Source organism: Parafrankia soli (genome assembly GCF_001854695.1).
GTDB classification, from domain to species: Bacteria; Actinomycetota; Actinomycetes; order Frankiales; family Frankiaceae; genus Parafrankia; species Parafrankia soli.
In genome coordinates this window covers 173,014-230,684 of sequence record NZ_MAXA01000001.1, presented here as the reverse complement: position 1 = coordinate 230,684, position 57,671 = coordinate 173,014, and the positions used below count along the sequence as shown (strand labels likewise).

The window sequence follows — 57,671 nt, the reverse complement described above, 5'->3', positions numbered from 1 at the left end:
GGCACCGCGGTGAGCGTGAACTCCAGCGCCGACGGCGGCGCGAGGCGCACCCCCGGACCGGCCGGCTGGTTGAAGAAGACGAAGTCGGCGTCCCCCCGCACCTTGCCGGACGGGGTGACCAGCAACGCGGCGATGTCGAGCGGGGTGGACGAAGACACCTCGACCCGCACATCCGTCATCGGAAGCGGGGCGTTCGCGCCCTTGCTTAGCACCTGTGCCATGTGGGCCCTCCCATCCGCCGTCACAACGAACTGCCGCGGCGTGGCGATCCTACGATCGACCGCTATGAGCGCAACCGACGATCCCACCCACGACGACGATCCGGTGCACGACGATCCTGTACATGACAGCCCGGTGGACGTCGGACCCGACGAGGTGCTGCGGCGCGTCGAACACCACCTGACCGGCTGGTTCGGCCCGGACACCGGGCGGGCCGGAGTCACCTTCCTCGGCACCGACCCGATCGAGATCCTCCGCTTCGGCCCCGACCCCGACGGCGTCGTCCGCTATGTGACCCTCGGGATGGCCCGCGAGCCGATGACGCCGCCGGAGGCCACCGTGCGTGACCCGGCCGGCCCGCGGGCCGAGCTCGTCCTCTCGCTGCGCGGGCACCGTGAGGGCACGGCCCGAGTGCTCGCCGTGCTGGCCGCGGTGCCGGTCGTCGAGGGACGTCCGATGATCGCCGGCGCCGGGCTCGATCTCGGCGAACCGCTGTGGGACGGTGCGCGGTTCACCGCCGTCCTGATCGGTGAGCCGGGCGGGCTGGTTCCCGACCTGGAGCTCGCGGCCGGGGACGCCGCCCGAGCGGCGAGCGCGCCGGCGCCCGTCCACTTCCTGCCGCTGTTCCCGATGACCCCCAACGAGGCCGCCTACAAGCGCGTGCACGGCGCGACGGCGATGCGACAGCGCTGGCTGGACGCCGGCACGGACCTCCGGGACCCCGACCGCGCCGAGGTCGGCCTGGGCTGAGCTCCGCGGCGGCCGGGTACCTCGGGCGGCCGGGTACCTCAGAGCTCGACGCCGGCCAGCACCATCACCCGTTCGACGGTGAGGTCGGCCATCGCCGAGCTGACGCCCTCCCGGCCGAGCCCGGAGCCCTTCACCCCGCCGTAGGGCATCTGGTCGGCGCGGTACGACGGGACGTCCCCGATGATCACGCCGCCGACGGCCAGGGTGCGGTGGGCCCGGAAGGCCGTGGCGAGATCGTGGGTGAACACGCCGGCCTGCAGACCGTAGGAGCTGTCGTTGACGCGGGCGAGGCCGTCGTCGAGGCCGTCGACCGGCTCGAGTACCAGTACGGGGCCGAACACCTCCTCGCGTACCACCGCCGCGTCCCGCGGTACCCCGGTGAGCACGGTGGGCGCGAACGCCGTCCCCTGCCGGGTTCCCCCGCACAGCACAGTCGCGCCGCGGGCGACGGCCTCCGCAACCCAGGCCGCGACCCGCTCCGCCGCGGCGGTGTCGATCAGCGGGCCGACGTCGGTGGCGGGGTCGGCCGGATCCCCGCCACGCAGCTCGAGGACGGCCGTCACGATCTCCTTGCGGGCCCGGCCGAACAGCGAGCGGTCGACGAACACCCGCTGCACGGCCACGCAGGACTGGCCCGCCTGATAGTTCGAGAACAGCGCGATCCGGCGGGCGGCATGGCGCAGATCGACGGGGCTGGAGTAGTCCGCAGCGATCAGTACCGCCGCGTTCCCGCCCAGTTCGAGCACGACGTGCTTGCGCGGGACGGCGTCCCGGATCGCCCAGCCGACCTGGCCCGACCCGGTGAAGGACACCACCGGCAGCCGTGGGTCGGCGACCAGGGCGGGCATCCGGTCGTCGGCGACCGGCAGCACCGACCAGGCGCCCTCGGGCAGATCCGTGTCGGCGAGCAGCTCACCGAGCAGCAACGCGGACAGCGGCGTGCGTGGCGCGGGCTTCACCAGGATCGGCGCGCCCGCAGCGATCGCGGGCGCCACCTTGTGCGCGACCAGGTTGAGCGGAAAGTTGAACGGCGTGATGCCCAGCACCGGTCCGATCGGAAATCGCCTGGTCAACGCGATCCGCCCCTCACCGGTCGGGTCGGTGTCGAGCCGGTCGAGGTCGCCGGCGAAGCGCCTGGCCTCCTCGGCACCCCACCGGAAGGTCGAGGACGCCCGCGCCACCTCGGCCCGCGCCCAGGTGAGCGGCTTGCCGGACTCGCTGGTGATCAGGCTGGCGATCTCGTCCCCGCGCCGGGCGATCGCGCGCGACACGCTGCTGAGCGCACCGGCTCTGACATGGGCGGGAAGCGCGGCGCAGACGGGCGCCGCGCGGACGGCTGCGACCAGCGCGTCCTCGACGTCGACGTCATCCGGCCGGGCGACCGTGCCGACCAGCCGCCCGTCGAACGGGCTGCGGACCTCGAACGCCTCCGCCGCCGAGCGCCGCTGACCCGCCACCCAGAACCGCGTCGCCGACACCCCGTCCCCACCGCCCGAGCCCCCGCCGGAGCCGCCGCCGCCCGGAGCCGGGCCCGAAGCCCTGGCGGCGACCCGGATACCCGTGGCCGGGGCCGGCGGACCGACGATCCGCGGCCCGGTGCCCGTACCGGCGCTGGCACTCGTGCCGCTGGCATCCGTGGCGATGCTGACGCTTGTGGCAGGGCTGACACCGGCACTCGCGCTCGTGCCGGAGCCGGCGCTCGTGCCGGGACCGGCGCTCGTGGCGGCGTTGGTCGCCGTTCCCGCGCTGGTGCCGGCGCCCGCGCCGGACCACCCCGGACGGCCGTCGTCGATCACAGGACCACCTTCTCCTCACCGACGGCGGTGGACCTCCCGGGCGTCCTCCCGGCCCGGCGCCCGTCCCGCGTGATCAGCGGAATCATCGTGACCCCTCCCGGCCCTCGCGCGGCCGAACCGGACGCGGACGCGCGGATGCCCCGCCCTGCCCTAACCCACAGAACAACAAGTGTCCACGACGGGAACACCGCCACTCATTCGGGACCTCACCGACGACGCGCCGTAACCCCACGCTGAGACAACCAGGCGTTCCGTATCCGTCCGGTGGCCCCGGCAGCCCGGCGCGAACCGGTCGGACGGGCGTCGCCGGGCGTCGCCGGGCGCGCCGGTTTGCGTCCCGCCAGCGGGGCGTGTGTTGTCGGGGCCAGCGCTCAGGCGAACCGCGGACAGCGACGGATCGGGGCGGGAGAGATCATGAGTGAGACCGGCCAGGCTCAGCTGCCCCCGCGGGGCGGGCCCGGACTGCCGCAGGTCCGCCGGCTGGTCACCGCGATACCCGGGCCGCGCTCGGTGGAGCTGGCGAAACGCCGGTCCCAGGCGGTGGCCCGCGGGGTCGGCGAAACCCTGCCCGTCTACGTCGCGGCGGCCGGCGGTGGCGTGCTGGTGGACGTCGACGGGAACTCGCTGATCGACTTCGGTTCCGGCATCGCGGTGGTGAGCGTCGGCAACGCCGCCGACGCTGTCGTGGAGAACGTGCGCGAGCAGGCCGGGCTCTTCACCCACACCTGTTTCATGGTGACTCCCTACGAGGGCTACGTCACCGTGTGCGAGGAGCTCGCCCGGCTCACCCCGGGCCGGCACGAGAAACGGTCCGCCCTGTTCAACTCGGGCGCCGAGGCGGTCGAGAACGCGGTGAAAATCGCCCGGGCCCACACCGGACGGTCCGCCGTCGTGGCGTTCGCGCACGCCTACCACGGCCGGACGAACCTGACGATGGCACTGACCGCGAAGTCGATGCCCTACAAGCACCACTTCGGGCCGTTCGCCCCGGAGATCTACCGGATGCCGATGGCCTACCCCTACCGCTGGCCGGGCGGCCCCGCCGCATGCGGCGAACAGGCCGCGGCCCAGGTGGTGGAGACGATCGCCACGGAGATCGGCGCGGAGAACGTCGCCGCGCTCGTCATCGAACCGATCCAGGGCGAGGGCGGCTTCATCGTCCCCGGCACCGGCTTCCTGACCCGACTGGCCGAGTTCTGCGCGCAGACCGGGATCGTGTTCGTCGCCGACGAGGTGCAGACGGGCTTCGCCCGCACCGGCGACATGTTCGCCTGCGAGCACGAGGGCATCGTTCCGGATCTGATCGTCACCGCGAAGGGCATCGCCGGCGGCCTGCCGCTCGCCGCGGTCACCGGACGCGCGGGAATCATGGACTCACCCCACGTCGGCGGCCTCGGCGGGACCTACGGCGGCAACCCGGTCACCTGCGCCGCCGCGCTCGGCGCGATCGCCACCATCGAGCGCGGGGACCTCACCGCCCGCGCCCGCCACATCGAGCGGATCGCGATGCCCCGTCTGCTCGCCCTACGCGACCGCTACCCGTTCATCGGGGACGTCCGCGGCCGCGGCGCCATGCTCGCCCTCGAACTCGTCGCCGACCCGACCGAGGGAACGCCACCCAACCAGCCCGCGCCCGCGCCCGACCGGATGGTGACGGTGGCCGCCGCGGCAGAGGCCCACCGCCGCGGGCTCGTCCTGCTCACCGCGGGCACCTGGGGCAACGTGCTGCGCCTGCTGCCCCCACTCGTGATCCCCGACAACCTCCTCCTCGAGGGCCTGGACATCCTGGACGAGGTCTTCGCCGACATCGCCAGGCACCGCCCCCGCCCCCGACTCCAGCCCCAGCCCCAGCCCCAGCCCCAGCCCGACAGTCTGCCGCCGACCCACTGACATCCCCCGCAGGTGGCCTGACGGGCGTCGGATGCGGCCGGTCGCCGGGATGCCGGCGGCGACTGCTGTGTCACGGCCTGGCGCGACGTCCCTGCCCATCGCCTGGGCGGGTTGACCGACATCTGCCACCGAGGTGGACAAGTCCCGTGGGCCAAGCATCAGAACAGGGCTGGCTGGGCATCAATCGTCCACCAGCCGCACGTGGAGGCGGAGGATGACTGTGGCTCCCAATGTCGTAGCTCGCACCATCGGTCGCCAGGAGACCGAATCGCCCGGGAAGGGGTCACCCCTGGAAGGGTCCCCCAGGAGATCCCCCAGGAAGATCCCCGGCAACGGATCGCTCAGGAACAGGTCCCCCAGGAACGAGTCAGTCGGGAACAGGTCGCTCAGGGAGAGGTCCTCCGGGGACGGGCCGCCCGGGGACGGGGGGTCGCCCGGCCCCACGTCGCCCGGCGGCGGGCGGTGACCACCCCGCCGGTGTGCCCGGCCTGCCTCGGCGGCCTGGCGCCGCCGGACCTGTGGAGTGACAGGTGGCGGTGTGAGTCGCACGGCGATGTCGAACCGTTCCACGAGGCACGGTCCTCGCGGGAGCAGGTGCTGCGGAACCTGGGGCGGACCAGCCAGGTGCCGGTCTGGCTGCCGTCCCCGATGCCGGTCCACTGGTTTGTGAGCGGCGTGGGCTGGGCGGGTGACGAGCGGACCGGCCCGCACGCGACCGCGTTCGCCGCGAGCGGGCCGTCGCCGGTTGGCGGGCCGGCCGAGATGGTGCTGGTGGCCGAGACACCGCGGGTGGGCCTGGGCAGCCGGCTGGCCGGGCTGGTGGTGCCGGACCCGGAGCGCCTCGACGAGGTGCCCGAGGCCAAGATCGAGGCGGCGGGGCACCCGACGGCGCTCTGGCCCATTGCCGCACCACCCGATCGGGCGGCGTTCGTCGGGGAGGCGCTGGGCGTCTGGCTGTGGTGCGTGCTGTGGCCGGCGGACGCGGCGCTGCTGCTGCTCGAGCACCTCGTCATGGAGGACCTGCGGGACGATCCGCGGCTGGTCGACCAGTTGCTGTTCGGCGCGGCGGGCTCGCACCTGTCGATCCGCTGACCTCGCGCCGACGCCCCGGCAGGCCCGTTGCCCGTGACGTGCCGGGGCGCCGGGCAGCAGGGCGTCTGGAATCCGGGTCCGACGCCGGCGAGTCGGGGAGTCGGGGAGTCGGAGCGCGGAAGCGACATCGGCCGGCGCTGGCCTCGAAATCGAGCATGCGGCGCCTTTCATCGCGCTACGATTCTGGCTCCCGCCCGTTCGACAGGTCAGAACCGGGAGCCGGAGTGACTATTCTGCGCGAGCCGTCCGGCCACGCCGTCGAACACGCGGAAGCCGGACACTCCCGGCCACGCACGAACATGCTGGGATATCTTCGCACCACCTCGCACAAGGATATCGCCGTCCTGTACACGGTGACGTCGTTCGGGTTCTTCGTCCTCGCCGGGATCCTGGCCATGATGATGCGTGCCGAGCTGGCACGGCCGGGTCTGCAGTACTTCTCGAACGAGCAGTACAACCAGCTTTTCACCCTGCACGGCACGCTCATGCTGCTGATGTTCGCGACGCCGCTGGCGTTCGCCTTCGCGAACTTCCTCGTACCGTTGCAGATCGGGTCACCGGACGTCGCTTTCCCCCGGCTCAACGCCCTTTCGTACTGGTTCTTCCTGTTCGGCGGGCTGATGGTCGTCGCCGGCTTCCTCACCCCGGACGGCGCCGCGGACTTCGGCTGGTTCGCCTACGCCCCACTGAACAACAAGACGTTCAGCCCGTCGGTCGGGGCGGACATGTGGATCCTGGGCCTCGTCGTCTCCGGGCTCGGGACGATCCTCGGCGCGGTCAACATGATCACCACGATACTCACCCTGCGCGGCCCCGGTATGACGATGTTCCGCCTGCCGATCTTCTGCTGGACGTTCCTCGTGACGTCCGTGCTGGTGATCGTCGCGTTCCCGGTGCTGGCTGGGGCCCTGCTGTCGCTGGAGGCCGACCGGCGCTTCGGCGCCCACGTGTTCGACTCGGAGAACGGCGGCGCCATCCTCTGGCAGCACCTGTTCTGGTTCTTCGGGCATCCCGAGGTCTACATCATCGCCCTGCCGTTCTTCGGCATCATCAGCGAAATCATCCCGGTCTTCTCCCGGAAGCCGGTCTTCGGCTACAAGGGCCTGGTGTTCGCCACCATCGCCATCGGCGCCCTGTCGATCGTGGTCTGGGCACACCACATGTTCGTCACCGGCGCGGTACTGCTGCCCTTCTTCGCCGTGATGTCGTTCCTGATCGCCGTCCCGACCGGTATCAAGTTCTTCAACTGGATCGGGACGATGTGGCGGGGAAATCTGAGCTTCGAGACCCCGATGATGTTCTGCCTCGGGTTCCTCGTGACGTTCCTCCTCGGTGGGCTGACCGGGGTGATGCTCGCGAGCCCGCCGATCGACTTCCACGTCAGCGACAGCTACTTCGTGGTCGCCCACTTCCACTACGTGGTGTTCGGGACGGTCGTCTTCGCGGCGTTCGCCGGCACGTACTTCTGGTTCCCCAAGCTGACCGGCCGGATGATGGACGACCGGCTCGGAAAGATCCACTTCTGGACCGTCTTCCTGGGCTTCCACCTGACGTTCCTGGTGCAGCACTACCTGGGCATGCAGGGAATGCCCAGGCGGTACGCCGACTACGGGCCGGGCGACGGATTCACCACGTTGAACACGATATCGACCGCCGGCAGCTTCCTGCTCGGGGTCTCGACACTGCCGTTCATGTACAACGTGTGGAATTCCTACCGCCGCGGCCGGCTCGCCGTCGTCGACGACCCGTGGGGGTACGGGAACTCCCTCGAGTGGGCGACGTCCTCCCCGCCGCCCCGGCACAACTTCCACCAGCTGCCGCGCATCCGCTCCGAGCGCCCCGCCTTCGACCTGCACTACCCGGAGGTCGCCGGCGTCACCGACTACCACGCCACCCCCGAACTGCGCTAGCCCTCGCCCGCCGGCCGCCCGCGGGCACGGTCAGGGCAGGTCAGGCCTGGGGCGGCGTGAGCAGGCGCAGGGCCCCGGGCCGGACGACGATCTCGGCCGGGAGGTCGGCGATCGGGTCGCCGTCCGCGTAGACCTGGAACGGGCGGTCCGCGTCCACGACGAGCCGCTCGCCCCGCCGCACCTGGACGTAGGGGACCTCGACGTGCCGGCCGGAGAAGATACGCGGGAACAACCGAAGGAAGGTGAACCGCCCGGTGCGCGCGACCAGGACGATCTCCAACCGGCCGTCGGCGATGTCGGCGTCCGGGGCGAACTTCATCCCGCCGCCGTAGTACGGACCGTTCGCCGCGCCGACCGTCCACCCGACGTGCTCCAGTGGCGGCTCGCCGTCGATGGTCACGGTGAACCGGGCCGGCTTCCAGGCCGCCACCCCGCGCAACGCCGCGTAGGTGTAGACGCTCTGGCCGGACAGCCAGGTCGTCCGGTTCGCGATCACCTGGACGTCGGAGTCGAACCCGAGGCTGGCGATCCCGACGAACGGCACCCCGTTCGCCTCCGGCAGGTCCACCCTGCGCTCCACGGCCGCGACGAGCGCGGTCGCGGCGAGTGCCGGATCGCGCGGGATGCCCAGTCCTCGCGCGAAGTCGTTGCCCCGGCCGCCGGGCAGCACCGCGAGCACGCCGCCCGACCGGGCGACGGCGCCCGCCACCCTGCCGACCAGGCCGTCACCACCCAGCGCGACGGTCACCCGTCCCGCCGCGACGGCCGAGCGGGCTAGTTCCTCGGCGTGCTCGAGGCTTTTCGTCGTCTCGACGGAGACGTCCTCGGCCCAGCGGGCGAGCGCCGCGCGGACGCCGTCGAGGACCTTCGCCGCCCGGCCGCCGCCAGCCTTCGGGTTGACCACGACGGTGAGCCTCGAACGGTCCACCGCCGCGTCGGGCACCTCGGCCCGCGCCGTGGTGCTGCTGCTGGCCGTGCCCGGCTCGGTCATCCGTCGTTCCCTCCCCGCCGACGCCCTGCCGGCCGCGGCAAAGCCTACGGCCACCGGCCGTCCGCGACCCCACCGCCGGCCCCGGCTGATCCGTGGCGGCCAGCTGGCGCCGCCCCGGCGCCAGGTCCGGTACCGGACCCCGGTGCCGGACCTGGCGCCTGACCTTCAAAAGCCGCTGTTCGTCGCCGGTGCAGGCTCAGGCCTCCTGCGCGCCGGGCCTCCCGGCCTCGACGACCCAGGTCGCGTCGGTCGACGCGGGGGCGTCCCGCTTCGCGATCGTCTCGACGACCCGCATGTCGGCGCGCCACTCGTCGGGTGTCACGGTGACGCGGGTGTAGCCCCGGAGGTCACCGCGGAAATAGCGCACGTGCGGGTTGAGCCGCGCGTTGTTCTCCCGGACGAAATCCTCGCTGACGAGGAAGAAGCCCGAGCTGATGGACGTACAGACGAACTCGGTCGCGATCACCGGGGTCTCCGGGCGGTCGAAGTCGACCCGCAGGTCGTTCACCCAGGCGCAGTGGATGTCCCCGGCGAGCAGCACCGGGTTGGCGACCCGGGTGTCGCGCACGGCCGAGAGCAGGCGCGTCCGGTAGGGCACGTAACCGTCGTTCTGGTCGAGGTTGGTGAGCACCTCGGAACCGGGCAGCTGGCCGTGTAGCTGGGCGGCCATCGTCTGCTGGGCGATGACGTTCCAGCGCGACCGGGAGGTGCGCAGGCCGTCGACGAGCCAGGCCTCCTGGGCGGTGCCGGACATGGTCCCGGCGGTGTTGTCGTCGCCCAGCCGGACGGCGCCGATCCCGTCCGGCGGTGACCCGGGCTGCGGGGTCCGGTACTGGCGGGTGTCCATCACGTTGAGCGTCAGCAGGTCACCGAAGGTGAGACGACGGTAGATCCGCAGGTCCGGCGAGCCCGGGTCGAGCTCGGCGCGGATCGGCATGTGCTCGTAGTACGCCTGGTAGGCCGCGGCCCGCTGCCGGGCGAAGACCTGCGGGTCCTGGTGCCGGGGGCCGGTGTCGCCGCTCTCGTCGACCAGGCCGGCGTAGTTGTTCTCGGCCTCGTGGTCGTCCCACGCGACGACCCAGGGGGCCACGTGGTGAGCGGTCTGCAGCGCGGGGTCGGACTTGTACTGCCCGTAGCGGTTGCGGTAGTCGGCGAGGGTCTGGAGCTGGTCGAGCCCCGGCTTCTCGGGGGTGGTGTGCCGGCGGTCGGGGTACCTGCTGTCGGGGTCGTACTCGTAGATGTAGTCCCCGACGTGCAGGACGAGGTCCGGGCGGTCGCCGGCGATCGCGTCGAAGGCGGGCCAGTAGCCGTTCTGGAAGTCCTGGCAGCTCGCGAGCGCGAAGGACAGCTCACCGCCGGGCGAACCCGGCGCGGCCGCGGTACGGGTCCGCCCGACCGGGCTGAGGACGTCGCCCGCCCGGAACCGGTAGTAGTAGTCCCGCCCGGGCTCCAGGCCGCGGACGTCCACATGGACCGAATGGGCGAAGGACGTCGTGGCGAGCTGGGTGCCGGCACGGACGACGTCCGCGAACTTCTCGTCCCGGGCGACCTGCCAGTCGACCTCGACGTCGCGCCTGGGCATGCCCCCACCGGCCATCGGTTCCGGCGCCAGCCGCGTCCAGAGGATCACCCCGTCGGGCAGCGGGTCGCCGCTGGCCACGCCGAGTGAGAAGACCCCGTCGCGGATCCCCGGGATGGGGGTCGGCGCGCGCAGGGTCGGCGCGGGGGACGGCGCCGGCCCGGAACCACCGCCRCAGCCGCCGACGACCGCCGCGGCCAGGCCGCCGATCCCGCCGAGGAGCACCGCCCGCCGGCCCGGCCGCATGGGCGCGGGCACGGGTGAGTATTCGTCCCGCGTCACGGCCCTGATCACACCACAGTGGGGTGAACGGGGGGCGACGATCGGCCGACCATTTTTACCGATCTGGCAGATAAACGCTTACAGCCAGTTTCGCGAAGATTGATCTACTGCGCGGTGCGTCATGTCCGGTTCGGGTGTTCCGCGGAGCATCGCGGTCGGCTGTGGTTTGTGGTGACCACGGCCCGCGGGGGCTCGGGTGTTCCGCGGGACACCGCGATCAACTGTGATTCGTGGTGGCCTCCCCCTCGGGCAGGCGGTCCGCGCGGAGCCCCRCCCCCGCCCCCGGAAGCGGGGCCGGAGGGAAGCGATAAGTATTCGCGCCAGCCCGGCCGCTATGCACGGCAGCCGAGGAACCGCGGCGGTTGAGTGACAGCCAGGACTCACTCACCCGCCACACATCGCCCGGCGGCGGGAGCCAGCGTGCATAACGGCTTGTGTCGCGTTGCACAGAAGGGTATGAATTGGGCATTTCGGGTGGCCCGTGGGGGGCATGGGCGTTCAGGAGGTGGTCGGCGGCGAGGGCGGAAACTCGGATGATCCTTCCGAAGCGATCTGTTGAGACGACCAGCCCGATCGGTCCAGTCACACAGGGTCTAACATTTCGCCCCGCCCGTTCCCGACCGGAAGAACAGGATGGCCCCCGACTCGGTACTCGACCTGCTCGCCGTGCAGATGGCACAGGACATCCTGCCGGCGCGGGTCCGTGACCTGCTCCTGGCCGCCCTGGACGGCGACGTCCCGCTCGCCGCGGAGTTGGCCCGGCGACGCGGAACCGCCGGTCCCGGCGAGCCGCCCACCACGAACGAGGCACGCACCACCGGCGGGCCCAGTACGACCGGCAGGCCCAGCACGACCGGCAGGCCCAGCACCGCCGGCGGGCCCAGCACCGCCGGCGGGCCGGCCGTCCACCTGGAGTCGATCGGCGTACATGGGTTCCGTGGGATCGGGCCGCTCGCGGTGCTCCCCCTCCGGCCCGGGCCGGGTCTGACTCTCGTCACCGGACGTAACGGCTCGGGCAAGTCCAGCTTCGCGGAGGCCGCCGAGATCGCGCTGACAGGCGACACCCGCCGCTGGTCACGGCGGGCGGCCGTCTGGCGCGGCGGCTGGCGCAATCTGCACAGCACCGGGCCCGCGCGGGTCGAGATCACCTGCACGGTGGAGGGTCGACCCGGGCCGGTCACCGTCACCCGGACCTGGCCGGAGGGCGCCGGTCTGGACGAGGGCGCCGGCGAGATCCGCGCCTCGGACGGCGGGGCGTGGTCACCGTCCGGGTGGGACTGGGCTCTGTCCACCTACCGGCCGTTCCTGTCCTACGCCGAACTGGGCGATCTCCTCGGCGGACGTCCCAGCGCGATGTTCGATGCGCTGCACGCGATCCTCGGGCTGGACGAGATGGTCGACACGGCGCGGCGCCTGAGCTCGGCGCGCAGCCGGTTCACCGAGGCCGCGCGCCGCTCGCGGGAGGAGCACACCGCCCTGCTCGCGGCGCTGCGGCGCAGCACGGACCCGCGGGCAGTCGAGGCCGCCGACGCGTTGCGGGACGCCGCACGTCCCGATCTCGACCGAGCCTGGGCCGTCGCGGCGGGCCTGCCGGCGCCGAGCACCGCGCCGCCCGCGAAGCCGGCGGCACCGCGGGAGCCGGCGGCACCGCGGGAGCCGGCGGCACCGCGGGAGCCGACGTTGCTGCGGGAGCCGGCGGTGCTGCGGGAACTGCTGGGGCTGCGGGTGCCGGCGGAGTCCGACGTCCGGGAGCTCGCCGTACGGCTGCGCGCGCTCGCGACCGAGGAGACGAGGCTGGCGGCGACGGCGGCCGGCGACGCGGCCCGCCTCACCGACCTGCTGGCCGCCGCACTCGACCACCACGAGCACCAGAACGCCGTCCACGCGGGTGGTCCGTCATCTGAGGGTCCCGAGGACGGCGATCGGGGCCGGGGTGGGAGCGGGAGCCGGCCGTGCCCGGTCTGCGGGGTCGGGCGGCTCGACGAGCGGTGGTGGCACGCGACACGGGCGGAGGTCACCCGCCAGCGGGAGCGGGCCGCGGCCGTGCTGGTCGTGCGCGCCGGCCTCGCCGCCGCGCTGGCCGACGTCGCGCTGCTGCTCGCACCCGCCCCCGAGCCGCTGACCACCCCTGAGCCGCTGGCTCCCTCCGCGCCCCTGGCCCCCTCCGGGCCGCTGACCGCCCCCGGGCCCTTGGCTCCCTCCGGGCCGCTGACCGCCGATGGGAGCACGGACGTGCTGGCCGCGCTGGCCGCGGCCGCGGGCATGGCCTGGCGCCGGTGGGCACGGCTGCGCGACGACTCCGACCCGCTGGCCGTCGCGGACGGGCTGGAGTCCGCCCACCCTCCGCTGCTGCGGGCGGTCGAGGCCCTGCGGGCGGCCGCCCGCGACGAGCTCGACCGCGCCGACGCCGACTGGCGTCCGCTCGCTGCCCGGGTCACCGCCTGGGTCGGGGCGGCGCGGGCGGTCGATGCCGACGCCGACGCGCTGGCCGACGTCCGACAGGCTCTTGACTGGCTGCGGGAGGCGACCCAGCGGCTGCGGGACGAGCGGATGCGGCCCTTCGCGCAGCGGTCGGCCCAGATCTGGTCGATGCTGCGCCAGGAGAGCAACGTCGACCTGGGCCCGGTGCGCCTCACCGGCAGTGCCAACCAGCGGCGTGTCGACCTCGACGTCACCGTCGACGGGGTGGACGGCGCCGCGCTCGGCGTGATGAGCCAGGGCGAGCTGCACGCGCTGGGGCTGGCGCTGTTCCTGCCCCGCGCGACCAGCGACGCGAGCCCGTTCCGTTTCCTCGTCATCGACGACCCGGTGCAGTCGATGGACCCGGCGAAGGTCGACGGGCTGGCCCGCGTACTCGCCCAGGTTGCCGAGACTCGGCAGGTCGTCGTCCTCACCCATGATGATCGGCTGGCCGACGCGGTGCGCCGGCTGCGGCTGCCGGCGACGGTGCTCGACGTGGTCCGTCGCGAGGGGTCGCTGGTGCGGCTGCGCGGGAACCTCGATCCGGTCGGGCGCCATCTCGCGGACGCGCGGGCGCTCGCCCGGACCGGTGACCTGCCCCGCGACCTGGCGATGATGCTCGTCCCGGCGATGTGCCGCTCGGCGGTGGAGACGGCGTGCAACGAGGTGGTCCGGCGGCGCCGGCTCGGTGCGGGGGCGCGCCACGCCGAGGTCGAGGCGGCGCTCGCGGCGGCGCACTCGGTGAGCGAGAAGGCCGCCCTGGCCCTGTTCGACGACGCGCGCCGGGCCCGCGGCGTCCTGCGCCGCCTCGACGGCCACGCGCCGTGGGCCGCCGACACGTTCCGGGCCGTCCGGGACGGCGTGCACGTCGGGTACGACGGCAACCTGCTGAGCCTGGTCCGCGACACCGGCCGGCTCACGGACCACATCCGGACCCTGGATTGACCCGCGGCCGGCGGCCGGCGTCGCCGCGGTCGCCTTCGCCTTCGCGGTCACCTTCGCCGCCGCAGTCGCCGTCGCCGGACCTGCGGCTGGACCCCGCGGTGGCGCTCGCCGAGGCCGACCGCCTACTACGGCGGGAGACCCCGGCGGCGGACGGGTCGTGGCCGCGGCTGTGCGCCTGGCTGCTGCGGCTCGCCGTGGAGCAGGCCGTCGACGAGGTGTGGCGGGCGCACGGCCGGCCGGAGCTCGTCCGGCTCTCGATGCGGGCCCAGCTGCTGGTGCTGCCGAGTTTCACCGATCCGGGTGCCGCGGACGAGGCCGGCGCCGCCTGGTACGCGCTGTCCCGGGCCGGCCATCAGCATGCCTACGAGCTGGCTCCCACCGCCGCCGAGCTGCGCCGCTGGCACCAGGACCTCTGCTCGCTCCTGCCCAGGCTGATGGCGGGGCGCGCACAGGCCGTCACGCCGGCGGAGGGTGGCCGGACGGGCGGATAGTGTGGGTCGGATCGGCTCAAGGAGGTCGCGCTGCCCACAACTCCCGCCCCGGCCGCCGGTCCCGCCCCGCCCCCCGGCCTGGTCCCCGGTCCGTCCTCCGGAATCGACCTGCACACCCATTCGACCGCGTCGGACGGGTCGGTCAGCCCGGCGGAGCTCGTCCGGCTCGCCGCCGCGACGGGCCTCGAGGTGCTCGCGCTGACCGACCACGACACCACCGGCGGGATCGACCGGGCCGCGGCGGCGCTACCTGCCGGTATGACGCTGGTGCCCGGTGCGGAGATCTCCTGCCGGGTCGCGGTGAACGGGCACCAGATCTCGATGCACGTCCTGGCCTACCTGTTCGACCGGGCCGAGCCCCGGTTCGCCGCCGTCCGGGCCCGGCTGCGGGAGGAGCGGGCCACGCACGCCCGCCGGATGGTGGAGCGGCTCGCCGCGGCCGGTCACCCGGTGCGCTGGGAGCGGATCCAGGAGCTGGCCCGGGGCACCGTCGGACGTCCGCACGTGGCGGCCGCGCTGGTGGAGGCGGGACTGGTACCCGACGTGAACAGCGCGTTCAGCCGCGAGTGGATCGGCGCGGGTGGGCGCTTCTGGGTCGAGAAGGTCCAGCCGGACGTCCACGAGACGCTGCGGCTGATCCGGGACGCCGGGGGCGTGAGTGTGTTCGCGCACCCGTTCGCCACCTCCCGCGGCGAGACCGTCGGGCCCGACATCATCGCCGCCATGGCCCGGGACGGGCTGACCGGCGTCGAGGTGGACCACCCGGATCACACACCGTGGGCCCGGGCCCGGCTGCGGGAGATCGCCGCCGATCTCGGTCTGGTGACCACCGGCTCGAGCGACTTCCACGGCGACCGCGATCGGCGGGACCTCGGGTCGGAGACGACATCCAGGGACAGCTACGAGGCGCTGGTCGCGAAGGCCAGCGGGTCCAGCCCGATCCGGGCTTAGCGAAACCCGGCGACGGGGCCGGCGGCCGTCCACCGCGGGGCGGCGGGCGGTCAGACGCCGGAGCCGCAGCCGGTGCCGGGCGCGGGCGTGGGTTCGGGACCGCCGAGCCGGCTCAGCAGATCCCCGAGGAGATCCTGCTCCTGCGGGGTGAAATGGTCGAGAACGTGCCGCGCCACCCCTCGGAGGTGGGTTCCCGAGGCGTCCCTCAGCCGCTTCAGCCCCGCGTCGGTGAGCGTCGCCAGCGTGCCGCGGGCGTCCGACGGGCAGGAGCGGCGTTCCACCAGGCCCTCTCGCTCCAGGCGGTCGACCAGCCGGGTCAGCCCACTGCGGGACAGCAGAACCTTCTGCGCCAGCTCGCTCATCCGGAGCTGGTACCCAGGTGCCTCGGCAAGCTGCACGAGGACGTCGTAGGAGGCGAGCGGGAGCTGGTGCGCGGCCTCGAGCTCGGCTTCCAGGAGCCGCGTGGCGTGCGCGTGCGCCCGCAGGAGCTGCCGCCAGGCTCGCATGCCGCGGGCGTCCACCATCCATCTCGGCTCGGCCAGCCCGGATCCAGCCGGCCCAGACCCAGCCAGCTCGGACTGGGCCCGCCCGGGCTCGGATCTCCCGGACTCGGATCTCCCGGACTCGGCCACCTTCTGCTCGGCCACGGTCGAATTCTCCCGCCCCACGTGGATCAGAGTACGACGAGTCGGTACGGTCCCGCCCGGATCTCAGGCGCCGTCAAGGGCCRACCGCACCACTGTGCCCGGCTGTACCCATGCGCCCGGCCGAACGTGCCACCCGGGTCCCCGCATGCCCGCACGCCGGGCACCGCCTGCCCCACCGTGTTCCGCCCCCCCACTGCCGGGCCGGCCCAGCCGCCCATGCGCGGGCTATCGTGGAACGAGGTCGCACCCGGTACACGACCTACACGCGATCTGCGCAACGTGACCCGTCCACTCGCCCGTCCCGGCGGTACACACCCCGGCGGGCCGATCCCGAACACGACTGCGCCGGACCCGTCGAGCACGGTCCGGCACCCCGAGCCCCCGCAATGTCACAGCCCCCCGCTATGCCACATCCGAGGTCGGCCACGACCGAGGATGTCGACCCGCGACCGAGGTTTCCCTTGCCACCAGCCCTGCCTTCGTCCGACGCCATCCAGTCCGCCCTCGCGACCGTGCTGGACCCGGAGATCGGACGGCCGATCACCGAACTGGACATGGTGGATTCGGTCCACGTTCGTGACGACGGATCTGTCGATGTGGTCGTCCTGTTGACCGTCTCCGGCTGCCCGATGCGGGATGAGATCACATCCCGGGTCACCCGCGCCGTCAGTGGTGTGGACGGCGCCCGGGACGTACGGGTGACCCTCGAGGTGATGACCGCCGAGCAGCGGACGGCCCTGCACGAGAAGCTGCGGGGCGGCACCCCGCAGCGGGTCATCCCCTTCGCGCAGCCCGGGTCGATGACCAGGGTCTACGGGGTGGCCAGCGGCAAGGGCGGCGTCGGCAAGTCGTCGGTCACCGTCAACCTGGCGGCCGCGATGGCCCGGTCGGGGCTCGCCGTCGGCGTCCTCGACGCGGACATCTACGGCCACTCCGTCCCCCGGATGCTGGGCATCGACCGCGCACCCACGCAGGTCGAAAAAATGATCATGCCACCGCAGGCCCACGGCGTGAAGGTCATCTCGACCGGCATGTTCACCCGCGGCAACCAGCCCGTCACCTGGCGCGGCCCGATGCTGCACCGAGCCCTCGAGCAGTTCCTCTCGGACGTCTTCTGGGGCGACCTCGACGTCCTGCTCCTCGACCTGCCGCCCGGCACCGGGGACATCGCGATCTCCCTGGCCCAGCTGGTTCCCTCGTCCGAGCTGCTACTGGTGACCACACCCCAGCTCGCCGCGACCGAGGTCGCCGAGCGCGCCGGGACGATCGCCGTCCAGACCCACCAGAACGTCGTCGGCGTGGTCGAGAACATGGCCTACATGCCGTGCCCGCACTGCGGCGAGCGCGTCGACGTGTTCGGCGAGGGCGGTGGCGCGGCCGTCGCCGAGCGGCTGACCAGGGTGCTCGGCCACGAGGTGCCGCTGCTCGCCCAGGTCCCGGTGGACGTCCGCCTCCGGCAGGGCGGCGACTCCGGCAAGCCGCTGGTCCTCTCCGACCCCGACTCCGAGGCCGGGAAGGCGCTGCGCGCCGTCGCCGAGCGGCTGACCTTCCGCTCCCGCGGCCTGTCCGGCCGCTCGCTGGACATCAGCCCCGCCCGCCGCTAGACGCTCTGCGGCGGGCGGGAGCATGCCGGCCGGCTGAACCAACGCTGGCTCGGCTGAAGCAAAGCCGACCCGACCGGACCGAGACGTTCCCCGCGCGGTGGAGGCCCGCCGCGCGGGGAACGCGACCGGGGACCGGATACGAGAAAGCCGCCGGGCAGGGGCTCGGCGGCTTTCTCAACAAAACGGATACCCAGGTCATCCCGACCCCGTCAGGACGGCCTTCGCGGCGACACGAACCGGGCGGACACACAAGGCCCCGCCGGTTACCAGCGGGGTCCTGCGGAGACTGGCGCCTGGCGCCCGGGATGTCAGGTCGTGTCAGGGTCGAACGGGGGCGGGGTCGACGTCGACTCGGCCCGCTCCACACGTGCGGGCGCGGGCGGCGGCGAGCTGGCCGCGACAGCCGTGCCGCCAGCCGGGCTCGGCTTGGTCAGCGACGGCCGGTTCGCCGGCTTCGCGCCCGCCTTGGCCGCCGTGCTGCTCTCGGTGCCGGCCGGCAGGTGGGCCTTGGTCAGCGCGGGCGTGGCCGGCGGCTCGTCCTCACCCAGCAGCGAGTCGAACGAGGTGCGCTTGCCCGGGTAGGCCGGGAACAGCGAGTCGTCGTCGCCCTCGAAGAGGTGCTTGCGGACGAAGGTCTTGGGATGCAGGTCCCGCAGGTCGAGGTCGGCCAGCTCGGGGCCCAGCTCGGACCGCAGGTCGTTGCGCATGCCGTTCGCCATCTGGCGGAACTGGCGCAGCATCCGGCCCGCGTCGCGGGCGGCCCTGGGCAGCCGATCGGGCCCGAAGACGAACAGCCCGATCAGGAGCAGTACGACTACCTCGCCCCACCCGACGCCGTTGAACACAACGGTCAGAGTACCCCGCCTGCCACCGCCGGCGAAGGGCTCGAACATGACGAACAGGTGTCCTGAGCGCCACTGCGACCTGGGCCGCCGGCCGCGTCGTCCGGGCGCGCGCACCCGACCAGGCGGTTCCGCCCCGGGACAGGCCTGCGTCCAGGCGCCTGGCCACCCCACCGATGTGCCACCGCGTGCCCCGCCGCGCAGGCACGGGGCCGGGGCAGGCACGGCCGGAGCGGTATCAGCCGGGCGACTGTTCCTGGAGGACCACCCGCGCCGTGCTCTCCACTCCGTTGCGCTGGAAGGTCACGGTCACCGTGTCGCCGACGTGGTGCAGCCGGGTGGCCGCGGTGAGATCGTTCGTGCTGGTGACGACCGTGTCGTCGACCCGGGTGATGATGTCGCCCGGCAGCAGCCCGGCCGCGGCCGCGGGGCCCGCCGGCTCGACGTCACGGATGATCGCGCCCGGGGTGGTGCCGCGCGCCCGGGCCTCGGCGGCGGTGACCGTGGCGGCCGACACTCCGGTGTAGGGGTGGGTCGCCCGCCCGGTGCGGATGATCTCGTCCGCCACCGACGCGGCGTAGTCGATGGGGATCGCGAACCCGACGCCGACGCTGCCCGACGGCGCCTGCCCGCCCGGCGCCGTCGCGATCGCCGTGTTCAGGCCGACGACCTGGCCACGGGCGTCGAGCAGCGGGCCACCGGAGTTCCCGGGATTGATCGCCGCGTCGATCTGGATCGCTCCGATGATCACGGATGCCCCGCCGCCCTCGGCGGGCACGGTCGGGTTCCGGTCGAGCGCGCTGACGATCCCCGTGGTGACCGTCCCCGAGAGTCCGAAGGGCGCACCGATCGCGATCACCGGAGCGCCGGCGACCAGCGACCCGGACCGTCCCAGCGTCGCCGCCGGCAGGCCGGAGGCCCCGGGGATACGCAGCACCGCAAGATCCGAAGAGGCGTCCCGTCCGACGATCTCGGCGAGCACGGGCTCGGCGCCATCACTCATAGTGATCATTACCTGGCCACCCGCGTTCGCCGCCGGCGCGATGACATGGTTGTTGGTGAGTACGTAGCCCTCAGACCGAATGATCACCCCGGAGCCGTTCCCGCCCTCGGCCCCCGCCGTCACGTCGATGGTCACAACGGACGGCAGCACTCGCGCGACGACCCCGGCCACCGAGCCGGGGTCGATGACCGTCGGCGCGGCCTCGGCGGACGCCGCCGGCGACGACGTCCCCTCGGAGTCACCCAGCGTCAGGCTCGTCACCCACCCACCGGTCGCTCCCCCCAGCAGTCCGGCGATCACAGCAGTGATCACGAGCGCCCGCCGGCCGTGGCGGATCTTCGGAGCGGCCGCGCGGTGGTGCGTCGCCGCGCTCGCGGCTCTCGCCGCGTCGGCCGTTGCTCTGGCCGCATCGGTCGTGGACGCACCAGACGTCGACCCCCCTGCTGCGGAGACGGGTGCCGATTTCCCGGCGCCCGACGTCCCAGCCGCCGAGGTCGCTGGTACGGATGGGGCGGATGGGGCGGGCGTGGCCGAGGAGGGCGCAGACCTACCGGATGGCGCAAGCTCCGAGGGCGGCGGCGTGGGCGGGCGCGGGGCGCGCCGCGGCCCCACCAGATCCACCAGCGGGTCGGCCAACGGCCGGCCGGCAACGCGCTGGTCGGCGTCCCGCGAGGTCGTCTCACGGAGGCCCTCCCGCGCGACGCTCCCCCGGGCACCGTCCCTGGAGACGGCCTCACGACTGGTCTCCCGCGAGACCGGTGCCCGACCCGTCTCCCGCGAGACCGCCCCCCGGCTGCCCTCCCGCGAAACACTCCCTCGGGTGCCCTCCCGCGAGACGGCCTCACGGCTGCTCTCCCGTGGGACGGCCTCCCGCGAAGCCGACGGCAGCGGGCCCTGCGGTGGCGGAACCGAAGGCCGCGAGCTCTCCCGCGCAACCGCTGGCCGCGGCCGCGCCGTCACACGCGCCTTCGCGGCGGTGCCCGGATCGGAGCCTCCCCGGGCAGCCGGCGCGCCAGGGGCCGATCCCGCTCCTGGCGCGGGCCCCGTGCCGGAAGCGGCGCCCGTGCCCTGAACGCCACGCCCACCACCGTCACGCTCCAGCGCGCCCGCGCGGGACGCGGTGTCACGCCGACCCGGATCCCCGGTAGGCGACGCGATCGGCGTGCGGGCCACGCTTTCGGGGCCCACGGAGCCAGTCCGCGCGGTGGCGTCCCGGCTGGCGGCGCCGTTCTGAGAGGACGAGCCATTCCGCCCGGCAGCATCCCGGGTAGCGGAACCGTTCTGAGAAGACGAGCCGTTCTGGGCGGCACGGCCTTCCCGGACGAGCGGAGTCTTCGCGGCAGCGGCACCATCCGACGCCCCCGGGGGGACGGCGCCCTGCCGGCCCGCCGGCCCCTTCGGCGCGGCGGCTGCCTCCCGTGCGGCCGTAGCCCGACTGGGCGCCTCCCGGCTGGATGCCTCCCGATCGGCTGGTTCCCGGCCGGATGTCGCGCGAGCGGCCGGGCCCCGTGGGCCGGCACCGTCCCGTTCCCCGCCGACGCGCCTGGTCGTCTCGTCGCGTGTGCCGCCGGTGGCCCCGGCGTTACCCGTCGTGGACGAGCTTCCCGTGCTGGACGGGCGGCCTGTGGTCGGCGCGCTCCCGCGTGTGGTGGCCCGGACCGGCTCGACGAAGGGTGGCCGTTCCGCCGCCGACGCGGGGCGGCGCGGCGCGTCCGCCCGGGCTTCGGGGCCGGGACGACGCTCCGTCGCAGGGCGACGTTCCGGCCCGTGCAGCGGCAGGGACGCCGGGACCGGTCGGCTCACGCCTCCCGACGACGGGACGGTGCCCTCCGCCGCCCGCGAGCGGGGTGCGGGCACGGGCACTGACGGGGCTTTTGCCTTGTCCGTGCCAGGACGGGCATCGGTGGTCTGGTCGTCGCCGGTGGTGTCCACATGCCCTCCCCGATGTGCTCGGCTCGCGGCGCTGCGGACCGTCGGCGGCTCATGCACCACCGCGGCCCGCGAGACCGAGCGGACAACACGGTAGAGGTTCACGGAGCGGCACAGCAGGGCCACCAGACACCAAATCCGCCGGCACAGGCCGCCGAGACCACTCATCGTGAGGGAGTCGGCGCGTTCACGCACTCTGCGGTTACCCACCTGCCCTTTTCGGCAGTGAAAAAGCCCGGTGGACGACCTTCGCGTTAGCCCGATCGGGCCATCAAATGATCACTCATGGCGCCGCGGGGGAACGATCGCGGCGCCACGGAGGGCTCGAGGAGGGCCCGTCGAGAGCTGTCGGGAGCTAGGGACGCCGCGGGAAGGACACCGAGGCGATCATCTGGACCGAGCGGGGAACACCGGCCGCCGGTGCCTTCGCCGGGATCACGGTCGCGACCGTGGGGACCGAGCCCTGGTCGGGCCGCCGGGGCGCCGCGCGCCCGTCCGCGAGCGCCGCGCCGCTGACCGCGAGGAGCATGAACGCGGCCGACCCGACGAGCGTCCGCCGCATCCGGCCGTGCCGGCGCGGCCGGGGGGTTGTGATCGCCGGGCGGCCGTGCCCGGCGGCGCGCACGGCGACCTCGGCACCGGCCAGAGCCGCGCCGCACCCCTGTGAGCTGGAAGCGAGGCGAGCGGACCCGGCCGGGACCCGGGACGACGCGGCCCCCGGTGGACGTTTGACCAGCAAGGCTGATCGGCCCGCGGAGGCTCCTGGCCGGGACGGCGACCCGCCCGGTCGAGCGGGGCGACCGGTGCGGACCAGGCCCGCCTGGCGCGCCGGCGAGACGGCCGGACGGACCGACCTGCGCGGAGCGGATCCCTCGGCGACGAAACCGCTGGCCATCGCGGGCATTCTGCGCGGGGCGGGCGGCGCGGGCCGCGCGACCTGGTACTCGCGAGCACCGAGGCTGAGCAGGGTCGAGGTCAACGTGCTGGGGAGGGTGGGAGTCGCCAGGGCGGAGAGCCGGGCCTTGAGCCTGCGCTGCTCGGCTACCTCCGCCTGACAGTCGGAGCAGCACGCAAGGTGTGCCAGCGCGCGATCCCTCTCGTCGTGGCTGAGCTGCCCGTCGACCAGGGGGGTGAGGCGCTCACCGAGATGGCTGCTCACGCCCGCCGCTCCCGAGGAGCACCGCCCTCGGCTCCGACGGCACTGCTCACCGGACCTCGGCGGCGGTCGGTCCGGCGACCACGGCGCCCCGACCTGTCCGGTTCGGCCGCGGCGGCGTCGACCGCGAGCTGGCTCTCACCCGGACTCGTGGCGCCCACCGGCGGCCGTTCCCAGGAACTGCTGGTCTCCGCCTGGGCCGGGGACGGCCCCGTGGCCGGGCCCACCGCGGCGTTCGAGACTCCGTCGTCGCCCGCCATCGCCATCCCGCGCGGGGCGCGGTCGGCGAGCGCGGCGCGCAGCATCGCCCGCCCCCGGGAGATCCGGCTGCGGACGGTGCCGAGCTTGACCCCGAGCGTCTGTGCGATCTCCTCGTAGGAGAGCTGCTCGATGTCGCACAGCACGACCGCGGCACGGAAGTCCGGCGGCAGCGCGGCGAGAGCGGCCTCGACGTCGGCGTCCAGATGGCTCTCGGCGTAGACGGCCTCCGGGCTCGCCTCACGGCCGGCCAGGCGCTCGGTGTCCTCCGGCAGGGCGTCAAACCTGATCTTCTGCTGGCGGCGCATCCGGTCCAGGAACAGGTTGGTCGTGATGCGGTGCAGCCACCCCTCGAAGGTGCCGGGGGTGTAGTCGGCCAGCGAGCGGAACACCCGGACGAAGACGTCCTGGGTGAGGTCCTCGGCGTCGTGCGCGTTGCCCGTCAGGCGATAGGCAAGGCGGTACACCCGGTTGCCGTGCTCCCTGACCACGTCCTCCCAGGACGGAGGCACCCAACCAGCTACTTCTGGGGTGGCGGCCGTGTCGGGGACGGCCGAACCAGCCCCGAGCTCCTGCGCCGCCACAGCCGCCTCTCGGTCGGTTCGCGACGAACGTACCCGACGCGCCGGCCAGGGAGCGGCGAATCCCGCTGCGGACACCGATGTTTCTCCCCTCGACCCAGTCGACACGGGCGCACTGACAAGACGAACGTTCCTGTCTTGTCTCCCGTTCCCGTAGGCTGCGGATGTCATGCCGGACATCGACATCGCCGCACGGGAATCTGCCGTCGCCTACGCCGAGGGCTTCCTCGTGGAAGACCCCGTTCTTCGTGCTGCCCGCGCCCGTGCCGAGGAGGTCGGGATCGCCCCGGTCAGCCCCGGCGCCGGGGCGGTGCTCCGCTTCCTCGCCGCATCCGTCGGCGCCCGCGCAGTCGTCGAGATCGGCACGGGTACCGGTGTGTCCGGAACGTGGCTCCTCCGCGGGATGCGTCCTGACGGAACCCTGACCACGATCGACGTCGAGGCCGAGCACCTGCGGCTCGCCCGCCGCATCTACGCCGACGCCGGGATGGCCCCCGGCCGCTCCCGGCTGATCACCGGGCGGGCCCTCGAGGTGCTTCCCCGGCTCACCGACGGCGCCTACGACCTGGTGTTCTGCGACGCCGACCGGCGGGAGAGCACCGAGTACCTGACCCAGGCGCTCCGCCTGCTCCGTCCCGGCGGGATCGTGGCGTTCACCGGAATCCTCGCGGGCGGGCAGACCGGCGACCCGGCCACCCGCGTCCAGGATTCCGTGGCCGTCCGGGAGCTGGCGACCGCCGTCCGGGACGACGTTCGCCTCACCCAGATGCTGCTCACGACCGGGGACGGTCTGCTGGTGGCGGTCGTGGCGAAGTCCTCCCCCGTCGGCTGATCGCCCCGCCGACGGCACCGGGATCGGTGCATTAGACCGGTATTACCGATTAGTCTCTGTGGGCCGGGCGCTACGCCCGTGCCGTCGGCAGCGCGTCCCAGTCCCTGCCCACACGGATCCTGCCCAACCGGACGACCCGCGTGCCGACGAGCACTGGCCGAGCGATGGCCGCCGGGCCGCTCCGGGCGTCCAAGGGGGACGTCCGAAGTAGACCTGCGCGGCCCAGAACACCCGGCGGTACGGCATCCCGACGCGACGAGCGCGGGGTGCCGCCACGCCGACCGGCGCGAGCCGTTCGGTGACGGTCGAGGCCGGGAGTGGACGTCGTGCGGAGTGACGTGGCGCGGAGTGAGGTGGATCGTCGTCGTTTCGACGACGACTTCGGCTACCGCGGCTCCGCGTACCACGATGCCAACTACGACGGTGCCGGGTATGACGGTGCCGGGTACGACGATCCCGAGTTCCGCGGCCCCGGGTATCCGAACCCTGAGCACCGCGACTCCGGCCGCCACGATCCCGGCCGCCACGACCCTGGCTATCGCGACGCGGGCTACGACGACCGCGACTATCGCGACCCCGGGTACCCCGGCTCCGGCTCCGGCCCGCGCCGTCCCGCCTCTCGCCCCGACGACACCGGGCACCGGCCCGGCAGCTCGTACCGGGACGACGCCGGACACCGGGATGACACCGGGGGCCGGGCCGACAGCGGGTACCGGGGCGATTCCGGTCCCGACGGGCCCGGGCTGCGGAACGACGGCACCCGGCAGCGCGGCCAGTCCGGTCGGGCTGATCGGGCCGGTCGCACCGACCCGACCGGCCGAAGCGGCTACCCCGACCGATCCGGCGGACCCGCCCGCCCCGGCTACCCCGACCGATCCGATGATGCCCTGCGTGCCACCCATCCGGGCCGCGACCGACACCCCGGCGGCCACGGCGCGCGGCCGGGGTTTCCGGCCGCGGGCGGCTTCGCGCAGCGGCCGCCCGCACCGCCGCAGCCACCACCGCCGCCGCGCCGGGAGAACTGGCTCGGCTGGGTGGCGTTCCTGCTCGGAATCGCGGTGCTCTCCGGCGCGGCCGGCTACACGCTGAACCGGGTGACCAGCGGGTCGGGTACCCCCACCGCGGGCCCGACCACCGGCGAGCAGCCCGCGAGCACGACCGACCCTGCGGCCGGCGGCTCGGGGCAGGGCACGGGGCCGACAGCCGAGCAGGTCGCGATCCTGCTCGCCAACCAGGGCCTGCCGCTACGGACGACGGTCGTCTACACGGCGCAGAACGACCCCGACCGCCTCCTGGGACGTCCCGGCGGGTACTCCAGCCGGCTCGCCTTCACCGACGAACGCATCAGCGCCAGCGAGATCGCGGGCGCGCCGGCGGACGCCATCGAGCGCGGCGGTGCCATCGAGGTCTTCGTCGATCCCGCCTCCGCCGCGGGCCGCGGCGCCGCCCTGCGCGCACCCGCCGGCGGTGACCTCTCCAAGGAGTACACCTACGTGCGCGGGACGATCGTGCTGCGGCTCTCGCTGATCCTTCCGGAGGAGATGGCTGCCGGGTACGAGACCGCCCTCGCCGCGGTTGCCGGGCAGCCGTCCTAGTGCGTCCTGGCGTCGCGGTGTCCGGCGCGTGGCCGGCGACGGCTCGGTCGACGTTTGCGTGGGTGCCCTGGAGGGGGAGGCGTACGGCATGAACATCCGCGAGTTCTACGACGCCGATCCCCGCCGCCGGGCGTCCGAGGAGATCACATTCGGGGACGGCTGGACCACGGCGGACGACGAACACTCGACCTACCGGCTGAACTGGGTGGTCGACACCGGTGAGATCTACTCGGTGCGCGAGCCGCACCCCGGCGGCATCCTGGCCCGCTACCTCGATCAGTTCCGCGTGGACCAGGCTGACGTGGACGAGCTTCTCGTGGACGTCCTCGCCGACACCGACCGGTACGCCGTCGAGGCCGCGCTCGCCGGCTGGCCCGCGGTCATGCCGGAGAAGGACAGCCTGAGCTGGGCCCGGCGCCAGCTCGCGGCACTGGGCTCCGCCAGCCCCTCCGAACGCTGACAGCCCGCTCCCCCGCCGGGCCCGCCCGCTGGCCGGCGGAACCGCGGACACCATGCGGCGTCCGCGGTTCCGCCGAACCACGGACGCGCTCCGTCAGGTGGGCTGTTCGCCTGCCGGGGCTCCAGCGAGGTAGGCGATCAGGGTGCGCACTCCCCACCCGGTACCGCCGCGGCTGATCTCGCCGTCGTCGGAGTCCGCGCGGGCCGTGCCGGCGATGTCGAAGTGCGCCCAGGGCAGACCCGCGGTGAACTCCCTGAGGAACAGCGCGGCGGTGATCGACCCGCCGTTGACGTCCAGCGCACGGCCGATGTTCGCCAGGTCGGCGACCGGCGAGTCGATGGCCGGCCGGTACTCCTCGGTCAGCGGCAGCCGCCAGACCCGCTCCCCCGCGCGGCCGGCCGCGTCGGCCAGCTCGCCGGCCAGCGTGTCGTCGGAGGAGAACAGGCCAGCGGTGCGCCGACCGAGCGCGACGGTGATCGCGCCGGTGAGCGTGGCCAGGTCGACGATCTGGTCGGGGGCGAGGGTGGCGGCGGCGTAGGCCAGGCCGTCGGCGAGCACCAACCGGCCCTCGGCGTCGGTGTTGAGTACCTCGACCGTCGTTCCGCCCCAGCAGGTGATCACGTCTCCGGGCCGGACGGCGGACGCGCCGATCATGTTCTCGGCGAGGCAGAGCAGCGCGGTGACCTTGCCGGGAACTTCCAGCTCGGCCAGCGTGACCATGGCGCCGAGCACGGCAGCCGCGCCGGACATGTCGGTCTTCATGCTGGCCATGGAGACCGACGGCTTGAGCGACAGCCCGCCGGAGTCGAAGGTGATCCCCTTGCCGACCAGCACCCGGTGGCCGGGAGTCCTCCCGCCGGGCGCTGACGGACCGTCGTAGGTCAACCTCACCAGACAGGGCGGGCGCGGGGAGCCCCCGCCCACCGCGACCAGCCCGCCGAAGCCCTGGCTGACCAGGTCGGAGTGGTCGAGCACGGTGACGCCCAGGCCGGCCTGGGACGCGGCTCGCACCGCCTGGTCCGCCAGCCAGCGTGGCGTCTTCACGAGGCTCGGCATGTTGATCAGATCACGGGCGAGGCACACGCCATCCGCCACGGCGCGCGCCCGGCGCACCGCCTCGATCAGCGCCGGGTTCTCGGCGCGCTCCGTGCGTAGGACGAGGATCCGCTCGGCTCGCGGACCGGCCGGCGGCTCGTCGGGAGCTGACTCGGCGGACTCCGCGGACTCGGGAGCCGGCTCGGTGCCCGCCTCGTGGGCCGTACCGGTGACGGCGTCCTCCGGAGTGGCACCGGTGACGGCGTCTGCCGGGCGGTAGGAGCCCAGCACGAAGCCCTCGACGAACGCGTAGATCTGCTCGGCGTCGGGTTCGGCGACGACGAAGGGCCGCCCCCGCGTTCCCCCGCGCCGCGCGAGAGCCGCGCCGGCCGAACGCCAGTCGGCGGTCCCACCGGCGCCCACACCGAGCAGGAACAACCGCCACGGCCGCTCGGAGCGCGACAGCGGCACGACGAGGACACCGCCCGCGTCGCCCCGGAAGGCCTCGTTCTCGATCAGGCGGTCCGGGTCCGCGCCGACGCGCGCGCAGGCGCTCCGGCCCTGCTCGCCGACGACCGCGGCACCATCGACACTGGTGACCACGACGGCGAGCACGGAACAGTCCCAGCCGACCGCGGCGCCGGCCGTACCCTCGGCAGCACCACCAGCGCCGGCAGTACCGACCGCTCCGGCACTACCGGGCGAGCCGGCAACACCGGGCGCGCCAACGGAGCCGGCCGGCGGCGCCGGTTCGCCCGGCGCCCCGCCGGTATCGTCCCGGACCGGCGGCTCGCCCGGCTCGGGCCCACCAACTGACGGCGGGTGCTCGGTGGATGTGAGGATGACGAGGGGGGCGCGGTACCTCGAGTCGATGAGGTCGGCGTCCTGGGTGGGAGCGGCGGTCGTCACGCGGACGCCTCCGCCCCGCGGACCCGTCCGCCGGGCCGGGGGTAGGTGACCACCGAGCCTAACCGACCGCGATCTTGAGAGCGTCTCCCAGCGCGCTCGCCTCGTCGGCTGTGAGTTCGACGACGAGTCGGCCGCCCCCTTCGAGCGGGACGCGCATGACAATGCCGCGCCCCTCCTTGGTGACCTCGAGCGGACCGTCACCCGTCCGCGGCTTCATGGCCGCCATCGGTGCACCTCTTCCTGCCGTCGGACCTGCGTCTGACGACGATTATCCCGGAGACCGACCCGCAAACCGAAACACGTCCCTGCGGGGAATCACAACGGTCACGGAGAGGTAGTGGTTTCGGTGGCCCGAGAGGGCCTCTGGCGGCTCCGAACGAGGGACTCTGGTGTGATTCACTACGGTTACCCACGGCCATTTTCCCCGGACGGCGAGGCCTCGGGGCCGTGGGTGTCCCCTCGTGTGGCATCCGCCCGCTCCGGGGCAGGCCGTTCCGGATCAAGCTTTTCCAGATCATGCCGGGTCGAATCATGCTGTGCGGCAGGATCCCGCACCGCCTCGGTCCCGGCGGGCTCCGTCTGGACATCGCCGGGCCGGGCCATGTCGGCGTCAAGGTCGGCGTCGAGGTCGGCGGCTGGGCCGGGGTGCGCGTCGTCGTCACCGCCGACGCCGAGATGCGCGAACTCCGCGAGCCGGACGAGCTCGCCGTCCCGGCGGGCGAGCTCCTCGTCACGCCAGGCGATCTCGTAGGCGAGGCGGGCCAGGACGGCGTCGACCTCGGCCATCCGGTAGCCGCGGGCCGCCATGCCGAACCGGACGTCCGCCACGTCGTCGGCCGCCACGGAACGCGCGCCGAGGCCGGTGTGCGGTCCGTCGGGCACGGCCGGCGCCATCCGGTCGAACCGGCCGACGGCCAGCGCGGCGACGGCGAAGACGACCACCGCGACAAGCACGATCTCCACTGCGAGCACCACGCCGTCGATCGTGCCATGCCCGGGTGGGCCGAGCGGATCCACCCGCCGCCCCCGGGGCGATCCCGCCGGCCCGCGGTCTCTGGCAGGGTTGCGGGGTGCCCGCCGACGCCTTCCCGACCAGCGAGCCCCGCCCGGCCGACGTACCCCGCCCGACCGACGCACCCGGCCCGGCGGCTGGGCCGGTGCCGGCGCGGCCGTTGCGCCTGGGGTCGCGGGTGTTCGCGCCGTCCGAGCTGGTCGTGATGGCGATCGTCAACCGCACGCCGGACTCCTTCTTCGACCGCGGGGCCACCTACGGCGAGGCCGAGGCGCTCGCCGCCGTCGACGCGGCGGTGGACGCCGGAGCCGGGATCATCGACATCGGCGGGGTCAAGGCGGCCCCGGGCGAAGAGGTCGACGCAGCCGAGGAGCTGCGCCGCGTCGGCGGGTTCGTCTCGGCGGTGCGGGCCCGCCACCCGGAGGTCGTGATCAGCGTCGACACCTGGCGCGCCGCGGTCGGACGGATCGTCGCCGGCGAGGGCGCCGACCTGCTCAACGACGCCTGGGGCGGGGTCGACCCGGAGCTGGCCGAGGTCGCCGCCGAGTTCGGCACCGGGCTGGTCTGCACCCACGCCGGCCACCTGCCGCCGCGGACCCGTCCGCACCGGATCGCCTACGACGACGTGGTCGCCGACATCGCCGCCACGACGACAGCGCTGGCCGAACGGGCGGTGTCGCTGGGCGCCCGGCCGGACGGGGTGCTCATCGACCCAGGGCACGACTTCGGCAAGAACAGCCGACACTCGCTGGAGTCGACCCGCCGCCTGCCGGAACTGGTCGCGACCGGGTGGCCGGTGCTGGTCGCGATGTCCAACAAGGACTTCGTCGGTGAGGTCCTCGACGCGCCCGTGGACGAGCGGCTGGAGGGCACGCTCGCGGCGACCTCCGTGGCGGCCTGGCTGGGAGCCCGGGTCTTCCGCGCGCACCAGGTCGCCGCCACCTGGCGCACGCTGCGCATGGTCTCCGCGCTGCGCGGGGACGTCGACCTGCGGATCGCCCGCCGCGGCGTGGTCTGAGCCGGGCCGGACCAGCACCGCCAGGCGCGCCGGCCTGGGCCGGCGGTGCGCTACTCGCCTTCGGCGACCTCGCCCTGTGTGGGCACCCGGGCGGCGCCGCGGCCCGCGCCGGCGCCCGCCTCGAGGATGTCGAAGGCCTCGGGCACGCTGGTCGCCCAGATCAGGATGTCGCGGGCCGGCGGGCGGACGAAGCCGCGGCCGACCAGGTCCTCGACGAGCATGCGCAGGTGCGCGTACACGCCGTCGTGATCCAGGATGACGACCGGTTTGGCGTGCAGGCCGAGCACCGCGGCCACCCAGATCTCGAGCAGTTCCTCGAGGGTGCCGAGCCCGCCCGGCAGGGTCAGGAACCCGTCGGCGCGGTCGTCCATGACGGCCTTGCGCTCGCGCATCGTGGCGGTGACGATCAGCTCGTCGGAGTCGGTGTCCCCGACCTCCATCGCCAGCAGCGTCTCGGGGATCACGCCGACCGTGTGCGCGCCGCCGGCCCGCGCGGCCCGGGCGAGGGCGCCCATGCACGACACCGAGCCGCCGCCCGAGACCAGCACGTGCCCGCGCCGGGCGAGCTCCGTGCCGACCTCGGCGGCGAGCAGCACGAACGCGGGATCGATGTGGTCCGAGGACGCGCAGTACACACAGACGTTCACGAGGGCGCCCCACCGGCCGCGGCGGCCCCGCCGACCTCGCTGGTGGTCTCGTCGCCGGAGGTGGCCGCGGCGGGCGGGCCGGCACGGCCGGTCCCCTCGAGGATCAGGCGCACGGCCTCGTCGACGTCGTCGGTCATGGTCACCAGGTCGAGGTCGCCCGGCTTGATCCGGGCGGAGCCGAGGACGGTCGAGCGCAGCCACTCCAGCAGGCCCGACCAGTAGGCCGTGCCCATGAGCACCACCGGGAACCGGGTCACCTTGCCCGTCTGCAGCAGGGTGAGGGCCTCGAAGAGCTCGTCGAGGGTGCCGAACCCGCCCGGCATGATGACGAAGGCCTCGGCGTACTTCACGAACATCGTCTTGCGGACGAAGAAGTACCGGAAGCTGACGCCCAGATCGACCCAGTCGTTGAGATCCTGCTCGAAGGGCAGCTCGATGCCGAGGCCGACCGAGAGCCCGCCGGCCTCCTGCGCCCCCCGGTTGACCGCCTCCATCGTGCCCGGCCCGCCGCCGGTGATCACCGCGTAGCCGGCGTCGGCCAGCGCGGCACCGAGCCGGCGTCCCAGCTCGTACTCGGGTTCGTCCCGGCCGACCCGGGCCGACCCGAAGACCGTGACGGCCGGGGGCAGATCCGCCAGCAGCCCGAAGCCCTCGACGAACTCGCTCTGAATGCGCAGGACGCGCCACGGGTCACTGTGGACGAACGAGGCCGGGCTGCGGGTGTCGAGCAGGCGTTGGTCGGTGGTGGAGTGCTCCACCTGCCCGCGCCGCGCCGTGACCGGGCCGCGGCGCTGCTCGGGCGGAGGCCCGCCACCCCGCCGGGTACGCCTGGACACCGCGGCCGCGGGAGCAACCGCGGGCCCGGGCTCGACGGCGGGAACGGGCGGGGGGACGTCCGCCGGACCATCACCGGCTGGGCGCGCGGCCGCTGTCGGAACGATCGGCTGGGACGTCGATCCGCCGCCCGGCGGATCAGGGTGGGCGGGCCGAGTCACGTCCGCACCATACGCAGATCCGCCCGGACGCCCGAAGCTCAGGGCGTGCCGCGGCCGACCAGGTAGGAGCCGAGCACGCGCTCCGTCTCCTCGATCACCGCCACCTCGACGTACTCGTCGCGGGTGTGCGCCAGGTTCGGGTCGCCGGGACCGTAGTTGAGCGCCGGTATGCCCAGCTCGGCGAACCGCGCCACGTCGGTCCACCCGTACTTGGCCACCGGGGCCCGCCCGGTGGCCGCCACGAAGGCCGCCGCGGCCGGGGCGGACAGCCCGGGCGGGGCCCCGCCGGCGCTGTCGTCGAGCACCAGGTCGTAGCCGTCCAGCACCTCGGCCACGTGGGCCAGCGCGGCCTTCGGGTCCCGGTCGGGGGCGAAGCGGAAGTTCACCGTGACCCGGCAGCTGTCCGGGATCACGTTGCCGGCCACGCCGCCGTCGATCCGGACCGCCGAGAGGCCCTCCCGGTAGGTGCAGCCGTCCAGCGTGACGGACCGCGGCCGGTACCGCGCCAGCCGGGTCAGCAGCTCCCCGGCCTGGTGGATGGCGTTCTCCCCGAGCCAGGAGCGGGCCGAGTGCGCGCGGCGGCCCGGCACCGTGGCCACGACCCGCAGCGTGCCCTGGCAGCCCGCCTCGATCTCGCCGGAGGTGGGCTCCATGAGGATCGCCAGATCCGCCTGGAGCCAGTCGCGGTGCCGCTCGGCGAGCCGGCGCAGCCCGTTACGGGCGGCCGCGACCTCCTCGTTGTCGTAGAAGACCCAGGTGACGTCGTGCCGCGCCCCCGCCCCCGCCCCCGAGACCGGCCCCGGCCTCGACTCGGGCGCCGGCGCCGACCCCGACGCCGGGGTGCCGAGGAGCGCAGCCAGGCGGAGCATCACGGCCACCCCGGCCTTCATGTCGGACGTCCCGCAGCCGTACAGGCGGGAGCCGTCGAGGCGGGCCGGGAGGTTGTCGGCGACGGGCACCGTGTCGAGGTGACCGGCCAGCAGCACCCGCGCGGGCAGGCCGTGGCCGGTCCGCGCGAGCACCGCGTCGCCGTCCCGCAGGATCTCCAGGCCGCCGAGGGAGCGCAGCGCCTCCTCGACGGCCGTCGCGAGCGTGCCCTCGTCGCCGCTGACCGACGGCACGTCCACGAGGACACGCGTCAGCTCACCGACGGGCAGCGCCAGATCGAGGCCCATGACGGTCAGGAGGCCACGCCGTGTTCACGCAGGATGTCGTTCAGCGCGAGCTTGTCGTGGATCTCGCCTTCGTCCAGAGTGCGCAGGACGAGGATGCAGGGCATGGCGAACTCGCCGGCCGGGAAGGAGCGGACCCGGCTGGAGCCGACGGCCACCGCGCGCTCCGGGATCTCCCCGCGCGGGTACTCCTCCCCCGTCACAGCGTCGAAGACGTGGGTGGACGCCGTCAGGATCGCCCCGGCGCCGAGCTTCGCGCCGCGCCGGACCCGGGCGCCCTCGACCACCATGCAGCGGCTGCCGACGAACGCGTCGTCCTCGACGACCACCGGCACCGCGCTCGGCGGCTCGAGCACGCCGCCCAGGCCGACCCCGCCGGAGAGGTGGACATTGCGCCCGACCTGGGCGCACGAGCCGACCGTCGCCCAGGTGTCGACGAGGGTCCCGGCACCGACGTAGCCGCCGATGTTGGTGTAGCTGGGCATGAGCACGGCACCGGGCTCGACGTGGGCGCCCCAGCGGACGATCGCGCCCGGCACCACCCGCACGCCGTCGAACCGGGTCTTGAGCGGGACGCGGTCATGGAAGTGGAAGTCCCCGGCGGCCGACTCGACCATCGGCAGGACCTTGAACGACAGCAGGATCGCCCGCTTGGCCCGCTCGTCGACGACGACGCTGCCGTCCGCGGCGACCTGGGCGACCCGGGCCTCACCGGCGTCGATCGCGTCGACCGCGCCCACGATGACCTTGCGGGCCTGGGTGTCCTCCGGCGTCAGCTCGCCGCGACGCTCCCACAGGTCGTCGATGGCCCGGTCCAGGGGAGACACGACTTCGCCGGACGTGACACCCGCGTCCGATGGGCTGGGGTTTGCTCCGCTCACGCTGCTCACGGATAAGACCCTACGGGTCTCGGGGTGAGCGGCGCTCGCGGCCGCGGCGGTCAGCGGACGTCGGGCTCCGAGCCCCAGCCCGGCGTGTTCCGGTCTCCCTGCTCGCCACCACCGGGTCGCGGGACGGCCATCTGCCCGGTCTCGTACGGCGGCACCAGCACCGGCATCTGCCCGGTCTCGTACGGCGGCACCGGCATCTGCCCGGTCTCATATGGCGGGACCGGCATCTGCCCCGTCTGGTACGGCGGCACGGCCATCTGCCCGGTCTGGTAAGGCAGCTGCGGTTGCTGCTGCGGCGCGCTGCCGCCGCCGTTCTCATACGAGGGGACGGGCAGCTGACCCGTCTGGTACGGCGGTGGCGTGCCCTGCCCGGCGGCACCCTCACCGGCACCGGAGTACGACCCCGACCGACGGTGGGCGCCCTGGGGGTCCCGGTAGGGATCTCCAGGCTGCCCCGAGCGGACGTCCCGGCCTCCCCGGAAGTCCTGGGGCTGCCGGTATTCCTCAGGCTGGCGGTACTCCTGGGCCGAGCCGAAGTCCTGGGTGGGGCGGTAGTCCTGGGACGGCCGGGCGCCCGGATCGGGCTGACTCGACCGGTACCGGTCGAACGAACCGACGGAGCTCTGGTCGGCCCGCGCCGGCTCACCCGCTCCGTACCCGGACGGACGGCCGGAGGACCAGCCCTGGTCACCGCCGCGGCCCGCACCCACCGGATGCGGCCCCGAAGCCGCGGGGCCGGGCGGCCCGGCGGGCGGGTAGCCGGCCGGCTGCTGGCCCCAGCCCGGCGCGGCCTGCGCGCCGCTCGGGGCGCCTGCCGCGGGGAGCATGGTCATGCGCTCCGGAACGGTGGCGATCTGGGCGTCCGGGGCGGTCAGCGCGACCCGCACGTGCCGCCGGCCGGACTCACCGTAGAAGCTCCCCGGTGCGACCAGGACACCCACGCTGGACAGCGCGTCCACCGTGGCCCAGCAGTCCTCGCCGCGGGTGGCCCACAAATAGAGACCGGCCTCGCTGTGGTCGATCGTGAAGCCCGCGACGGCGAGCGCCGCGGCGAGCACCGCCCGCCGGTTGGCGTAGCGGGCGCGCTGGTCGGCGACGTGCATGTCGTCCGCGAGCGCGGCCGTCGCCGCCGCCTGCACCGGCGACGGCATCATCAGCCCCGCGTGCTTGCGGAGCTGGAGCAGCCCGTCGACGAGCTCGGGGTCACCGGTGACGAACCCGGCCCGGTACCCGGCCAGGTTCGAGCGCTTGGACAACGAGTGGACGGCGAGCAGGCCCTCGTGGGAGCCGCCGCAGACATCCGGGTGGAGCACCGAGACCGCGCGGGCCTCCCAGCCCAGCTCGATGTAGCACTCGTCGCTGGCGACGATCACGCCGCGCTCACGCGCCCAGGTGACCACCGCGCGCATCTCGTCCACCGACAGGACACGCCCCGTCGGGTTGCCGGGCGAGTTCAGCCAGACGAGGGCGACACCCTCGGCGGGGCCGACGACCGGCTCGCAGTGCGCGAGCAGGGCGCCGACCTCGTAGGTCGGGTAGGCCGGGGTGGGCACCCAGACGCGGTCCCCGGGCTCCAGGCCGAGCTGCGAGGGAAGCTGGGCGACCAGCTCCTTCGTGCCCAGCACCGGCAGCACGGCGGACGGCTCCACCAGCACTCCGAGCCGGCGGGCCAGCCAGCCGGCGGCCGCCTCGCGAAGATCAGGTGTACCTGCGGTGAGCGGGTACCCCGGAGAGTCCGCGGCACCGGCGAGGGCATGGCGCACCACCGCCGGCGTCGCGTCGACCGGGGTACCCACCGACAGGTCCACCAGCCCGTACGGATGCGACCGCGCCTTCTCCTTGTACGAGACCAGGTGGTCCCACGGGAAGTCGGGCAGCCGCACCCGCGACCGTCCCGGCGATCTGATCGTCCGGGACGGTCTCGCCGACTCCCCTGAACCGGTCAGGACTCGCCCTGGGGAGCCAGCGCGGAGATGGTGGGCGGGTCGAAGTCGAGGGCGCCGACCTTGGAGGCGCCGCCGGGCGAGCCGAGCTCCTCGAAGAACGACGCGTTCGTGTCGGTGAAGGTCTTCCACTGGTCGGGGACGTCGTCCTCGTAGTAGATCGCCTCAACCGGGCAGACGGGCTCACAGGCACCACAGTCGACGCACTCGTCAGGCTGGATGTAGAGCATCCGTCCGCCTTCGTAGATGCAGTCGACCGGGCACTCCTCGATGCAAGCCCTGTCCTTCACATCAACACAGGGCTCCGCGATGACGTAGGTCACCGGACGTTCCTCCTCGAGCTCACGGGCGACTGATTCCTTAGTATCGACCTGGACCGTTCGGTGTCGACAACAAGGGCGTGCACTAGTGGTGTATGTCGTCCACATCACTMCGGCCGACATCGGCTCCCGGGTCGTGATCCGGCGCCGTATCTCTGGTCCGCTCCCCCTGAGCGATGTTCTGGGCACGCTTGAGTCCTGGTCGGAAGGCGAACTCCGCCTCCGCCGCACCGACGGTACGACAGTGAGTGTGCCCGAGGAATYCCTCGTAGCGGCGCGTGTCGTGCCCTTGACACCCCGGCGGGCCAATCCTCGGCCCCCCGGTCGGGCGACACCATTGGACCAGCCCGGAACGCCCCCTCGCCACGACATTGCGGAACGCAACGATCAGATCACGGAATCAGATCGCCCCGCCGCTCTCCGCACGGACGGCCAGGTCGGCGCCGACGCGGATGGAGAGTACCCGGACGCCGGTGACGACGATACCGGGGACAATGGCGGCGACCGGGACGCGAGTGGCGCCGACCCGGGCGGCGCCGGCCCGAGTGTGGAGGTCCAGCGGTGAGCGCCCACAGCAGGCGGATGTTCGCCACCGTCGTCCGCCGCGAACCCGTCGACCTGGCACTCGCGTGTCATCTGATCGCCGCCGAGGCCGGCCCGGAGACGAACCCGGCCGAGACGACCCGTGCCCTCGACGCCCTGGCCGCCGACACCGCCGCCCTCCTCGCGGCCCGCCGGGCCGCTCCGCGGGGCCGTGGCGCGGCTGGTGCCGGTACCGACACCGGTGCCGCTTCCGGGGCCGGGGCCGCCACTGAGGCCGCTTCCGGGGCCGGGACCACCTCCGGGGCGGTTCCCGGGGCCGCCTCCGGGGCGCCGGCGGAGCGGGGCACCGCGGCCGACGCGGGCACCGACGCCGGCGGGGGCACGCTGACCGGGCTCGACCTGCGCGCCGCCGCCGAGGCGCTGCGGGAGTCCCTCGGCGAGCGGGCCGGGTTCGCCGGGCACGAGTCCGACTACGACGACGTTCGGGCCTCGTTGCTGCCCGACGTCATCAGCCGGCGCCGCGGCCTGCCGATCCTGCTGTCCATCGTGTGGATCGAGGTCGCGCGCAGAATCGGCGTCCCCGCCTACGCCGTCGGGCTGCCCGGCCACGTGATCGTCGCGGTGGGCGCGCCCCATGAGAACGTCCTCGTCGACCCGTACGCCGGGGGGGAGATCATGACGGTGCACGACGCGGCGGCACGAGTGCGCGCGGCCGGCGCGGCGTTCACCCGGGCCCAGCTCGCCCCGATGACCCCGGAGGACCTGCTCACCAGGGTCCTGAGCAACATCCGGGTGCTCGCGGCACGCACCGACGTCCCACGCACCAGGCTGTGGGCGGTGGAGCTCTCGCTCCTGCTGCCCCGCCACCCCGCCGTGCTGCGGCGCGAGCGGGGCGAGCTGCGCGTCCGGCTGGGCGACTTCCTCGGCGGCGCGACGGACCTGACCAACTTCGCCGACGCGGTCACCACCGTGGAACCCGCCGCCGCCGCGGCCGCCCGGCACGCCGCCGCGGCCGCCCGCGCCCGCCTGAACTGAAGGCTTACGAGGACGAGCTGGCCCGGCGCGAGCGAGCCGGCTGGTCGACCGAGAGGTACGAGCCCTCGTAGAAGATCAGCGGAGCGGCATCCGGCCGCTGCGCCGCCAGCGCGACCACCTCTCCGATCACCAGCGTGTGGTCACCGCCCGGATGCGTCGCGACGGTCCTGCACTCCAGGACGGCGAGCGCGCCCTCCAGCAGGGCGACCCCGGTCCGCGCGCCGAGCGAGTACCGCCAGCCCAGGAGCTGCCCCCCGCCACCGCCGGACCGCCCGTCGCCCCCGTACCCGTCGTCGGTGGGCCGGTCGGCGCCGCGGCGGGCGAAGTCGCGGGACGCCTGATCCATGTCGGCGGCGAGGATCGAGACCCCCCACACCCCGGCGTCGAGGAGCGGGGCGTGGAACCGGGCGTCCTGACGCACGCTGACGAGGACGAGCAGCGGGTCGAGGGAGACCGAGACGAAGGAGTTGGCCGTCATCGCGAGCTGGTGCCCGTCCACAACCGTGGTCAGGACGGTCACACCGGTCGCGAACCGGCCGACCACCCGGCGGAACGCCGCCGCGTCGGGCACGGCCAATCCGTCCGGAGCCGTCGGGCCGTCCAGGGAGCCGGCGGCGGGGAGGTCGGGCCCGGGCTGGAGCTCGGCCGGRCACGGCTGCGCGCGGGCCGTCTCCGCCGGAGCGGGTTCGGGCAGGGGCTGGCGCGCGGGGCTGGCCACGGCGGCAACGCTACAGCGGCGGAAGTGGCCCCACCGCCCTGTCGGGACACCTCGGTGACCATCGGCACAACCCCGGCAGGGCCCACGGCCCCACCGTCACCCGGCCGACCGCGCGGACGCTCCTCCCGGCCGCCCTCAGCGGGGGGGCACCGTCGGGGGACGCGGMGGCAGCGCCGTCAGGCCGCGCCGCGCCTGCCCGAACACGGCCACGACCACCGGCGCGAACACGCCTATCCCCAGGAAGAGGTAGCCCGTAGCGGTCGCCTTCAGCAGCAGGTCGCCCTCGGTACGCGACGCGGCGAGAAGCAGGACGACGGGGATCCAGCCGACAAGCGGGATCATCGCCCCGAGCCGGGTACCGGTCAGCCAGCGGACCAGAAACGGCACCCCGGTGTTACCGAAAAGCGCCAGCAGCAGGCCGATGGAGATCAGCGTCCCGCCCGGCCGCGGGCCGGAGGGCACCAGAACGACGCCGTACACCCCGAGCACGAGCCCGGCCACGATGCCGAACGCGTACGAGACACCGAGGAAGGCACGATGGGGCTCCTCGGGCGGCCCCGGCACCGCGGCGGCCGGGACGGCCCGGCCGGCAGCGGCGCCCGGGGTGGCCGGGGTGGCCCTCCCCTGCCGGCGCGCGGACGGCTTGGAACGCTCCTTCGAAGGCGTCAAGGCCGTCGACGGAGCCGGATCACCGCTCGCGTCGTGACCGTGGCCAAGCGTCGGACGGGGCATTCCCCGACAGTAGGCCATGGACCGCCCGATCACGCGCCGAGGCCGAACCGTCGATCTCGCACCGCCCGCCAGCCGGCCGCCCCGGCGCCAGGCCCCGTTCCGCTGCCGGCTTCTCCGGGTCGGTGCCCTACGGGGTTACGAGTTCCCGGGGCACGGCTATGACGTCCACGAGGGCGCCGCGACGCCAGACTGTCATTTCGACGGGTTGTCCGACGGTGTCCTCGGTCAGCAGTCGCTGGAGATCGCCCGGGCCGGCGACGGGCGTCCCGGCGATCGACAGGACGAGATCGTCGGTGAACAGTCCGGCCTGCCCGGCTGGGCTACCCTGTACCACCTCCGCGAGGCGCACACCGTGGCGTTGCCCCGTCCGCTCGGCCAGGGCCGGCGGGAGCGGCACCCGGGCACCGGCCACACCGAGGTAGGCGCGGCGGACTCGGCCATCCCGGATCAGTGCCGCGAGGATGCGCCTGGTGGTGGCGTTCACGGGGACGGCCAGGCCGAGCCCGACGCCGGCAACGGCGGTGTTCACCCCGACCACGCGGCCGTCGGCGGTGACCAGTGCCCCGCCGGAGTTTCCCGGGTTCAACGCGGCGTCCGTCTGGATGACCTCGTCCACGACGCGCACGGCCGAACCGGAGCGGGTCGGCAGCGAGCGGTTCAGGGCGCTGACCACGCCGGCGGTGACGCTCCCGGTCAGCCCCAGCGGATTGCCGACGGCGACGACGAGTTGGCCGACCCGCAGCGTCGCCGCGTCGCCGAGCTCGGCCGGGCGCGGTGTGGAGCCGCGGGCCCGCAGCACGGCGAGGTCGGAGAGCGGGTCGGCTCCCACCAGGTCCACGGCACGCTCGGTCCCGTCGACGAACTCCACCGTGCCGACCGGCTCGCCGGCCCGGCCGGTGCCTGGACGTCCCTCGACGACATGCGCGGAGGTGAGCAGGAACCCGTCCTCGGTGAACAGCACCGCGGAACCGGCTCCGGCGCCACGCGAGGTGCGCACCCGCAGGCTTCCCACGCTCGGCCCGACCCGCTCGGCCACCCGGGTCACCACACGGGAGTAGGCGTCCAGCGCCGCCTCACCACGATCACCGGACGGCGCGGTCTCGTCGGGGAGTGCGATCTGGTCCTCGGGGCCCGGGTTGGCGGTGGCGCCTGCGTCCATCCGATCCTCCTCGCGATTACAGTGTTGCACTGCAATCAACGCAAGCGAGGAGCGGATCCTGCCGCCGAGGCGTCCGCCGTCGGCATAACCACCCCACCCCACCCACCCACATCGCCGGCCGGCGCCGGCCGGCGATGTGGCGGCCGGGTGAGTCCTGGATGTCGCCGAGCCGCCCCGGTCGACCCGAGCGGCGCGCCGGAGCCGCCCTGGCCCGAAGCGCCAGGGCGGCCAGAGCTAGAGGGGGAGGCCGGCGAAGAGGTCGGTTTCGCGGGCGCCGGGTTCCGTTCCCGGGCCGCGCTCACCCCGGGTCAGCACGAAGTGCTCGGCGGCCCAGGCCCGCTTGCCGATGCCGTCGGCGAGCGCGAAGAAGAAGCCGTCCACCGCCATCTGGGTGCGGTGTGCCCGCATCGCCGCCACCTTCGCGGGCAGGTACTCGTCGGTCTGGATCTCGGTGGTGATCATCTCGTCGGGAACCGCCAGCGGAATGTCGTCCGCGGACTCGGCGGGGCCGAACGGGCTCTCGCCCCCGGACTCCCGGAAATACTCGATACCAGCCTGGACGAACGACTTGGGCGTGGCCGTCTCGTAGAACTTGGAGATCTGCCACGGCGGGCCGGCTTCCGGCGCGAAGTCGGGGTTCGCGGCATCGGCGAAGGCCCGGACGGACACGTCATGTGCCCGAATGTGATCCGGGTGGCCGTAGGCGCCGTTCTCGTCGTAGGTGACGAGAACCTGTGGACGGACCTCCCGCACCACCTGAACCAGGGCCGCCGACGCCTCGTCGAGGTCCGCGCGCCACAGGCAGCGCGGGTCGTCGTTGGCCGGAGTGTCGATCATGCCGCTGTCCCGCCACCGGCCGGCGCCGCCGAGGAAACGGTGGTCGGTGACGCCGAGCTCGGCGCAGGACCGGTCGAGCTCACCGATCCGGTACCCGCCGAGCTGGTCACCGAGATCCGACCTGAGGTTGATCAGCTCGGGAACCAGAACCTCACCGACCTCACCGAGCGTGCAGGTGACGAGAGTCACGTGCGTGTCGGGCCGAGCCGCGTAGGAGGCCATGGTCACGCCGGTCGAGATGACCTCGTCATCCGGGTGGGCATGCACGAAAAGCACGCGGCGCGGCGGCAGCACCGTTTCGGCGGATTGCGTCACCCCGCGACCCTATGCGGCCCCGGACCAGCGCCTCCGGCCCCCGCGCACCGAGCCCACCACGGAAAGCGGGCCGACTCCCTGAGAGCAGGCCCGCTTCCCGGACTTCCTGAACTTCCCGGTCTTCCCGGTCTTCCCGGGCGGGTCGGTGTCAGCCGGTGCGGCGACGCGAGCGCAGCTTCTCCCGCTCCGACGCGGCGAGCGCCACCTTGCGCAGGCGCACCGTCGCCGGGGTCACCTCGACGCACTCGTCCTCGCGGCAGAACTCCAGCGCCTGCTCCAGCGAGAGCTGACGGTGCGGGGTGAGCCGCACCAGCTCGTCGCCGGTCGAGGACCGCATGTTGGTGAGCTTCTTCTCCTTGGTCGGGTTGACGTCCATGTCGTCCGCCCGGGAGTTCTCACCGACGATCATTCCCTCGTAGAGCTCGGTCGTCGGCGCGACGAACATCGTCCCGCGGTCCTGCAGGTTGAACAGGGCGTAGGCGGTCGCGACGCCCGACCGGTCCGCGACCATCGAGCCGGTCGCACGGGTGCGCAGCTCGCCGAACCAGGGCTCGTACCGGTCGAAGACGTGGTGCAGCAGCCCGGTGCCGCGAGTCTCGGTGAGGAACTCCGTCCGGAACCCGATCAGCCCGCGGGCCGGGACGAGGTACTCCAGCCGGATCCAGCCGGTCCCATGGTTCACCATCTGCTCCAGGCGGCCCTTGCGCAGCGCCAGCAACTGGGTGAGCACCCCGAGGTAGTCCTCCGGGGCGTCGATGGTCAGCCGCTCGACGGGCTCGTGCACCTTCCCGTCGATCTCCCTGGTCACCACCTGGGGCTTGCCGACCGTCAGCTCGAACTCCTCGCGGCGCATCAGCTCGACCAGGATGGCCAGCGCCAGCTCGCCACGACCCTGGACCTCCCAGGTGTCCGGCCGCTCGGTCGGCAGCACCCGGATGGAGACGTTGCCGACGAGCTCGGCGTCCAGCCGGTTCTTCAGCAGGCGCGCGGTCAGCTTCTTGCCGGACCTGCCGGCCAGCGGCGAGGTGTTCACGCCGATCGTCATGCTGATCGACGGCTCGTCCACCGTGATCACCGGGAGTGCGTGCGGGTCCTCGGCGTCGGCCAGGGTCTCGCCGATCATGATGTCGGGGATACCCGCGACGGCGATGATGTCGCCGGGGCCGGCCTGCTCGGCCGGGACCCGCTCCAGGGCCTCGGTCATCAGCATCTCGGTGATCTTCACCCGCTGCTGGCTGCCGTCCACCCGGCACAGCACGACGGTCTGCCCCCGGGTGATCGTCCCGTTGTGCACCCGGCACAGCGCGAGCCGGCCGAGGTACGGCGAGGCATCCAGGTTCGTCACCAGCGCCTGCAGCGGCGCGCCCTCGGTGTGGGACGGCGCCGGGATGGCCTCCAGCAGCAGGTCGAACAGCGGCTTGAGGTCAGGCGAGTCAGGGCTCGTGCCGTTCTCCGGGCGGGTCGTGGACGCCCGCCCCGCCTTGGCGTTGCAGTAGACGATCGGGAAGTCGATCTGCTCCTCGTCCGCGTCGAGGTCGAGGAAGAGCTCGTAGGCCTCGTCCACGACCTCGCTGATGCGGGCGTCCGACCGGTCGACCTTGTTGATGACGAGGACGACGGGCAGCCGGGCGGCGAGCGCCTTGCGCAGCACGAACCGGGTCTGCGGCAGCGGGCCCTCGCTGGCGTCCACGAGCAGCAGCACGCCGTCGACCATCGCGAGACCGCGTTCCACCTCGCCACCGAAATCGGCGTGGCCGGGAGTATCGATGATGTTAATGGTGACGTCACCGAAACGTACGGCGGTGTTCTTCGCGAGAATGGTGATCCCCTTCTCGCGTTCGAGGTCCATCGAGTCCATCACCCGGTCGGTGGCCTCACCACGCTCACCGAACGCGCCGGACTGCCGGAGCATCGCGTCAACAAGAGTCGTTTTGCCATGGTCGACATGGGCAATGATCGCGACATTACGAAGATCGGCGCGTACGGGCACGGTGATGAGCTCCGGGGCAACATGGGGCTTCAGGGCACTACCCTAGGACCCCGAAACGGTTCGTCGGATGAGGGACCGCGATCTTCGGCAGCACCCCCCCGGAGGGCGGTACCCGCCCGGGAGAACGACGTCTGCTCCGCCGCGGTCCAACTCCATGGTACGGACTCGCGGCCGCGGGCCGCGCACTGCGGACCGTCACGACGCCGGCAGGCCCTCCCCCGGTTCCCCGAGCTCGGCCCGCAGGGCGTCGACCAGCGGCGCGTCCGCCGGCAGCCACGGGACGTCGTCGAGCTCGCGCACACCCAGCCAACGCAGGTCGTCGTGCTCGGCGGCGACTGGCACGCCCGCGGCCACGCGCCCGAGCCACAACCGCATCCGCCAGCCCGGGCGGGGCAGCGCGATCTCCCCGAACAGGCGCCCGACCTCAATCTCCACGTCGAGTTCCTCGCGGCACTCGCGGCGCAGCGCCGCGAGCTCGTCCTCCCCGGGCTCGACCTTCCCTCCCGGGAACTCCCACATCCCCGCGAGGGACGGCGGCGACACCCGCCGCGCGGCGAGCACCCGCCGAGCACCGTCGATCAGCGCGACGGCCACGACGAGCCGCCCCTCCTCCACCGATCCCACCACCAGCCGCCTTTCCGCCACCCGTTCTTCCGCCACCCGTTCTTCCGCCACCTGCCACCCTTTCGCCACCTGTTCCTCCGCCACCAGCCACCTTTCCGCCACCAGAGGACGGCCGGGCCGGGCGACCCCGCTGTCCGGTGCGACGGCCCGGAGTGGTAGCCGACGGAACTGATGAGTGTGCGGAGGGTGGCGGATTCCGCTTCCGGGTGACAGCATCCGGCGCAAGGGCCGAGGACGGGCAGGTCCCGTGCCCGGCACGGATCACAGACCGGACCACCGCTCACGGACGTGAAGGAGTCGCGGATGCCTACACGGCTGGACAACAGCGCCGTATCCACCGCGTTGGAGGCACTACCCGGCTGGATCGGCGACGCCGATCGGATCCGGCTCGAGATCCTTGTCGACGGTGACGAGTCGACGGCCATAGTCGACGAGGTGATGCGCGAGGCCGACGCGATGGACCATCACCCGGTCGTGGAAAGCGGCCCGGGGACCACGATCTTCACGGTCTGGACCCACTCCGCCGGTGGTGTGACCGAGCTGGACGTCGAGCTGGCGCGCAAGATCTCCGCCATCCTGAGGTCCGCCGGCATCGCCTTCTGAGTCGCCTTGGGAGCATGACGGGGGCGGAACCCGTCACCACAGGCCCGGCATCACCGCGAAGGTGCCCTCCGCGGTGGGCGGGAGCGGGACGACGGCCCGCACGGCCTCCGGATCGATCATCCCGTAGAGGTGCGGGAACAGTGCCCCGCCGCGGTCGTCCTCGCCGCTGGCCGGCTCCCAGCGCAGCGGGGCGGTGAGCCGCTCGGGGTCGACCACGAGCAGCAGCAGGTCGGAGCGCCCCGAGTAGTAGCGGCTCGCCGTCTCCAGGACCTGCTCGGGAGCCGAGAAGTGGATGAACCCCTCGGCGTCGAGGCTCGGCGGGTGGTAGTTCGCCGGACCGACCGCCCATGCGTCCCGGCCCACCAGATGACAGATCACTACCGAGCCCTTCCCTCCCACGCGCCGTACGGACGCGGTTTCGTCAGCCCCGCGCGAGCTGATGGCGCAGGATCGCGGCCGCGGCCGCCGACAGCGCGACCGCCATCACCGCAAGCACCGCCAGATTGACACCGACATCCGCGAGTCCGCCACCGTCGATGATCAGATCTTCCCATCCGGTCACCGCCCAGTAGTGGGGTGTCACATGCGCCACCGCGTCGATGGCCGGTGGGAAGAATTCCAGGGGAACCATGCACCCCCCGATCGCGCCCAGCACGATGCCGACGAACGGCGTGATGGACGAGGTCCGCTCGGGGTCGCGCCCGATCGCGCCCACGGCCAGGCCCCCGCCACAGCCCACGCCGGCGAAGGCCAGCAGGAGCAGCCCGCCGGCGAGCGGATCACCCCAGTCGACACCGAACGCGAGCGCCCCCACCGCGACGATCAGCGCCGACGACGAAAAGGATCAGGTTTCTTGGCGCGACCTCGGAGAACCGGTTCGGCTCGACGCCGGCACCGGCTCCGACGTCGCGGGAGGCGACCGCCACCGGCGGAGCCGTCCGGGCCAGGTCCCGGGCGATCTCGGCCACCGGGGCACCGGTCAGCCGGGCGGACACGGCTGTGGCCGTGAAGGTGGCCGCGGTGTCCTGGACGATACCGGTCAGGGTTGTGCGGGCCGTCATCCCCACGTCGCTGCCGAGATCGGTGAGGACCTCGACCTCCCCGGGATCACCCGCGGACACGCGGGAGGGATCCGCGGCGGCGAACACGGCTGCGTCGAGGCCGGCCGGCAGCACGAGGACGGCGCCCACGTCCCCGCGGCGGAGCTGGTCACGGGCGTTACGCACGGTGTCGACGGCCCGTTCACGCAGGCCCGCAGCGGTGGAGACGCGATCCTCGATCGCGGCGGTGACCGGGCCGTCACCGTCGGCGACGCCGGCCGCGCCGTCGCCCGCGGCCTGACCAGCGCGGATGGCTCCGCCACCGACCGCCGCCCCGAACCCCGCCGGCAGGACGAGGGCCGCGTCGAAGACGAGATCGCGGGTGAGGCCGGATCCGTCCTGGTCGACCACCCCGATCGTGAACGTCACCGACGACGTCCCGCTGATCAGCAGGCCGAAGACACCCGCGAGCACGAGCGGCCCGACGAAGCCCATCATCAGCGCGGATCTGTTCCGCAGGCGGCGCCGCAGGTCGACGCCGGCGATGACGAGCACCGGATGAGCACGCTCCGGACGCCGCTCAGTCACGCAGCGCCCGGCCGGTCAGGTGGAGGAAGACGGCCTCCAGGTCTGGCTCGACGACCTCGATGCCGGCGATGGTCACCCCGAGGTGCTCACCGGTGGTGACCAGAGGCGCCAGCAGGGCCGAGGCGGAGTCCGCGAGCACCTCCAGACCGCCGTCGACCGGCCGCGCCGCGTGGACGCCGGGAAGCTCGCCCGCCGCCGCCGCGAACCCGGCCGTCGGACCGGTCGCCGTGACGACGACCCGGTCGTGTTCGCCGATGCGTTCCACCAGCTCGCGGCGGGTGCCCTCGGCCACGATCCGGCCGGCGTCGATGATGCCCAGCCGGTCGCAGAGCCGCTCGGCCTCCTCCATGTAGTGGGTCGTGTACAGCACCGCGAGACCGGCGCCGCCGAGCGTCTCGACGCTGGCGAGGATCTGATGCCGGCTCTGCGGATCCACGCCCACGGTCGGTTCGTCGAGGATGAGCAGCCGCGGTTCGTGCAGGAGTCCGACGGCGATGTTGACCCGCCGCTTCATCCCGCCGGAGCAGACGTCGACCCGGAGTCGGCGGCGAGGACCCCGGCGATGATCGAGATCGCCGTCGTCTTGCCCGCTCCGTTGGGGCCGAGCAGGCCGTACGTCYCACCGGGGGCGATGGAGAAGCTGACGTCGTCCACCGCCGTCCGCTCGCCGAAGCGCCGGACGAGGCCCTCACAGCGCAACACCGGCCCGGCGTCCACCGTCGGTAGCGACCCGCTGCCCGTCACTCCGCGAACCCTAACCGCACCCGGCGGAAACGGGGCCGCCAGTGGCGAATCGGACGGCGACCGGGCCGACCGTCCAACCCCGACGAGCCGCCGCCTGCGACGCTGGAGACATGGACGGTGAGAATCCACCCCGGTCCGGACGGATCGTCGGTGTCGACATCGCTCGCGGCGTGGCGCTGCTCGGCATGGTGGCGACCCACGTCTTTCCCGCCTTCACCGACACCGAGTCGGACAACCCGGCGATCTCGCCCGTGTTCACCCTGGCCGCCGGGCGGGCCGCCGCCGCGTTCGCGGTGCTGGCGGGCGTGGCGCTGGTCCTGTCCACCCGGCGGCAGAGCGCGGGCCAGGCCCGGCTCTCGGTGTTCCTGCGCGCGCTCGGCATCGGGGCGCTCGGCCTGGGCCTCGCCTATGCCGACTCGGGCATCGCCGTGATCCTGGTGTACTACGCGCTGCTGTTCGTCCTGGCTCTACCGCTGCTACGGGCATCCGTCCCGGTCCTGGTGGCGGTCGCCGTCCTGGCGATCGTCGCGGAGCCCGTCGTCAGCCAGTTCGTCCGCGACGACCTGCCGGGTTCGGACCTGTCGTCGCCGACGTTCGCCGCTCTGGGCGAGCCCGGACACCTCCTGGCGAAGCTGACGGTCACCGGCGTCTACCCCGCACTCGCCTGGCTGGGCTATCTCTGCGCCGGGATGGCCGTGGCCCATGCGGACCTTCGCTCACGCCAGGTGGCGACCCGGCTCCTGGTCGGTGGCCTGGCGCTGGCCCTCGCCGCGAGCGCCGCCTCCTGGCTGCTCCTGGAACCGCTCGGCGGGCGCACCGAGCTCGCGGACCCGGCCGAGGTTCCCGGCGTGGGCTCCCTGCCGCAGGGCTGGTTCATCGACTCCGGTCTCTACGGCGCGACCCCCACCGACAGCGCCTGGTGGCTGGCCGTCGACACGCCGCACTCGACGACTCCGTTCGACCTGGCTCACACCACCGGGACCGCGCTGGCGCTGCTCGGCCTGGCGTTGCTGGTGGCCCGCGCCCCCCTTGCCCGGCCCCTCGCGGCGGTCGGCGCGATGACGCTCACCTTTTACTCGCTGCACGTGGTGGTGATGGCCTCCGACCTGCTCCCCACCGACCCGACCAGGTCGTATGCGCTCCAGGTCCTCGTCGCGCTCACGGCCGCCACGCTCTGGCGCCTGACCGGCCGGCGCGGCCCGGCCGAGGCCGCCGTCTCGGTGCTCCCCCGGGCGGCCCGCCTCGTCCAGAGCCCGCGGCGGCCCGCGGTCAGGCTGGAACGAGGAACCTGACCCAGGGCGGGGCGCCGGCTTCAGACGTTGAAACGGAAGTCGACGATGTCGCCGTCGGCCATCACGTAGTCCTTGCCCTCCATGCGGACGCGGCCGGCGGCGCGCGCCGCGGCCATGGAGCCCGCCGCCATCAGGTCGTCGTAGGAGACGATCTCGGCCTTGATGAAGCCCCGCTGGAAGTCGCTGTGGATCACCCCGGCCGCCTCGGGCGCGGTGGCTCCGGCCCTGATGGTCCAGGCCCGGGACTCCTTGGGACCCGCGGTCAGGTACGTCTGCAGGCCGAGGGTGTGGAAGCCGATCCGGGCGAGCTGCGCCAGCCCGCTCTCGTCCTGGCCGAGGGAGGCCAGCAGCTCGGCCGCGTCCGCCTCGGGCAGTTCGATCAGCTCCGCCTCGACCTTCGCGCAGAGGATCACCGCGTCGGCTGGGGCCACGAGGTCCGCGAGCTCCTTGTGCCGACCGGTGTCGGCGAGGACGTCCTCGTCGACGTTGAAGACGTAGAGGAAGGGCTTGGCGGTGAGCAGGAACAGCTCACGCAGCTCCGCGCGGTCGATCGACGGGTCGCTGGACAGCGGCCGCCCGGCGTCGAGCACCTCGTGCGCCGCCTTCATCGCGGCGAGCAGGGGCTGCTTCGACCGGTCGAGGCGAGCTTCCTTCTCCAGCTTCGGCAGCCGCGCGCCGATGGTCTGGAGGTCGGCGAGCACGAGTTCGGTGTTGATGGTCTCGATATCGGAGGCCGGATCGACGTTGCCCTCGACGTGGACCACGTCCGGATCCGAGAAGACCCGGACGACCTGGCAGACCGCGTCCGATTCGCGGATGTTCGCAAGGAAGCGGTTGCCCAGGCCCTGACCCTCCGACGCACCTCTGACCAGGCCGGCGATGTCGACGAAGCTCACCATCGCGGGGACGACCCGCGCGCTGGAGAACATCTCGCCGAGCTTCGCGAGACGCGGATCCGGCACGCCGACGACGCCCACGTTGGGCTCGATCGTCGCGAACGGATAGTTCGCCGCCAGGACCTCGTTACGGGTCAGGGCATTGAAAAGCGTGGACTTGCCGACGTTGGGCAGCCCGACGATGCCTATCGACAGACCCATGACCGAGCAGTCTACGGGTGATCGCGCCCGGCCCCGATCGCGGAGGTCCCGGTCGCAATGCCACCGCCGCTCCCGCGACGCCACAGCGGCGCCACCGCGATGCCACCGCGGCACGGTCGCGCCGCCCGCATGGCCGCGGCGCCACCATCGGATCATTCGTGGGCAGAGTATTCGCCGCCGCGCGCCGCCTGGCCGGGACGGACGGCGCGCGGCGGCCGTCGCAACGGCCTGGGATCGGCCGGGACGAGGCACGATCCCCGCTCTCCGCTGGACTTCCGGGTCGCCGGGCCGTCGGGCCGACGTCCGCGGACGGCCGGACGGCCGGTCCCGCCCGATCCGTCCGATGGCGGCGGGTCATACCGATCGGTAGCTCATCGTGCATAACGGAATGCCGAAAGTGCAGCTACCAAGACGTGCTCACTTCTCTGACCTATCGCCCTGACGCAGCCGCAAAGTTGGGACGGTACGTTGCCTGGGTGAGTACGCCGCCTCACCGGCAGCCCGCCGGACCGCCGGGAAGGTCCGGGCGTACCCGAGTGCCGGATGATTCGTACCCGCCCGGCCCGCGCACGCGGTCCGGATCACCGCCGCCCCCCACCGTCGTCACGGGGACGCGCCGGGGCCTGACCGCGCTCGGCGCGGGACTGGTCGCCGTGGTGGTCGGCGGAATCGGCGCCGCGGTCGACTCGCTCCTCTTCGACAATCTCAGTTACGTCTTCGGTGTCCTGTTTGTGGCCGCCTGCGTGCTGGCCGCGGTGCGGGTCCATGTCGACGACCTGATCGGTGTCGTGATCATGCCGCCGCTGGCGTATGCCGTGATCACGGTAGTGGTCGGCTTCCTGAACCCCGCGGCCGGCGACGGAAGCGCCGGGCTGCGCAACCGGGCGATCGACATCGGCTCCGAGATGATCCTGCACGCTCCCGCGCTGCTCACGGCGGTCGTCCTCGTGACGCTGATCGCGGCCGTGCGCGGGCGCCGGGCGCAGGTCGCGCGGCGCGAGCGCCAGCGCTCGCTCGCCCAGTCGGCCGCGGCCCGCAGGCGCCGGCCCCAGTAGAGCCCGCCCCAGTAGCGCGCGCTCCGCCGCCACTCTCCGACGGCCCCTCGCCCCGACGGTGCCCTTTCCGTGGCCCACTGCCGCGGGCCGCGATCCCCCGGCGAACGATGCGGCCGCGTGGTGCCGGCGTCCAGGGCAGCCGCCCGCCGCCACCGCAATGTGCCGCACCCAGGGCCCGCCCGCCACCGTGCGGATCACACCGATCACCGCTTCACGGGGGTCGGCCGGGCCCGGCCGACACACCAAGGCGCCATTCACGTCGTTCACCCGCATTGTTCACGGGTTAGCACGCCTGGGCTTTGCTGAGGTCAGCGCGGTGATCCCCCACCGATGGGCACCCGAACGTCACCATCGCAACATCCGGACCGGCGGATCCGTGCAGTACTGTCACGACGTGCCCAACACGCCGGATTACCAGGGACGCACTCGGCGCCCCTGGTGGCGGGCGTGCCGGTGCGGCCACACGCGGGATTCGCACCGACATTACCGACCAGACAGCGACTGCGGCGAATGCGACTACCCACGGTTCACCCGGGTGCGTCGCCGCACCGGTCGTTCGGGTGCGCCACCGCCGTAGCGACGTCCATCCGGAGGACGTCGACGGGGCATGGTCGATCCCGGCGCTTGACGGCCGTGACGGCCATGGCGGCCGTCATGTGTCGGGTGCCGTGTCGGGTGTGGTGACGACCGCCCTTACGGCGGGGTCCTGACATCCGCTGTTCCGGCAGTGATCGCCCTGGCGGTCGCCGCCCGGTCAGCGGTTGCCGTGACCACCGCCCGCCATGCCGGCGACACCGCTGGACGGCGGCACCCGGCGCGACGCGGGACAGCGACATCGAGGTCGCCGTCCGGGCACCCGCATGTAACGCAGTATTCGGAATTCTCGAATACAGATGATCTAAATTTCTTCAGCAGGACGCAGGAACACCGTCGCCCGCAGGTGCCGAACGGAAGCGCGGCCACTCACCGATGACGCGCCGTTAACCGTTCGATTTCAGCTCACCTCTTGATACACATCGCCTGGCCGTAATGGCGCTACTACAGGCAGCAATCACTCATGCTAGATTCCGCTGGACGCCAACCGGTTACATTCCGCGATATGAGCCGACCCGAGCAAAGCGGGCGGCCCGGGGACCGCTGGAGGGGCGAAAAGTGTCTTCCCCGAAATCCGCCACCACCGCGACGTGCAAGGAAAACAACGAAGGAGCCGGAGCCACGGCTCGTTCGGCGGCGGCCGGCCRGGCACGCGGTCGCAACGGCGCGGCCAACCAGCCGCGGCCGGTCCCGATCCTGCGCTACGACGTTGCCGCCGATCCCACGGGCCACGCGCCGCGGAGATCGACGGTGACGCCCGCCGTCTTCGCGCGCCACCGTCGCATGATCCAGAGATCCCGTCGCCACTTCATGACCGTCGTGGACTACTGCGCGGCGCTGCGCTCGGCCGACGCGCCACCCGACGCGATCGTCATCACCTTCGACGGCGATCACGCGGAGACCTTCGTCGCGGCCCGCGAGCTGGCCGAACGAGGCCTCGCCGCCACCGTCTTCGTCACCACCTCCCGGCTCGGGACACCCGGCATGCTCAGTGAGGGGGACGTGCGCCGCCTGCACGAGATGGGCGTCGAGATCGGCGCGGCCGGGCACAGCGGGCGCCGGCTCGACGGTCTGCAGCGCTCCGACGTCACCGCGGAGATCACGCTGAGTCGGCGGCGGCTGGCCGCGATCACCGGCGACGAGCCACGCTCGTTCGCCTACCCCCGCGGAGGCTGGGACCCGACCGCGCGCCAGCTGGTGATCGCGGCCGGATACGGCGGCGCGTGCGCCGTCGGGCAGGCGCTGTCCCACCAGGGTGACGACCCGTTCGCCATTACCAGGCTGACCGTGGACGGCGGTCTCGCCGACCACCGCGTGCGCGCCTGGCTGGACGGGATCGGCCGGACGCTGCCGCGCACGGTCCCGGCCAGGCCGCGGATCAGGCTCGTCCCGTCGGTGCTGGGGGCGCGGGTCCCGGCCCGGGCGCCGGCGCGGCTGGCCGGCGCGTACCGCCCCCGGTTCGCGCCGCACATCGCCGAGGGGACCCGTCTCCCCGCGCCCGGCCAACCCACCCTCCCACCGCTGTGACCACGGCCTCGTCGGCGGGCGCGCGCGGCGGCGCGGGACGGCGGAGCGGGCGCGGCCGGCCCGCGAGCGCCGGCGCGGCCACAACCGGCACGACCACCGGCACGACCACCGCCGCAGCCGCGGCCGTCACCACGGTGACGGCCGCGCTGCTCGCGGCCGCCTTCTGGGCCTGGGCGGCACACCGGGTCCCGGCGGTAGACGTCGCCGCGGACGCCACCGTCGTGCTGGGTCTGCGGGTCATCGTCTCGCTCGCGCGCGCCGCCGCGCCCGGACCCGGCGCGCGGCACCGGCTGCGCGCCGGAGCCCTGGCCGCGCTCGGAGCGGTCACCCTGGCCTGGGCCGGTGGATCGCTGATCCCAAGCCTGGCCTTCCTCGCCGCCACCCCCGGTTTCCTCATCCTCCTGCCGCTGGCGGCCGCCAGCGTCGCCCTCTGGCCGGCACGCCCCGATGTGTGGCGGTTCAACGCGTCCCAGGACTCACCGAACCGCCGCACATCGGCGGCCGGGATGCTGGTCGCCGCGGGGGCGTGGGTGGCGCTGGGCGCCGTCCGGGTGGGCGCGCTGGTGTTCGCTGCGGACGTCGCGGCGCGGGGCGGGGCGGGGCATGCGCACGTCGCCCTGCTCGCATGGCTGGCGCCGGTCGCCCTGGCGGCCGGTCCACGCTGCGGATGGCTGCTCTGGCGGACGGACGCGAACCCCGGCCTCGCCTCATCCCGTGTGGCCACCCCGGCGGGGCGGCAGCGCCCCGTCCGGCGGCTCGGCGCCCCCCGGCGGACGACGACGGCGCGAGCCGTCCCCGCGCCGGAGTGGGAGCCGCCGGCTCCCGGATCACGCCCGGGCCTCGGATCGCTCCCAGCCCGCGGATCGCAACCCGCTCCGGGATCGCTCCCGACCCGCGGCTCGCCACCCACTCCCGACTCGCTCCCCGCTGTCGGGTCACCGTCGGAGCGAGGATCAGTGGTCCGGCCCAGCGCGCAGCGGTGGGCGCAGGGCCCCCAGCGACCGCCCAGGTCACGGCGCCCCTCGCTACCACCGACGAGGTCGCCGCAGGCGCCGACCCCGCGGTCACCGTTCTCGGCACTGCCCACAGCTCCGCCCAGCAGGACCCCGTTCGGCAGGACCCCGTTCGGCAGGACGCAGGTGGATGAGGCGGCGCGGCGATCGCTCGCGTCACTCGCGGCCGAGCCGGCCGCGCCGGAGCCTGCGACGCGGGTGCTCTGGTCGGCGGCGGCGGCGGCCGGACTGGCCCTGGTCGTCCTCGATCACCAGGTCGGCCCGGGGAGCGCCGCCTTCGCCCTGGCCGTGCTCGCCATCCTGGCCGTCGGCGGGTTCGCCGGCGGCCGTGGGGCCGCGACGCTGCCGTGCGTGGCCGTCGCGCTGGTCGCCGCGCCGCTGCCGCTGGCCGTGCTCGGCGACGAATACGCCGATCAGGGAACAGCCGGGCTCCGCCTGCTCCTGGCCGCCCTCGCGATCGACGCCCTGCCAACCGGCGCCCGCCCGACCGGCGCCCAGCCGTCCAGCGGGGTGCGGGCGGCCGCGCGGCCGGTGATCCGGCGCGGGGCCACGGTGACTGGGCTGGCCGTTCTGGTGGCCGCGCTCCCGATCATGCTGGCGGCCTGGGGTGCCGAGGGGGCCGCGCTCGCGCTGCTGCTCGGCCGGGTGGTCGCCGTGGCGCCTGTGGTCCGCCTGCCGGCGCGCCGCGAGCGCGCCGGCGGGCCAGCCGCCGAGGCCCCCGGGCAATCCCGGCCCGCCGGAACCGCGCCGGCCGCCGTCGACCGCCGCCCCGAGGCGGCCGGCCGCGGCGGGAGACGCGCCCGGATGGCCAGGTTCGCGCCGGGAGTCAGTCACCCATCTCGGTCACTGTAGCGACACGATGGCCAACTTTCCGTAACCTGCCGTGGCGTGGAGGAACAGCCGGCCGCACGGGTCCTCATCGTCGAGCAGGGTGAGGGGCTGTGGGGCGCCCAGCGCTTCCTGCTGAGGCTCGCCCCGCTGCTGGAGCGACGCGGGATCGAGCAGATTCTCGCCGCCCCGGAGGACAGCGCGACGGGCGCGGCCTGGCGGGCGTCCGGGCGGCACCACGCCGTCCTGCCAGTGCCGGTGGACCGGAGGTTGCGCCGCCCGGACGGCCGCCCGAGCCCCGCGCTGGTACTGCGCGAATCCGGCCGGACGGCGGTCATGGCGGCCCGGACGGCCCGGCTCGCCCGGCGGTTCGGCGTCGACGTCCTGCAGGCGAACAGCCGCTGGTCGCATCTGGAGGCCGTCGGGGCCTCGGCGCTGTGCCGGCGGCCCGCGTTGCTGCTGCTGCACGAGGAGAACGAGCCGGACCTGGTCGGCCAGCTGCACGGGCTGGCCGTCCGGGGGGCCGCGCGGTCCGTGGCGGTGAGCGGCGCGGTCGCGGCGTCGCTGCCGGGGTGGGCCGCCCGACGCGCGGTGGTGATCCGCAACGGGGTCGACACCGACGCGCTGCGCCCCGGCCCGGCGGACCCGGCCGTGCGGGCCAGCCTGTCGACGGACCCGGCAGCGCCGCTGGTCCTCGCGATGTCCCGCCTGGACCCCCGCAAAGGCGTCGACAAGGTGATCCGTGCGGTGGCCGCGCTGCCGGACCACCTGAAGTCCACGCGGCTGGCGGTCGCGGGCGCGCCCAGCCTCGACCCGGCGTCCGGGGAGTCGCTGCGCCGGCTCGGCGCCGAACTGCTCGGTGACCGGGTGCTGTTCCTGGGGCCGCGCTCGGACATCGGCGACCTGCTGCGCGCCACCGATGTCCTGGTCCTCGCGTCGAGTCTGGAGGGGCTGCCGCTGAACGTGCTGGAGGCGCAGGCGTGCGGGCGGCCGGTGGTGGCGTTCCCGACCGCGGGCATCCCGGAGATCGTGACCGACGGAGCGACCGGCCTGATCGCCCGCCAGGACGACATGGCCGACCTCAGCGCGAAGCTCGCCCGGGTGCTCGACGACCAGACGCTGGCCGAGCTGCTCGGCGCCCGCGCGCGGGCGAGCGTCGTCGCCCACCACACGCTGGACGCGCAGGCGGACGCGCTGGGCGGCCTGCTGATCAGCCTCGCCGGGCAGGCTCGCGCGCGGAGGCACCGGTCAGCCGGCCACGACACCGCACACTATGAGGTGCATCACACCACCGCTGGACGCAGGTCGTAGCCGGGCGGTTCCGCGAAGCCGCCGCCGGGCTGGCGCGGAGCGGCCCGGTCACGGCCGAGAGGGATGATGCCGGCCCGGTCACGGTGCCGGCTCACGAGGAGCCGGTCAGGCGCCGGTGGGCAGGCCGGGGGCGGCGCGCCGGGCGGCACCGCGGGCCGTCGGCGAGACAGGCACGTCGTCACGGGCGGGCGAGGTGCCCAGCACCATGTCCGCGACCGGGCTCGTCACACCCAGCCAGTACCGCTCGTTGCGATAGTGGTGCAGCCGGTGCCCGCGCCAGACCCGCCGGTAGAACCGGTTCGACGGGCGGACGGCCGTGTGCACGAGGAAATGCGTCCAGTCGTAGGCCAGTGCGCCCAGCCCGGCGCACACCGCCGCGGTGCCGACAGCCGGCGGGCCCAGCGCCGCGAGGCCGACGGCGAGCGCCCCGCCTGCCGTCACCTCCCGGGGCCGCAGGAACATCGTGTCCAGGTTCGTCGGATCACGGTGATGCTGCTCGTGCCCGTAGCCGGCGAGCTGGTAGCCGACCGACCCGAGCCGGCCGCCCGGCCGGGCGTGCAGCAGGCCGCGGTGCACCGCCCACTCGACGAACGGCTGCGCGGCGAGGCAGGCCGCGGCCGTGACGACGTCCCGGCGCCGCAGCGGACCACGCACGGCCCGCACCACGCCGACCGCGCCCACACACCCGAGGAGCACCGGCGGGCGCGGGTGGGCGACAAACCGCCACAGCGCCTGCGGAAGCGTCCGGATCTCGGCCGCGCTGCCATGCGGGCCGGGCCGGTCCAGCCGCGCCACCGCCCGGCCGATCGGAGCCGTCAGCCGCCGCCGGGTCCTGACTCCTCGGACGAGAGTGGGCATCGGCCGGACTCAGAACGGGACGGTCGAGTAGGCCTGGAGCTTGGTCAGCTGGTGCTGGCTGTCGACCCGCCGGATCGTGCCCGAACGCGAGCGCATGACCAGCGACGACGTGTTGGCACCGCCCGGCCGGTACCGCACCCCGGCGAGCAGTTCGCCGTCCGTGATGCCGGTGGCGACGAAGAAGATGTCCTCGCTGTTCACCAGGTCCCGGGTGTGCAGGACCCGGTCCGGGTCGTGCCCGGCCTCCAGGACCCTCGCCCGCTCGGCGCGGTCCTGCGGCCAGAGCCGGCCCTGGATGACACCACCGATGCAGGTCACCGCACACGCGGCGATGATCCCCTCGGGTGTTCCGCCGATGCCGAGCAGCATGTCCACCCCGGTGTCCGCCGAGGCCGCCATGACCGCGCCGGCGACGTCACCATCGGAGATCAGCTTGACGCGCGCCCCGGCCTTGCGGATGTTCTCCACCAGCTCGGCGTGCCGAGGGCGGTCCAGCACCACGACCGTGACATCCCGCGGCAGAATGCCCTTGGCCTTCGCCACCGCGCGGACGTTGTCCTCCACCGAGGCGTCGATGTCGACGACGCTCGCCGCTTCCGGCCCGGTGACCAGCTTCTCCATGTAGAAACAGGCGCTGGCGTCGTACATCGAGCCACGCTCGCTGACCGCCATCACCGACACCGCGTTGTTCATCCCCTTGGACGTCAGCGTCGTCCCGTCCACCGGGTCGACCGCGACGTCGCACTCGGGGCCCTCGCCGGAGCCGACCTCCTCGCCGTTGAACAGCATGGGGGCCTCGTCCTTCTCCCCCTCGCCGATCACGACGACGCCCCGCATCGACACCGTCCCGACGAGCCGGCGCATCGCGTCCACGGCCGCCTGGTCAGCACCGTTCTTGTCACCACGCCCGACCCAGCGGGCGGCGGCGAGCGCAGCGGCCTCGGTCACCCGGACCAGCTCGAGA

Annotated in this window: 52 protein-coding genes (2 of these 52 only partly in view); 20 read left to right on the top strand and 32 right to left on the bottom strand. The window is 73.6% G+C overall.

The features are described 5' to 3' along the window. Window positions 1-221: the 5' end (the start) of a TerD family protein gene (locus BBK14_RS00955; RefSeq protein WP_071059333.1), read on the bottom strand. It extends 1,192 nt beyond the left edge of the window; only the first 221 of its 1,413 coding nucleotides appear in the window; the start codon lies at window positions 219-221; its stop codon lies off the left edge, out of view. Between the two features lie 64 nt (window positions 222-285). Between BBK14_RS00955 and BBK14_RS00950 the strand changes: the two genes are divergently transcribed. Continuing rightward, window positions 286-969, top strand: a complete 684-nt coding sequence (locus tag BBK14_RS00950) for a suppressor of fused domain protein (protein WP_071059332.1) — start codon at window positions 286-288, stop codon at window positions 967-969. Window positions 970-1,007: 38 nt separating this feature from the next. On the opposite strand, the gene BBK14_RS00945 is transcribed toward BBK14_RS00950, so the two are convergent. Next, the gene (locus tag BBK14_RS00945; protein ID WP_420849109.1) at window positions 1,008-2,765 is read right to left on the bottom strand and encodes an aldehyde dehydrogenase family protein; all 1,758 of its coding nucleotides are present in this window, start codon (window positions 2,763-2,765) and stop codon (window positions 1,008-1,010) included. 414 nt (window positions 2,766-3,179) lie between these two features. Between BBK14_RS00945 and gabT the strand changes: the two genes are divergently transcribed. The 3 genes from gabT (at window position 3,180) to ctaD (ending at window position 7,657) form a co-directional block, all read left to right on the top strand. Continuing rightward, window positions 3,180-4,655 carry a 4-aminobutyrate--2-oxoglutarate transaminase gene (gene gabT / locus BBK14_RS00940; RefSeq protein ID WP_071059331.1) on the top strand — a complete coding sequence of 492 codons (1,476 nt, stop codon included), beginning with the start codon at window positions 3,180-3,182 and terminating at the stop codon, window positions 4,653-4,655. Between the two features lie 462 nt (window positions 4,656-5,117). Further along, a complete protein-coding gene (locus BBK14_RS00930; RefSeq protein WP_071059329.1) occupies window positions 5,118-5,747 on the top strand; it encodes a DUF6758 family protein in 630 nt (209 codons plus the stop codon). 224 nt (window positions 5,748-5,971) lie between these two features. Beyond that, window positions 5,972-7,657, top strand: a complete 1,686-nt coding sequence (gene ctaD, locus BBK14_RS00925; protein ID WP_071059328.1) for an aa3-type cytochrome oxidase subunit I — start codon at window positions 5,972-5,974, stop codon at window positions 7,655-7,657. 40 nt (window positions 7,658-7,697) lie between these two features. On the opposite strand, the gene BBK14_RS00920 is transcribed toward ctaD, so the two are convergent. Both BBK14_RS00920 and BBK14_RS00915 read right to left on the bottom strand, forming a co-directional pair. After that, window positions 7,698-8,648, bottom strand: a complete 951-nt coding sequence (locus BBK14_RS00920) for a diacylglycerol/lipid kinase family protein (protein WP_071059327.1) — start codon at window positions 8,646-8,648, stop codon at window positions 7,698-7,700. Window positions 8,649-8,844: 196 nt separating this feature from the next. Then, entirely contained in the window at window positions 8,845-10,473 is a 1,629-nt protein-coding gene (locus tag BBK14_RS00915) for an alkaline phosphatase D family protein (RefSeq protein ID WP_116429951.1), read from the bottom strand. A gap of 669 nt (window positions 10,474-11,142) precedes the next feature. Here BBK14_RS00915 and BBK14_RS00910 point away from each other — a divergent pair. The 3 genes from BBK14_RS00910 (at window position 11,143) to BBK14_RS00900 (ending at window position 15,356) form a co-directional block, all read left to right on the top strand. Then, window positions 11,143-13,914 carry an ATP-binding protein gene (locus BBK14_RS00910; RefSeq protein WP_071059326.1) on the top strand — a complete coding sequence of 924 codons (2,772 nt, stop codon included), beginning with the start codon at window positions 11,143-11,145 and terminating at the stop codon, window positions 13,912-13,914. A gap of 98 nt (window positions 13,915-14,012) precedes the next feature. Beyond that, window positions 14,013-14,405 (top strand): hypothetical protein, encoded by a 393-nt coding sequence (locus BBK14_RS00905; RefSeq protein WP_235013910.1) that lies wholly within the window; start codon window positions 14,013-14,015, stop codon window positions 14,403-14,405. Between the two features lie 102 nt (window positions 14,406-14,507). Then, window positions 14,508-15,356: a PHP domain-containing protein gene (locus BBK14_RS00900; protein WP_116429950.1), complete on the top strand. Its 849-nt coding sequence runs from the start codon at window positions 14,508-14,510 to the stop codon at window positions 15,354-15,356. 50 nt (window positions 15,357-15,406) lie between these two features. Here BBK14_RS00900 and BBK14_RS00895 read toward each other — a convergent pair whose 3' ends face one another. After that, window positions 15,407-16,003: a MarR family winged helix-turn-helix transcriptional regulator gene (locus tag BBK14_RS00895; RefSeq protein WP_241831020.1), complete on the bottom strand. Its 597-nt coding sequence runs from the start codon at window positions 16,001-16,003 to the stop codon at window positions 15,407-15,409. A gap of 461 nt (window positions 16,004-16,464) precedes the next feature. Here BBK14_RS00895 and BBK14_RS00890 point away from each other — a divergent pair, with 461 nt between their 5' ends. Continuing rightward, window positions 16,465-17,607, top strand: coding sequence for an Mrp/NBP35 family ATP-binding protein (locus BBK14_RS00890; protein WP_071059322.1), 1,143 nt, complete (start codon window positions 16,465-16,467; stop codon window positions 17,605-17,607). A 308-nt stretch (window positions 17,608-17,915) separates the two neighbouring features. Here the strand turns inward: BBK14_RS00890 and tatB are convergent, their stop codons facing one another. From tatB to sigE, 4 genes are all read right to left on the bottom strand, one after another. Next, window positions 17,916-18,452 carry a Sec-independent protein translocase protein TatB gene (tatB, locus tag BBK14_RS00885; RefSeq protein ID WP_041255473.1) on the bottom strand — a complete coding sequence of 179 codons (537 nt, stop codon included), beginning with the start codon at window positions 18,450-18,452 and terminating at the stop codon, window positions 17,916-17,918. A gap of 235 nt (window positions 18,453-18,687) precedes the next feature. Then, window positions 18,688-19,713 carry a S1C family serine protease gene (locus tag BBK14_RS00880; RefSeq protein WP_241831019.1) on the bottom strand — a complete coding sequence of 342 codons (1,026 nt, stop codon included), beginning with the start codon at window positions 19,711-19,713 and terminating at the stop codon, window positions 18,688-18,690. A 2,023-nt stretch (window positions 19,714-21,736) separates the two neighbouring features. After that, window positions 21,737-22,540 carry an anti-sigma factor family protein gene (locus tag BBK14_RS00875; protein ID WP_071059320.1) on the bottom strand — a complete coding sequence of 268 codons (804 nt, stop codon included), beginning with the start codon at window positions 22,538-22,540 and terminating at the stop codon, window positions 21,737-21,739. Further along, on the bottom strand, window positions 22,537-23,379 hold the full coding sequence (sigE, locus tag BBK14_RS00870; protein WP_071059319.1) for an RNA polymerase sigma factor SigE: 843 nt from the start codon (window positions 23,377-23,379) through the stop codon (window positions 22,537-22,539). The genes BBK14_RS00875 and sigE overlap by 4 nt, the downstream gene beginning before the upstream one ends. A gap of 166 nt (window positions 23,380-23,545) precedes the next feature. Here sigE and BBK14_RS00865 point away from each other — a divergent pair, with 166 nt between their 5' ends. The 3 genes from BBK14_RS00865 to BBK14_RS00855 all read left to right on the top strand — a co-directional run bounded on the left by BBK14_RS00865 (window position 23,546) and on the right by BBK14_RS00855 (window position 26,263). Beyond that, entirely contained in the window at window positions 23,546-24,208 is a 663-nt protein-coding gene (locus BBK14_RS00865) for an O-methyltransferase (protein ID WP_020458528.1), read from the top strand. 353 nt (window positions 24,209-24,561) lie between these two features. Next, window positions 24,562-25,803 (top strand): hypothetical protein, encoded by a 1,242-nt coding sequence (locus BBK14_RS36450; protein WP_131802132.1) that lies wholly within the window; start codon window positions 24,562-24,564, stop codon window positions 25,801-25,803. Between the two features lie 58 nt (window positions 25,804-25,861). Further along, the gene (locus BBK14_RS00855; RefSeq protein ID WP_420849108.1) at window positions 25,862-26,263 is read left to right on the top strand and encodes a hypothetical protein; all 402 of its coding nucleotides are present in this window, start codon (window positions 25,862-25,864) and stop codon (window positions 26,261-26,263) included. 93 nt (window positions 26,264-26,356) lie between these two features. On the opposite strand, the gene BBK14_RS00850 is transcribed toward BBK14_RS00855, so the two are convergent. The 3 genes from BBK14_RS00850 to BBK14_RS00840 all read right to left on the bottom strand — a co-directional run bounded on the left by BBK14_RS00850 (window position 26,357) and on the right by BBK14_RS00840 (window position 29,224). Continuing rightward, entirely contained in the window at window positions 26,357-28,207 is a 1,851-nt protein-coding gene (locus tag BBK14_RS00850) for a leucyl aminopeptidase (protein WP_071059318.1), read from the bottom strand. Between the two features lie 58 nt (window positions 28,208-28,265). Next, complete coding sequence (locus BBK14_RS00845) at window positions 28,266-28,433, bottom strand: DUF3117 domain-containing protein (protein ID WP_006544345.1); 168 nt, start codon at window positions 28,431-28,433, stop codon at window positions 28,266-28,268. A 179-nt stretch (window positions 28,434-28,612) separates the two neighbouring features. Beyond that, a complete protein-coding gene (locus tag BBK14_RS00840) occupies window positions 28,613-29,224 on the bottom strand; it encodes a DivIVA domain-containing protein (RefSeq protein WP_071059317.1) in 612 nt (203 codons plus the stop codon). 53 nt (window positions 29,225-29,277) lie between these two features. Here BBK14_RS00840 and folP point away from each other — a divergent pair, with 53 nt between their 5' ends. After that, window positions 29,278-30,237 (top strand): dihydropteroate synthase, encoded by a 960-nt coding sequence (folP, locus tag BBK14_RS00835; RefSeq protein WP_198541130.1) that lies wholly within the window; start codon window positions 29,278-29,280, stop codon window positions 30,235-30,237. A gap of 50 nt (window positions 30,238-30,287) precedes the next feature. On the opposite strand, the gene BBK14_RS00830 is transcribed toward folP, so the two are convergent. From BBK14_RS00830 to fdxA, 6 genes are read right to left on the bottom strand one after another with little or no spacing between them, the layout of a single operon-like run. Beyond that, on the bottom strand, window positions 30,288-30,884 hold the full coding sequence (locus BBK14_RS00830) for an LOG family protein (protein ID WP_020458522.1): 597 nt from the start codon (window positions 30,882-30,884) through the stop codon (window positions 30,288-30,290). Continuing rightward, the gene (locus tag BBK14_RS00825; protein ID WP_241831018.1) at window positions 30,881-31,879 is read right to left on the bottom strand and encodes an LOG family protein; all 999 of its coding nucleotides are present in this window, start codon (window positions 31,877-31,879) and stop codon (window positions 30,881-30,883) included. The genes BBK14_RS00830 and BBK14_RS00825 overlap by 4 nt, the downstream gene beginning before the upstream one ends. Before the next feature lie 38 nt (window positions 31,880-31,917). Continuing rightward, a complete protein-coding gene (dapE, locus tag BBK14_RS00820) occupies window positions 31,918-33,054 on the bottom strand; it encodes a succinyl-diaminopimelate desuccinylase (RefSeq protein ID WP_071059315.1) in 1,137 nt (378 codons plus the stop codon). A gap of 5 nt (window positions 33,055-33,059) precedes the next feature. After that, window positions 33,060-33,932 (bottom strand): 2,3,4,5-tetrahydropyridine-2,6-dicarboxylate N-succinyltransferase, encoded by an 873-nt coding sequence (locus tag BBK14_RS00815; RefSeq protein ID WP_083390616.1) that lies wholly within the window; start codon window positions 33,930-33,932, stop codon window positions 33,060-33,062. A 59-nt stretch (window positions 33,933-33,991) separates the two neighbouring features. Next, complete coding sequence (gene dapC / locus BBK14_RS00810; RefSeq protein WP_071059314.1) at window positions 33,992-35,824, bottom strand: succinyldiaminopimelate transaminase; 1,833 nt, start codon at window positions 35,822-35,824, stop codon at window positions 33,992-33,994. Window positions 35,825-35,883: 59 nt separating this feature from the next. Further along, entirely contained in the window at window positions 35,884-36,207 is a 324-nt protein-coding gene (gene fdxA, locus BBK14_RS00805; protein WP_018502185.1) for a ferredoxin, read from the bottom strand. An 85-nt stretch (window positions 36,208-36,292) separates the two neighbouring features. Here fdxA and BBK14_RS41860 point away from each other — a divergent pair, with 85 nt between their 5' ends. Together BBK14_RS41860 and BBK14_RS00795 are read left to right on the top strand one after the other, a co-directional pair. Then, window positions 36,293-36,769: a putative acetyltransferase gene (locus BBK14_RS41860; RefSeq protein ID WP_420849107.1), complete on the top strand. Its 477-nt coding sequence runs from the start codon at window positions 36,293-36,295 to the stop codon at window positions 36,767-36,769. Next, complete coding sequence (locus BBK14_RS00795; RefSeq protein ID WP_071059312.1) at window positions 36,766-37,782, top strand: transglutaminase family protein; 1,017 nt, start codon at window positions 36,766-36,768, stop codon at window positions 37,780-37,782. Before BBK14_RS41860 ends, BBK14_RS00795 begins: the two co-directional genes overlap by 4 nt. A gap of 4 nt (window positions 37,783-37,786) precedes the next feature. Here the strand turns inward: BBK14_RS00795 and BBK14_RS00790 are convergent, their stop codons facing one another. From BBK14_RS00790 to BBK14_RS00765, 6 genes are all read right to left on the bottom strand, one after another. Next, window positions 37,787-38,500, bottom strand: a complete 714-nt coding sequence (locus tag BBK14_RS00790) for a flavin reductase family protein (protein WP_071059311.1) — start codon at window positions 38,498-38,500, stop codon at window positions 37,787-37,789. A gap of 135 nt (window positions 38,501-38,635) precedes the next feature. Continuing rightward, window positions 38,636-39,169 (bottom strand): DUF6113 family protein, encoded by a 534-nt coding sequence (locus tag BBK14_RS00785; RefSeq protein WP_235013557.1) that lies wholly within the window; start codon window positions 39,167-39,169, stop codon window positions 38,636-38,638. Window positions 39,170-39,359: 190 nt separating this feature from the next. Then, window positions 39,360-40,391: a S1C family serine protease gene (locus BBK14_RS00780; RefSeq protein ID WP_071059310.1), complete on the bottom strand. Its 1,032-nt coding sequence runs from the start codon at window positions 40,389-40,391 to the stop codon at window positions 39,360-39,362. Window positions 40,392-40,625: 234 nt separating this feature from the next. Continuing rightward, window positions 40,626-41,543 (bottom strand): N-acetyl-1-D-myo-inositol-2-amino-2-deoxy-alpha-D-glucopyranoside deacetylase, encoded by a 918-nt coding sequence (mshB, locus tag BBK14_RS00775; protein ID WP_071059308.1) that lies wholly within the window; start codon window positions 41,541-41,543, stop codon window positions 40,626-40,628. A 148-nt stretch (window positions 41,544-41,691) separates the two neighbouring features. Beyond that, on the bottom strand, window positions 41,692-43,533 hold the full coding sequence (gene typA / locus BBK14_RS00770; protein ID WP_071059306.1) for a translational GTPase TypA: 1,842 nt from the start codon (window positions 43,531-43,533) through the stop codon (window positions 41,692-41,694). A 195-nt stretch (window positions 43,534-43,728) separates the two neighbouring features. Beyond that, complete coding sequence (locus BBK14_RS00765) at window positions 43,729-44,160, bottom strand: (deoxy)nucleoside triphosphate pyrophosphohydrolase (protein ID WP_071059441.1); 432 nt, start codon at window positions 44,158-44,160, stop codon at window positions 43,729-43,731. 300 nt (window positions 44,161-44,460) lie between these two features. Here BBK14_RS00765 and BBK14_RS00760 point away from each other — a divergent pair, with 300 nt between their 5' ends. Beyond that, window positions 44,461-44,760: a 4a-hydroxytetrahydrobiopterin dehydratase gene (locus BBK14_RS00760; RefSeq protein ID WP_071059304.1), complete on the top strand. Its 300-nt coding sequence runs from the start codon at window positions 44,461-44,463 to the stop codon at window positions 44,758-44,760. A 33-nt stretch (window positions 44,761-44,793) separates the two neighbouring features. On the opposite strand, the gene BBK14_RS00755 is transcribed toward BBK14_RS00760, so the two are convergent. The 5 genes from BBK14_RS00755 to BBK14_RS42610 are packed head-to-tail and all read right to left on the bottom strand — an operon-like array spanning window position 44,794 to window position 47,132. After that, complete coding sequence (locus BBK14_RS00755) at window positions 44,794-45,138, bottom strand: DUF952 domain-containing protein (protein WP_071059302.1); 345 nt, start codon at window positions 45,136-45,138, stop codon at window positions 44,794-44,796. Window positions 45,139-45,181: 43 nt separating this feature from the next. Then, the gene (locus BBK14_RS00750) at window positions 45,182-45,574 is read right to left on the bottom strand and encodes an ABC transporter permease (RefSeq protein WP_071059300.1); all 393 of its coding nucleotides are present in this window, start codon (window positions 45,572-45,574) and stop codon (window positions 45,182-45,184) included. After that, the gene (locus BBK14_RS00745; protein WP_131802131.1) at window positions 45,540-46,388 is read right to left on the bottom strand and encodes an ABC transporter permease family protein; all 849 of its coding nucleotides are present in this window, start codon (window positions 46,386-46,388) and stop codon (window positions 45,540-45,542) included. Before BBK14_RS00745 ends, BBK14_RS00750 begins: the two co-directional genes overlap by 35 nt. Beyond that, on the bottom strand, window positions 46,381-46,902 hold the full coding sequence (locus BBK14_RS00740; RefSeq protein ID WP_241831017.1) for an ATP-binding cassette domain-containing protein: 522 nt from the start codon (window positions 46,900-46,902) through the stop codon (window positions 46,381-46,383). The genes BBK14_RS00745 and BBK14_RS00740 overlap by 8 nt, the downstream gene beginning before the upstream one ends. After that, window positions 46,899-47,132 carry an ATP-binding cassette domain-containing protein gene (locus BBK14_RS42610; RefSeq protein ID WP_241831016.1) on the bottom strand — a complete coding sequence of 78 codons (234 nt, stop codon included), beginning with the start codon at window positions 47,130-47,132 and terminating at the stop codon, window positions 46,899-46,901. The genes BBK14_RS00740 and BBK14_RS42610 overlap by 4 nt, the downstream gene beginning before the upstream one ends. A 110-nt stretch (window positions 47,133-47,242) precedes the next feature. Between BBK14_RS42610 and BBK14_RS00735 the strand changes: the two genes are divergently transcribed. Continuing rightward, entirely contained in the window at window positions 47,243-48,424 is a 1,182-nt protein-coding gene (locus BBK14_RS00735; RefSeq protein ID WP_071059296.1) for a heparan-alpha-glucosaminide N-acetyltransferase domain-containing protein, read from the top strand. Window positions 48,425-48,444: 20 nt separating this feature from the next. Here the strand turns inward: BBK14_RS00735 and ychF are convergent, their stop codons facing one another. Continuing rightward, window positions 48,445-49,521 carry a redox-regulated ATPase YchF gene (gene ychF / locus BBK14_RS00730; protein ID WP_071059294.1) on the bottom strand — a complete coding sequence of 359 codons (1,077 nt, stop codon included), beginning with the start codon at window positions 49,519-49,521 and terminating at the stop codon, window positions 48,445-48,447. Between the two features lie 536 nt (window positions 49,522-50,057). Between ychF and BBK14_RS00725 the strand changes: the two genes are divergently transcribed. From BBK14_RS00725 to BBK14_RS00710, 4 genes are all read left to right on the top strand, one after another. Further along, complete coding sequence (locus tag BBK14_RS00725; protein WP_071059293.1) at window positions 50,058-50,576, top strand: DUF6542 domain-containing protein; 519 nt, start codon at window positions 50,058-50,060, stop codon at window positions 50,574-50,576. Window positions 50,577-51,980: 1,404 nt separating this feature from the next. Continuing rightward, the gene (locus tag BBK14_RS00720) at window positions 51,981-52,697 is read left to right on the top strand and encodes a polysaccharide deacetylase family protein (protein WP_241831015.1); all 717 of its coding nucleotides are present in this window, start codon (window positions 51,981-51,983) and stop codon (window positions 52,695-52,697) included. Then, the gene (locus tag BBK14_RS00715) at window positions 52,694-54,562 is read left to right on the top strand and encodes a hypothetical protein (protein ID WP_071059289.1); all 1,869 of its coding nucleotides are present in this window, start codon (window positions 52,694-52,696) and stop codon (window positions 54,560-54,562) included. The genes BBK14_RS00720 and BBK14_RS00715 overlap by 4 nt, the downstream gene beginning before the upstream one ends. Before the next feature lie 36 nt (window positions 54,563-54,598). Further along, window positions 54,599-55,849, top strand: a complete 1,251-nt coding sequence (locus BBK14_RS00710; RefSeq protein ID WP_071059288.1) for a glycosyltransferase family 4 protein — start codon at window positions 54,599-54,601, stop codon at window positions 55,847-55,849. Between the two features lie 105 nt (window positions 55,850-55,954). Here the strand turns inward: BBK14_RS00710 and BBK14_RS00705 are convergent, their stop codons facing one another. Beyond that, window positions 55,955-56,707 (bottom strand): sterol desaturase family protein, encoded by a 753-nt coding sequence (locus BBK14_RS00705; RefSeq protein ID WP_071059286.1) that lies wholly within the window; start codon window positions 56,705-56,707, stop codon window positions 55,955-55,957. 9 nt (window positions 56,708-56,716) lie between these two features. Next, a protein-coding gene (glpX, locus tag BBK14_RS00700) for a class II fructose-bisphosphatase (RefSeq protein WP_241831014.1) crosses the window boundary here: on the bottom strand, window positions 56,717-57,671 show its 3' portion. It continues 65 nt past the right edge of the window; 955 of the gene's 1,020 nt are visible here — the last part of the coding sequence; the start codon falls outside the window, past its right edge — the gene reads right to left on this strand; it ends in the stop codon at window positions 56,717-56,719.

What these genes read in the sequence shown, in the direction of transcription:
- BBK14_RS00920 (WP_071059327.1), bottom strand. Translation starts at nt 8,648, where the DNA reads ATGACCGAGCCGGGCACGGCCAGCAGCAGCACCACGGCGCGGGCCGAG.
- gabT (WP_071059331.1), top strand. Translation starts at nt 3,180, where the DNA reads ATGAGTGAGACCGGCCAGGCTCAGCTGCCCCCGCGGGGCGGGCCCGGA.
- BBK14_RS00735 (WP_071059296.1), top strand. Translation starts at nt 47,243, where the DNA reads ATGGACGGTGAGAATCCACCCCGGTCCGGACGGATCGTCGGTGTCGAC.
- dapE (WP_071059315.1), bottom strand. Translation starts at nt 33,054, where the DNA reads ATGGGCCTCGATCTGGCGCTGCCCGTCGGTGAGCTGACGCGTGTCCTC.
- BBK14_RS00865 (WP_020458528.1), top strand. Translation starts at nt 23,546, where the DNA reads ATGCCGGACATCGACATCGCCGCACGGGAATCTGCCGTCGCCTACGCC.
- BBK14_RS00910 (WP_071059326.1), top strand. Translation starts at nt 11,143, where the DNA reads ATGGCCCCCGACTCGGTACTCGACCTGCTCGCCGTGCAGATGGCACAG.
- BBK14_RS00705 (WP_071059286.1), bottom strand. Translation starts at nt 56,707, where the DNA reads ATGCCCACTCTCGTCCGAGGAGTCAGGACCCGGCGGCGGCTGACGGCT.
- ychF (WP_071059294.1), bottom strand. Translation starts at nt 49,521, where the DNA reads ATGGGTCTGTCGATAGGCATCGTCGGGCTGCCCAACGTCGGCAAGTCC.
- BBK14_RS00950 (WP_071059332.1), top strand. Translation starts at nt 286, where the DNA reads ATGAGCGCAACCGACGATCCCACCCACGACGACGATCCGGTGCACGAC.
- BBK14_RS00760 (WP_071059304.1), top strand. Translation starts at nt 44,461, where the DNA reads ATGCCTACACGGCTGGACAACAGCGCCGTATCCACCGCGTTGGAGGCA.
- BBK14_RS00740 (WP_241831017.1), bottom strand. Translation starts at nt 46,902, where the DNA reads ATGAAGCGGCGGGTCAACATCGCCGTCGGACTCCTGCACGAACCGCGG.
- BBK14_RS00780 (WP_071059310.1), bottom strand. Translation starts at nt 40,391, where the DNA reads ATGGACGCAGGCGCCACCGCCAACCCGGGCCCCGAGGACCAGATCGCA.
- BBK14_RS00845 (WP_006544345.1), bottom strand. Translation starts at nt 28,433, where the DNA reads ATGGCGGCCATGAAGCCGCGGACGGGTGACGGTCCGCTCGAGGTCACC.
- BBK14_RS00720 (WP_241831015.1), top strand. Translation starts at nt 51,981, where the DNA reads ATGACCGTCGTGGACTACTGCGCGGCGCTGCGCTCGGCCGACGCGCCA.